Below are 50,306 nucleotides of genomic sequence, written 5' to 3' on the forward strand. Positions count from 1 at the left end.
GGTGAACTGGGCGCGCGCCGTCCATGACACCCGCAATGGCCGCCTGGATGCGCTGATCGGCGCCGGCATCCAGGACGCTCCCGACTTCGTCTTCACTCGCACGCCGCCCGGCGTGTCGCGCATGTGCTTCTACGTTGCCCCTGACAGCCAATGGCGTTACCGCGGATTGGCGTCACTCGCGGAGATTCGCCTGGGCAGCATCAACAGTTACAGCTATGGCCAGGAGCTCGACACCTACCTTCGCATCAAGCGCGACGATCCTGCTCGGGTGCAGGTCGTGTCCGGCGACCAGGCCCTGGCCATGAATGTGGAAAAGATCCTGCTCGGCCGCGTCGACGCCACCATCGAGAACGCCTGGGTGATGGACGCCTGGCTCGCCGGCAGTGGCCAGCAGGGCAAGCTGGTGAAGGCCGGCTGCCGCTCGCCGGACGTGCCCATCTTCCTGGCGTTTTCCCCAGCACTGAAAGGCAGTCCGCGCCATGCGGCGATATTCGACGCCGGGCTCAAGCGTTTGCGTGAGTCCGGACGGATGAACGAGCTCCTGCAGCGCTACGGCCTGCCTCCGCTAGACTGATCAGGCTGTTCCACCGATATCGACTGGCCACTGTACCGCGCGTGAAGCGTCGGTGACTGGCATGCTGGTGCCCCCACATATCAAGGAGCGAGTCATGCAGCTGGATTTCCATCAGGTCGACGCCTTCACCCAACGGCCCTTCGGCGGCAACCCGGCGGTGGTCTATCGCCTCGACGCCTGGCTGGATGATCAGCTCATGCAACGCATCGCCGCCGAGCACAATTTGTCGGAGACCGCCTTCCTGGTGAAGGAAGGCAGTGCCTGGCACATCCGCTGGTTCACACCCAGGGCCGAGGTGCCGCTCTGCGGCCATGCCACTCTGGCCAGCGCCCATGTGCTGTTCGATCTCTATCAGGAACCAGGCGACCGCCTGGAGTTCACCAGCAAATCCGGCGAATTGCGTGTGATACGCGAAGAGGAAGGCCGATTGGCCCTGGACTTCCCTGCGCAGGTGCCGCAAGAGGTGGGCGTCACCCTGGAGCTGGAACATGCCTTGGGCATCGCTCCGGTGGATGCGCTGGGCGCCAATTTCCTGATGGCGGTACTGGAGTCGGAGCATGACGTGCGTGAGTGCACACCGGACTTCAAGGCATTGGCCAAGCTGCCCTGGTCTGGCGTGATCGTCACGGCAGCGGGGATGAAGCACGACTTCGTTTCGCGCTTCTTCGCGCCGGTGATCGGCATCGATGAAGACCCGGTGACTGGCGCCGCGCATTGCGCCCTGATTCCCTACTGGGCCAATCGTCTCAACAAGCGAGTGCTGCGGGCCCAGCAGTGTTCCGCGCGTAGCGGTGAGCTCTGGTGCCGCCTGGATGGCGATCGGGTGAGCATCGCAGGGCATTCGGTGCTGGTGGCCAGCGGTAGGCTGTGGATCTAAGGCGCGAAACGATCGAAAAGCTCTGATGGCTTTCTGTAGGAGCGAGCTTGCTCGCGAAGGGTCGTGCGCGGGCTGTTCGCGAGCAAGCTCGCTCCTTCGGTCAGAGCCTTACTTCAGAGCGCGCCGCTGATGCGGCGCACGCCGGATTCCTGGGGCGTGAAGTGGGCGGCGACAGTGCCCTGGGCGGGGAAGACCACCAGGTGATCGGCCGCGATTCGGATACCCACTTCCTGTCCGGGCTGGTGATCGGCGTGGCTGGGGAAGATCGATTCCAGCTGGCTACCGGTAGAGAGTTGCAGGCGATAGAGCGTGGCGGCGCCGAGGAAGGTCTTGCCGATCACCTTGGCGCGCAACTCGCTGTCCGGCGCGTGGACGATGTCGTCCGGCCGCAGCAGCACGTCCACCGCGGAGCCATGGGGCCAGGTGTAGGCGCGATTGCCACGGATGGTGCCGAGTTCTGTGGTCACGGCATCGGCTGAAATCAGCTGGCCGCGAATGAAGTAGCCCTGACCGACGAAGCTGGCGACGAAGGGCGTCAGGGGTTCGTGGTAGAGGTTGAACGGGGTGTCCCACTGCTCCAGCAGGCCGTCCCTGAACACGCCGACCTGATCGCTGACGGCGAAGGCCTCTTCCTGGTCGTGGGTCACCAGGATCGCACTGGTGCCGCGTGCCTTGAGGATTTCGCGGACTTCCTGGCTGAGGCGTCGACGCAGTTCGCCATCGAGGTTGGAAAAGGGTTCGTCGAGCAGCAGCAGGCGTGGCTCTGGCGCCAGGGCGCGGGCCAGCGAAACGCGTTGTTGCTGGCCGCCGGACAGCTCGTGGGGGTAGCGCTTGGCCAGATGGTTCAGCTTCACCAGTTCCAGCAATTCGTCGACCTTGCGTTCGCTATCGGGCTCCTTGCGGATGCCGAAGGCGACGTTGTCGGCCACCGTCAGGTGAGGGAACAGGGCATAGTCCTGGAACACCATGCCGATTCGCCGCTTCTCCGGCGCCAGGGTGAAGCCGGCGCGGGAGATCACTTCGCCGGCCAGCTGGATTTCGCCTTCCAGCACCGGTTCGAATCCGGCGATGGCGCGAAGCGTCGTCGTCTTTCCGCAGCCGGAAGGACCGAGCAGGCAGCCGATGTCACCGGCGTTGAGATGAAGGTTCAGGCCTCGCACAACCTGCTGTTCGTGATAACCACAGCTGAGGTTGTGGAGGCTGAGGAGCAATTCGCGAGTCATGCGTGATGGGCGTGTTCAACCAGCAGTTCAAGCAGGGCCTTCTGGGCGTGAAGGCGGTTTTCCGCCTGGTCCCAGGCAACTGAACGCGGGTCGTCGAGCAGGTCGACGCTGATCTCTTCGCCGCGGTGGGCCGGCAGGCAGTGCATGAATATCACGTCGTCTGCGGCCAGGTCGAGGAGCGCCTTGTTCACCTGGTAGGGAGAGAACAATGCCAGGCGCTTGGCGGTTTCTTCCTCCTGGCCCATGGAGGTCCAGACGTCGGTGCTGACCAGGTGGGCGCCGGCCACGGCTTCGCGCGGGTCGCGCACGACCTTGACGCGGTCGCCGGCCTGGGCGAGGAACGCCGGATTGGGTTCGTAGCCTTCGGGGCAGGCGATGCGCAGTTGGAAGTCGAACTGGATCGCTGCCTCTATATAGGTGTTGCACATGTTGTTGCCATCGCCGATCCAGGCCACGGTCTTGCCCTGGATGCTGCCGCGATGTTCGAGGAAGGTCTGCATGTCCGCGAGCAACTGGCAGGGGTGCAGGTCATCGGACAGGCCGTTGATCACCGGCACCCGCGAGTGGGCGGCGAACTCAGTCAGCGTGCTGTGGGCGAAGGTCCGGATCATCACGGCATCGAGCATGCGCGACATGACGATGGCGCTATCGCTGATGGGCTCACCACGACCGAGCTGGGTGTCGCGCGGGGACAGGAAGATGGCCTGGCCGCCGAGCTGGATCATGCCGGCTTCGAACGAGAGACGGGTACGGGTCGAGGCCTTCTCGAAGATCATGCCCAGCACACGGCTTTTCAGGGGTTCGTAACGCACGCCTCGGTTGCGCAGATCCTTCAGCTCGGTGCCTCGACGGATCAGGCTGTTCAGCTCCTGGGGAGTGCAGTCCATCAGGGAGAGAAAATGCCTAGCGCTCATGGTTACTACCTTTCTTCTTTTGTCACTGGCCGCATGTCCTGGCCGGGTGTTGCGGGAACAAAGCAGGCGGGACGGGCGGTTGAGGCCGCACGTGGCGACGATTTGGGGGAAGGCGCGATCTTATAAGGAAATGTCGCGGTTTTCCAATATGTCCGGAAACCGCGTCGTTCGTGGCTATGCGCCTGGCGTCCGGGAGTTTTCGGCGCAATCGGGTGGGCCGCTCTAGCGTGCCGTTTGCGTGAGGCCGGACGTTGTACAACGGCGTCGGGATCGGCGGCAAATGTCCATCATTCCAGATTGTTTCGGCACAGACGCTTGTCTAAGGTGAGCGCAGGCACGGGCAGTGAGGAGTGTGCGGATGGCTGGAACCGGTCCGGAGCCCGTTCAGGGCACCCAGGGAACGCGGCGTTCCCTGTGGTTGGCGTATGCGCTGCTGCTGTTGGCGGGGCTGGGGGCCATCCTGATGAACCTGGCCCAGGTACTGGATTCGAAACAGGTCTACCTGCGGGAGGCGGACAAGGCCAATGCCAACCTGGCCTATTCCATTGCCCAGCATGGCCAGGAGTCCATCAAGGAAGCCGACATCATCCTTGGCGGCCTGGTGAACCTGCTGGAGCGGGGAGAAAACAGCCCCGACGCCATCAATCAATTGCTGGTGACCTACAAGCAGCGCGCCTCGCAACTGGCCGGGCTGTTCGTCTATGACGCCGAAGGGCGTTGGCTCTACTACACCAATCCGCCGCCGGCGGGCCACGCGAACAACTCGGATCGGGCCTACTTTCAGCATCATTTCCATTCCGTGAGCCGCGATACCGAAGTGAGCAACCCCATTCGCAGCCGCTCCACCGGCGAGTGGATTCTGCCGGTGTCGCGTCGCTTCAATGACAAGGACGGCCGTTTTGCCGGGGTGGTGCTGGCGACCATCCGCATCGAACACTTCCGCGAGTTCTACAAGCACTTCGACATGGGCGTGCAGGGTTCCCTGCTGATCGCCATGAACGACGGCACCATCATCTACCGGCGGCCGGAAAAGTTCGGCGCTACCGGGGATAGCATGGCTGGCAGCTACATGTTCCAGTCTGACCTCAAGCGTTCGCCGGTTGGGTTGGGGGCGAGTGTTTCCGTGCTCGACGGGGTGGACCGCATCTATGCCTACCGCGCCCTGGACCACTTCCCGCTGGTGGTGGCTGTGTCGATGTCGCGCCAGGAAGTGCTGGCCGAATGGGGACGCAAGACCGCAGTGGTGGCTTGCCTGGTGGCGATGCTGGTGCTGGCGCTGATGCTTGTCGGTGGCGGGCTGGCCACGCGGATGCGCAAGCGCATGGCCGCCGCCCAGAACATCGCGCGGGAAAATCGCGAGCTGTTCCGACTGGCCAATCGAGACAGCCTGACCGGCATCTCCAATCGACGGCAGTTCGACCAGGCCTTGCAGGTCGAGTACCACCGCGCCGCCACGGTCGGCTCGCCGCTTGCCCTGGTGATGATCGACGTCGACTTCTTCAAGGCCTACAACGACCACTACGGTCACCAGGCGGGTGATGTCTGCCTCAAGGCAGTGGGCGACGTACTGCGTCGCTTCAAGGTGCGCGCCGGGGACACCGTGGCCCGTTATGGCGGCGAGGAATTCGCCGTGCTGCTGCCCCATACCGACGTCGCCGGCGCGCGCCTGGTGGCCGAGCGGATACGGCAGGCAGTCTACGAGCAGGGTCTGGTCCACTCCGGCAACCCCTTTGGCGTGGTGACCGTGAGTGTCGGCGCGCACAGCGAGGTGCCGGGGCAGGGCGACAGTCCCGGACAGCTTCTGGAGCAGGCCGATGCCGCGCTCTATCGGGCCAAGAGCGCCGGTCGCAATCGAGTCTGCCTGGCTGAGCCTACGCCCTGAGGCGCGGGGACTTCTTCCTCTGCCACCACTGGACGGGGAACTATCTGAAGGTCGTTTCGGAACGCGTGAACTGATGCCCCGCGAGGCGGATTGATAGGTTTGCGCGTCCCCGGATTCGAGTGATTTCCGGGGACGGTTACCGCATATGGAAATTCAGCGGAGCCGTTCAGACTTTCCAAGATCCATGGAGATCCCAATGAAGAAGTTTCTTGTCCCCACTTTCATGGCTGCCACATTCGCCGCCCTGACCGGCTGCACCAGCTACAACGTCAGCCAACCGACTTCACCGCTTAACGGCAGTGTGAATACCGACCTCAAGGCCGATATCAAAGTGGGCGAGCAAATCACTGGGCAGTCCGAGGTGAACATCCTGTTCAGCTTCCTTCAGTTCGGCGGGGATTCGGAGTTCGCCGATGGTGTGGCGTATGGCGGCGACGGTAGCGGTGGCCTGCCTTTCGGCCCGGACCCCATCTCTTCCGTCAAATCCGCGGCTGCCTACAAGGCCGTCAAGGCGTCGGGCGCAGACCTGATCGTCGCGCCGCGCTACGAGCTGAGCGTGCAGGATTACTTCGTGTTCAAGAAGGTGACTGCCAAGGTGACGGGCAACAAGGGCACCATCCAGTCCATTCGCTGACGGTACAGGTGAATCGGCAGGCATGATGCCTGCCGATTCATGGCGGTGACGCTGCTGGCCTGGCGGCGGTTCTGGTTCCATAGTCTTGTACTTGCGACCTGACCGGTCGTCTCGAACAAGAATGAGGCCAGGCAATGACCAAGACCCTTCATCACCGTGCATGCCATCTCTGTGAGGCCATCTGCGGCCTGACCATCGAGACCGAGGACCAGGCGGATGGCAGCCGGCGCATCCTCTCCATCAAGGGAGATGCCCAGGACAGTTTCAGCCGTGGCCATATCTGCCCCAAGGCCGTGGCCCTGCAGGACATCCAGAACGATCCGGACCGTATTCGCCAACCCATGCGCCGAGCTGGCAACGAATGGCTGCCCATCGAGTGGGATGAAGCCTTCGCGCTGGTGGCCGAGCGCCTGGCAGATATCCAGACGCGCCATGGCAACAATGCGGTGGCCGTTTACCAGGGCAACCCTAGCGTGCACAACTACGGGCTGATGACCCACAGCAACTACTTCCTCGGCCTGCTGCGGACCCGTGGACGCTTCTCGGCGACCTCGGTGGACCAGTTGCCCCATCACCTGATCAGCCAGCAGATGTACGGCCACGGCTTGCTGATCCCGATTCCGGACATCGATCACACGCAATTCATGCTCATCCTCGGCGGCAATCCACTGGCGTCCAACGGCAGCATCATGACCGTGCCGGACGTGGAGAAGCGCCTGAAAGCGCTGCAGGCGCGGGGCGGCAAGCTGGTGGTGGTGGACCCCCGGCGCAGCGAAACCGCGGCCATGGCCGATGAGCATTTGTTCGTGCGTCCGGGGCAGGATGCGGCGCTACTGTTCGGCTTGCTCAACACCCTGTTCGAAGAGGGTCTCGGTCGCGTTACGCACCTTGAGACGGAAGGTCTGGAGCAGGTGCGGGAAGCCATTGCGCGATTCACACCCGAAGCCATGAGCCAGCGCTGCGGCGTTCCGGCGGAGCGCATTCGCAGACTGGCCCGGGATTTTGCTGCCGCTGAAAGCGCCGTCTGCTACGGCCGCATGGGTGTCTCGACCCAGGCATTCGGCAGCCTTTGCCAATGGCTGATCCAGCTCATCAACCTGGTGACCGGCAACCTGGATCGGGTGGGTGGGGTGCTCTGCACCGAGCCAGCGGTGGATCTGGTAGCCGCCACGTCGGGCGGTCATTTCAATCGCTGGCAGAGTCGGGTATCCGGCCTGCCCGAGTATGGCGGCGAGCTACCGGTGGCGGCGCTGGCCGAAGAGATGCTGACAGCTGGGGAGGGGCAAATACGCGCCCTGGTGACAGTGGCCGGCAATCCGGTGTTGTCCACGCCCAATGGACGGCAGTTGGAACAGGCGCTGGATGGTCTGGAGTTCATGCTCAGCATCGACCTCTATATCAACGAAACCACCCGCTACGCCGATCTGATCCTGCCACCCACCGCGCCCCTCGAGCACGAGCACTACGACACCACCTTCAACGTTTTCGCCGTTCGCAACGTCACCCGCTTCAACGAGCCCGTGCTGACCAAGCCTGTCGGTGCGCTGGATGACTGGGAAATCTTCGTCGGCCTGGCCAAGGCGTTTGCCGCGCGCACCGGCGTCGAATTGAAGCCCACCATGGCGCCTCAGCAGATGATTGATCTGGGTCTGCGCGCGGGTGCCTACGGCGACCGTTCGGAACACAAGCTTTCCATTGCGCGCCTACGCGACTTTCCCCACGGCGTCGACCTTGGCCCGCTCAAACCCAACCTGGCCGGCCGGCTGAAGACAGCCAGCCGCAAGGTTGAGGCTGCGCCGTCGATTCTCCTGGCCGATCTTGATCGCTTTGCGGCACAGCCCGTTCCCCGCGAGGGAGAACTCGTGCTCATCGGTCGTCGCCATGTGCGCAGCAACAACTCCTGGATGCACAACTACCACCGCCTGGTGAAAGGCAAGCCGCGTCACCAGTTGCTGATGCACCCGCATGACCTCGAAGCACGCGGTCTGGTCGACGGGCAGCGGGTGAGGGTGCGCTCGAGGGTCGGGATGATCGAGGTGGAGGTAGGCGCCAGCGAGGACATGATGCCGGGCGTAGTCAGCCTTCCCCACGGTTGGGGCCATGCGCGGCCGGGCGTACGCCTGGGAATCGCGAGTGAGCAGCCGGGAGCCAGTGCCAACGACCTGACGGATGAGCGCCAGTTGGATGCCGTTTCCGGCAATGCCGCACTCAATGGAGTTCCTGTGGAAGTGGTGGCCGCCTGAAGACAAGGGAAGTCAGAGCGCGCTGCTCGGCTTTCCGTTACAATGCCGCCATCCTGCCGACTCGCCAGTCGGAAAGTTCAGCCGAGGTGCCCAATGGATATCATCGAAACCATCAAAGAGCAGATCGCCAACAACACTGTCCTGCTGTACATGAAAGGCTCGCCGAACGCTCCGCAGTGCGGCTTCTCGGCCCGCGCCGCGCAAGTCCTGATGGGCTGTGGCGAGAAGTTCGCTTACGTCGACATCCTGCAGAACCCGGAAATCCGCGCCAATCTGCCGAAGTACGCGAACTGGCCGACCTTCCCGCAACTGTGGGTAGGCGGTGAACTGGTTGGTGGTAGCGACATCATGACCGAGATGTTCGAAAAGGGTGAGCTGCAGACCCTGGTCAAAGATGCCGTGAGCAAGGCCAGCGCCTGATCCGCTCCGGTTTCAAAAAAAGCCCCGCTAAATGCGGGGCTTTTTATTGCTGGAAGTTGTTGGTTTATTTCGCCGCGTTATTTGCGGTTTGATAGCGTTCTTCTTTATCCAGCTCTGATTGCAGAAATACCAAATAAAAAAGCCCCGCATTAGCGGGGCTTTTTTTGTGCTGCTGGATTATTCGTCCATCTGCGACTGCAGATAGTTTTCCAGGCCGACTTTGTCGATCAGGCCCAGTTGGGTTTCCAGCCAGTCGATATGTTCTTCCTCGGACTCGAGGATTTCTTCCAGCAGTTCGCGGCTGCCGTAGTCACCCACGCTTTCGCAGTAGGCGATGGCCGTCTTCAGGTCCGGTACGGCTGCCTGCTCCAGCTTGAGGTCGCTGGCCAGCATCTCCTTGGTGTTCTCGCCGATCATCAGCTTGCCAAGGTCTTGCAGGTTGGGAAGGCCTTCGAGGAAGAGGATGCGCTTGATCAGCTTGTCCGCATGCTTCATCTCGTCGATGGACTCGTGGTACTCGTGGTCGCCCAGCTTCTTCAGGCCCCAATCTTCGTACATGCGGGCGTGCAGGAAGTACTGGTTGATCGCAACAAGCTCGTTACCGAGGATCTTGTTGAGATGCTGTATGACTTTCTTGTCGCCTTTCATGTGGAGTCCTGCCGTAGAAGTGTGGATGGTCGATAAATTCTGATCCTCACAACTTAGTGTGTCAAATCTAAGTTGTTGAATTGCAAATAAAATTGAATATTAATAAGAATGTTTAACTTCTACATTTGAACTCTAAATTATTGAAAATCAGGCACAAAAAAACCGGACGCTGAGGTCCGGTTTCCTGTGATTCCGCCGAATGGTCAGGCGATGGCGTATGCCGCAGGGTAGGCGAGGGCCGCCTGGCTGCTCTGCACCTCGGCCAGGGTCTCCTTGACCACCTGTTTGGCCAGGCATGCGCATTTGCCGCATTGGGTACCCACTTCCAGGGTGTTGCGTACTTCGCGATAGCTGCAGCAGCCTTCATAGATGGCTTCGCGAATTTGACCGTCAGTGACACCTAGACAGAGACAGACGTACATAGCACTCAGAACTCAGGGGAGTGGTTGGATGGAGGGGATACTAATAGTAATGAGAATGATTGTCAAAGATTGGCCTGAAACGCCCGGACCAGAGGCGCTCCTGAGGGAATCGGCGGGCGCTGGCTGAGGTTGACCCGTCAGTCGAAAGCGGTGGGCGGGTGTGCACTCCAAGTGTATGATTGCCCGTCCTTTTGGAAGCGGGTGTCATGGCGTCGCCACATTGGTCGGCCAGGCTGTGACCCCGACCCTCTGACTACTCATGACAACTCAGGAGACATGGAATGAGCGTACTCGTAGGCAAGCAGGCTCCGGACTTCACTGTTGCCGCCGTTCTGGGCAATGGCGAAATCGTTGACAGCTTCAACCTGTCCTCGGCCATCAAAGGCAAATACGGTCTGGTGTTCTTCTACCCGCTGGACTTCACCTTCGTTTGCCCGTCCGAGCTGATCGCTCTGGACCACCGCATCCCGGAATTCCAGGCTCGCGGCGTGGAAGTGATCGGCGTGTCCATCGACTCCCACTTCACCCACAACGCCTGGCGTAACACCCCGGTGGACAAAGGCGGCATTGGCCCGGTCAAGTACACCCTGGCTGCTGACATGAAGCACGAAATCGCCAAGGCCTACGACGTCGAGTCCGAAGACGGCGTGGCGTACCGCGGTGCCTTCCTGATCGACAAGAACGGCGTTGTGCGTTCCCAGATCGTCAACGACCTGCCGCTGGGCCGTAACATGGACGAGCTGCTGCGTCTGGTCGACGCCCTGCAATTCACCGAAGAGCACGGCGAAGTTTGCCCGGCCAACTGGAAGAAAGGCGACAAGGGCATGACCGCTTCTCCGGAAGGCGTTGCCCAGTACCTGTCCGAAAACGCCTCTTCTCTGTAAGCGTTTCCAGGTAAAGAAAAAGCCCGGCATCTGCCGGGCTTTTTCATGTCTGGGCGTTTGTAGGAGCCAGCTTGCTGGCGAAGTTTCGCGAGCAGGCTCGCTCCTACAAGGGATGCCGAGATCAATCCTCGTCGTCGATCCAGCCGCCCATTTCCTTCCAGCGGTTGACGATGCCGCAGAACAGCTCGGCGGTCTTCTCGGTGTCGTAGCGCGCCGAGTGTGCCTCGCGGCCGTCGAACTCGATACCAGCGGCCTGGCAGGCCTTGGCCAGCACGGTCTGGCCGTAGGCGAGGCCAGCCAGGGTCGCGGTGTCGAAGCTGGAGAAGGGGTGGAACGGATTGCGCTTGAGGGCCGTCCGGTTCACCGCCGCATTGAGGAAGCCGAGGTCAAAGCTGGAGTTGTGGCCGACCAGAATGGCGCGCTTGCAGCCGTTGGCTTTGATCGACTTGCGCAGGCCACGGAAGATTTCCGTCAGCGCGTGCTCTTCGGTCACCGCCATGCGCAGCGGATGGTCCAGCTTGATCCCGGTGAACTCCAGCGCGGCCTGTTCGATATTGGCGCCTTCGAACGGCTCGACGCGGAAGAAGTGGGTGTGGTCCGGATAGAGGAAGCCCTGCTCATCCATCGCGATGGTGGTCGCGGCGATCTCCAGAAGGGCATCGGTCGCGGCGTTGAAACCGCCGGTTTCCACGTCCACCACTACCGGCAGGTAACCACGGAAACGCGCCGCCATGGGGTGGCGCGGGCCGGATGGCAGGCTGCCATCCAGTTCGTCGTCGTAAAGGTCCTCGCTCACGCTTGTTCCTCCAGCATACGCCAGCGCAGCTTCTCGCCGGCGCGCAGCGGTACCACCACCTGCTCGCCCAGCGGCAGGGTAGCGGGGGCAGTCCATTCTTCACGCACCAGGGTGATGTGGTCGGTGTTGCGCGGCAGACCGTAGAAGTCCGGACCATGGAAGCTGGCGAAGGCTTCCAGTTTGTCCAGCGCATTGCGCTGCTCGAACGCTTCGGCATACAGCTCGATGGCCGCATAGGCGGTGTAGCAACCGGCGCAGCCGCAGGCGGCTTCCTTGGCGTGCTTGGCGTGGGGCGCCGAGTCGGTGCCGAGGAAGAACTTGCTGCTGCCGCTGGTGGCGGCGTCCAGCAGGGCTTCCTGGTGCACGTTGCGCTTGAGGATCGGCAGGCAATAGAAGTGCGGGCGAATGCCGCCAACCAGCATGTGGTTACGGTTGTACAGCAGGTGGTGGGCGGTGATGGTGGCGCCCACGTTGGCCGAAGCCGATTGCACGAACTGCACCGCGTCGCCTGTGGTGATGTGTTCGAACACCACCTTCAGGGTCGGGAAGCGCTCGACCACACGGGTCAGGTGTTCGTCGATGAACACCTTCTCGCGGTCGAACACGTCGATCTCGCCACGGGTCACTTCACCATGGACCAGCAGCAGCATGCCGACTTCGGCCATGGCTTCCAGGGCCGGGAAGATCTTGTCGACGCTGGTGACGCCGGAGTCCGAGTTGGTGGTGGCGCCAGCCGGATAGAGCTTGGCCGCATGCACGAAGCCGGATGCCTTGGCCGCGCGGATGTCCTCCGGGCTGGTGCGGTCGGTGAGGTAGAGCACCATCAGCGGCTCGAAGCGGCTGCCGGCCGGGCGGGCAGAGAGGATGCGCTGACGATAGGCATCGGCTTCCTCGGCATTGCGAACCGGTGGTACCAGGTTGGGCATGATGATGGCGCGGCCGAAGGTACGGGCGGCATCCGCAACGGTGTGGGCCAGGACGGCACCATCGCGCAGATGGATGTGCCAGTCGTCGGGACGCAGGAGGGTCAAACGGTCGGACATGAGGGGCTTCCAGGCGGGCAGAACTGGGCCGACATGCTACCGGAAAAGCCCTGCAGGGGCACGCAGGGCCTGATCCTCGGGCGGCTGCGCCGGTAAATCCGCGCTCAAGTTTTGCCGCGCGATACCGATACCCAGCAGGAACGCCGTAATTCCCCGTGGAGCCTGCCGTGCGCCAGCGCTATCTCGCCATCCTGAGTCTGTTCGCCAGCCTGCCGGCCATGGCCATTACCTTCCAGACGCGCCTGGAGAAGGTGGAGTGGAAAGTCGAGGGCGACAAGTTCGAGTGCCGCCTGTCGCAGGCCATCACCGATTTCGGCGCCGGCGAGTTCGTGCGACGCGCCGGCGAGCAGGCCACTTTCCGCCTGAAGGCACATGAGCGCTGGATGGGCGCGGGCTCGGCGACCTTGCTGGCGGCAGCGGCGCCCTGGCAGCCGGGGAGGGGAGACATCAACCTCGGCATCGTCAGCGTCGGTGGTGGCGAGGTGCCTTTCAATAGCTCCCAGCAACAGGCCGGGCGACTGCTTACCGGCTTGATGGAAGGCCGCAGCCCAGTCATACGTCATCGCACCCTGCAGGGCGGCGATGCCATGGAGGTGCGCCTCTTGCCGGTGAAGTTCAACCAGGCCTATCAGGATTACCTCGCCTGCACCGCCAAGTTGCTGCCGGTGAACTTCGACCAGGTCAGGCATGTGCAGGTCGGCTTTCCGGGCAGCGGCATGGAGCTTGACGAGATGGCGCGGGCGAAGCTGGAAATCATGCTCGACTTCATCAAGGCCGATCCCAGCGTCAATCACATCGAGATCGATGGCCATTCCGACAACAGCGGCAACCGCCTGACCAACCGCGATCTCTCCCGTCGCCGCGCCCTGGCGGTGTACGACTACTTCAAGGCCAACGGCTTCCCCGAGGCGCAGATGGTCATGCGTTTCCATGGCGAGCGCTATCCCCTGGCGCCGAACAACAGCCCGGCCAATCGGGCGAAGAACCGCCGGGCCACAGTACAGTTGTCCCGCGTCGACCTGCCCGTGGAAGCGCCAGCCGCCGCCCCTGCTCCAGAGCCCGCGCCGGCGGAGTCACCCGTTCCGGCCAAGCCTGGTGTTCCCGCCGCTGCGCCGGCCGCCCCAGCTACCGCGCCGGGTGTCCAGGGCGCTGCTCCGGCCCCCAGGGCTCCGACCGGTTCCTGACCCTGCCGCTCGTCGCGCAACTGACAGAATCTGTCGCCTCGTCGTCATAAGCTGTCGCGCCACTGTAATTTGGCCGCCAGGGTCAGTAGAATCACGGGTTTTTCGTACAACCCCCGTGGAGTTGATGGCATGGCGGACGTAAAGAAGGTTGTCCTGGCTTATTCCGGTGGCCTGGACACCTCGGTGATTCTCAAGTGGCTGCAAGATACCTATAACTGCGAAGTGGTGACCTTCACCGCTGACCTCGGCCAGGGCGAGGAGGTCGAACCGGCCCGCGCCAAGGCCCAGGCAATGGGCGTCAAGGAAATCTACATCGATGACCTGCGCGAAGAATTCGTCCGCGACTTCGTGTTCCCGATGTTCCGCGCCAACACCATCTATGAAGGCGAGTACCTGCTGGGCACCTCCATCGCCCGCCCGCTGATCGCCAAGCGCCTGATCGAAATCGCCAACGAGACCGGCGCCGACGCCATCTCCCACGGCGCCACCGGCAAGGGCAACGACCAGGTTCGCTTCGAGCTGGGTGCCTACGCTCTGAAACCGGGCGTGAAAGTGATCGCTCCCTGGCGCGAGTGGGACCTGCTGTCCCGCGAGAAACTGATGGATTATGCCGAGAAGCACGCCATCCCGATCGAGCGTCACGGCAAGAAGAAGTCCCCGTACTCCATGGATGCCAACCTGCTGCACATCTCCTATGAAGGCGGCGTGCTGGAAGACACCTGGACCGAGCACGAAGAAGACATGTGGAAGTGGACCACTTCCCCGGAAAAAGCGCCGGATACCCCGACCTACATCGAGCTGACCTACCGCAATGGTGACATCGTCGCCATCGATGGCAAGGAGCTGACTCCGGCCCAGGTGCTCACCGAGCTGAACCGCGTTGGCGGCATCAACGGCATCGGCCGCCTCGACATCGTCGAGAACCGCTATGTCGGCATGAAGTCCCGCGGCTGCTACGAGACCCCCGGCGGCACCATCATGCTCAGGGCCCACCGTGCCATCGAGTCCATCACCCTGGACCGCGAAGTCGCGCACCTGAAAGACGAGCTGATGCCGAAATACGCCAGCCTGATCTACACCGGTTACTGGTGGAGCCCGGAGCGTCTGATGCTGCAGCAGATGATCGACGCCTCGCAGACCAACGTGAACGGTGTAGTTCGCCTGAAGCTGTACAAGGGCAACGTCATCGTGGTCGGTCGCAAGTCCGACGACTCCCTGTTCGACGCCAACATCGCCACCTTCGAAGACGATGCCGGCGCCTATAACCAGGCCGACGCTGCTGGCTTCATCAAGCTCAATGCGCTGCGCATGCGCATCGCTGCAGGCAAGGGCCGCAAGCTGTTCTGATAAGCTTGTCAGCGTGAGCCTAAGAACCCCGGCCATAAGCCGGGGTTCTTTCATTTTGAAACTAGAAAAACGGGCAACCGATGAGGAAGCAACGATGAGACTGCTGCATACCATGCTGCGCGTCGGCGACCTGGACAAATCCATCGCCTTCTACACCGAAGTGCTGGGCATGACCCTGCTGCGTCGCAAGGACTACCCGGATGGTCAGTTCACCCTCGCGTTCGTCGGCTACGGCGACGAAGCCCACAACAGTGTGATCGAGCTCACCTACAACTGGGGTGTGGACAAGTACGAGCTGGGCAACGCCTATGGCCACATCGCGCTGGAAGTGGATGATGTCTACAAGGCCTGCGAGGACATCCGCGCCCGTGGCGGCAAGATCACCCGCGAGCCGGGACCGATGAAGCACGGCACCAGCATCCTGGCGTTCGTGGAAGATCCGGATGGCTACAAGATCGAATTGCTGTCGCCCTCTCGCAAGGACTGAAGCTCTGTGCTGATATGAATCCGGGGCGTGTTTGCCCCGGACTGGAGGCGTGGGTCTATGGATGGTTCCGCTGTCAGCTACGAACGCAATCTCGAATGCCTGGTACGGGCCATCCAGGAGCTGTCCCTGGCCCGAAATCTCGACCGCATCGCCGAAATCGTGCGCAGCGCCGCGCGGGAACTGGTAGGGGCAGATGGCGCCACCTTTGTCCTGCGTGATGGTGATCGCTGCTTCTACAAGGACGAAGACGCCATCTCGCCACTGTGGAAAGGCCTGCGCTTTCCCATGGAAACCTGCATCAGCGGCTGGGCCATGATCAACCGCGAGCCTGCGGTGATCGAAGACATCTACCAGGACCCGCGCATTCCCCACGATGCCTACCGTCCCACCTTCGTCAAAAGCCTGGTGATGGTGCCCATTCGCAGCATGGCCCCGGTGGGGGCGATCGGCACCTACTGGGCCACTCCGCGCCTCGCCAACATGCGCGAGGTCGGCCTGCTCCAGGCCCTGGCGGATTCCACTTCGGTGGCGATGGAGAACGTCCAGCTCTACGACGAGCTGGAGCAGCGTGTCATCGCCCGTACCCAGGACCTGGTGGCCGCCAATCGGCTGCTCTATGACGAAGCCTGTGAGCGCGAACGCGTCGAGCAGGACATCCAGCGCTTCTCCATGACCGATGAACTCACCGGCCTGCACAACCGCCTCGGCTTCCAGCACCACGCCGCCGGTGAACTGGACGCCGCTCGCCAGCGCGACATGCCCTGCCTGCTGCTCCACCTGCTGGTGGGCAGTAACGACAGCGCGTCGGCCGAAAGCCTGCCGCTGACGGCCGCGCGCATGCTGCGGGCGCAGTTCCGGCGCGATGATCTGCTGGCGCGCCTCGGCGGCGGGGAGTTCCTCGCGCTGACGTCCGGCTACGGCGATCCGAATGCCGTCCTGCAGCGTCTGCGCGCCGGCCTTGGTGCCTTCAACCGCGCCACGGAACAGAGCCTGACCCTGCGCATCGGCCATGCCGAATCCGCCCGTGGGCAAGACCTTGAACAGCTCCTGTTCGAAGCGGACAACGCCCTGCACCGCAGCGGTCCCGGTTGGAGCGGAGTCTGATTCTGGCTGGCCGCGCTGCTTCGCTATATAGTTCGCGACACAGCGAAAACTGATCAATCGGCCAACCCATGAGCTTCCCTCTCGACCGCACCGACCTGGCCGCCATCTGGCTGACCCTCGAACTCGCCACCCTCACCACGTTGCTCCTGCTGGTGGTGGGCACCCCCATCGCCTGGTGGCTGGCGCGCACACGTTCGCGCCTGAAGGGGACCGTGGCGGCGGTGGTCGCCCTGCCACTGGTGCTGCCGCCCACCGTCATCGGTTTCTACCTGCTGGTCAGCATGGGACCCCACGGGTTCATCGGCCAATTCACCCAGAGCCTGGGCCTCGGCACCTTGCCCTTTACCTTTGCCGGCCTCGTGGTGGGGTCGGTGATCTACTCCATGCCCTTCGTCGTGCAGCCCCTGCAGAACGCCTTCACCGCCATCGGCCAGCGTCCGCTGGAAGTCGCTGCCACACTCCGAGCCAGTCCTTGGGACACCTTCTTCTCGGTGGTCCTGCCGCTGGCGAAACCAGGATTCATCACCGCCTCCATCCTCGGCTTCGCGCACACGGTGGGTGAGTTCGGCGTGGTACTGATGATCGGCGGCAACATCCCTGAGAAGACCCGCGTGGTCTCGGTGCAGATCTTCGATCACGTCGAAGCCATGGAATACGCCCAGGCCCACTGGCTGGCCGGCGGCATGCTGCTGTTCTCCTTCCTCATCCTGCTGGCACTGAACTCCAGCCGGCGCCTGAAACCGGGCTGGACCTGACCCATGCAACAGATTCGCGCGCGATTCCGCCTGTGCCATCCGGGCTTTTCCCTGGAGACCGACCTCGAACTGCCCGGTCGCGGTGTCAGTGCCCTGTTCGGGCATTCCGGGTCGGGCAAGACCAGCCTGCTGCGCTGCATCGCCGGCCTGGAACAGGCCGCCGAGGGTTTCCTCGAAATCAACGGTGAGGTCTGGCAGGACAGCGCCCGTGGCCACTTCCTGCCCACCCACAAGCGCCCCCTGGGCTACGTATTCCAGGAGGCGAGCCTGTTCGAGCATCTTTCGGTGCGGCGCAACCTGGAATTCGGACAGCGGCGCATACCGGCGCGGGAGCGTCGTGTCGCGCTGGAGCAGGCGGTGGAACTGCTGGGGATCGCCCATCTTCTGGAACGCATGCCGGACGGTCTGTCCGGCGGCGAGCGGCAACGCGTCGGTATTGCCCGTGCCCTGCTCACCAGCCCGCGCCTGCTGCTGATGGACGAACCCCTCGCCGCGCTGGACCTCAAGCGCAAGGGTGAAATCCTGCCCTACCTGGAGCGCCTGCACGACGAGTTGGATATCCCGGTCCTCTACGTCAGCCATTCGCCGGACGAAGTGGCGCGGCTGGCGGATCACCTGGTGCTGCTGGACAACGGCCAGGTGCTGGCCAGCGGGCCGTTGGACCAGACCCTTGCACGCCTCGACCTCCCCACCGCCCAGGAAGATGAGGCCGGTGTCGTCATCGAGGGACGGGTGCAGGGCTTCGATGCCCAGTATCAGTTGCTGACCCTGGCCTTGCCCGGCAGCTCACTCAGCGTGAGGGTGGCTCATTCGCCGGTTGCCGAAAGCCGTTCCCTGCGCTTCCGGGTGCTGGCGCGCGATGTCAGCCTGAGTCTGGAAAAACAGCGCGACAGCAGCATCCTGAACCTGCTGCCGGCACGGATGGTGGAAGAGTCGCCGGCCGCCAATCCAGCCCACGTGCTGGTGCGCCTCGACGTGGATGGCACACCCATGCTCGCGCGCATTACCCGCTTCTCCCGCGACCAGTTGGGCCTCTACCCGGGCCAGACCCTCTGGGCGCAGATCAAGTCGGTGGCACTGCTGGCCTGAACCTGTCGGTTCGAGTGCCCTTGTAGTTTGTGGCTGAGCTACGCGAAGCCCAACGATGCGGACCTGATACCGCGCCACGTTGGGCTTCGCTGTCATCTGCCCAACCAAGATCACAACGCGTCGTGATTCCCCGAAGGCTCTACGCACACGCAATTGCGCCCGGACTGCTTGGCGCGATACAGGCCCCGGTCGGCGCGACCGATCAGGCTGTCGAGGGCGTCTTCCGGGTGCATCTCGGCCAGACCGATGCTGGTGGTCACGTGAAGGTTCACGCCCTTGAACGGGTAACGCTGCGCGGCCACTTCATTGCGGACCTTCTCTGCCAACTGATGGGCCGTCGCGCTGCTGGTGTCCTTGAGCAGGATGATGAATTCCTCGCCGCCCCAGCGACAGATGATGTCCGCTTGGCGCAGGCCGTCGCGCAGGTTCTGGGCGAAGCCCTGCAGCACCTGGTCGCCGGCCTGGTGGCCGTAGGTATCGTTGAGCATCTTGAAGTGGTCGAGGTCCAACAGCAATGCCGCCAGGGGTTTGCGCTCGCGTCGGGCCTCCTGCAGCGCCTGACCGGCGAGCAGTTCGAAACCGCGTCGGTTGGGCAGGCCGGTCAGGCTGTCGGTCGTGGCCAGGGCGGCGATGCTGTGCTGGTAGCGGCGCATCAGGCGGATCACCAGTATCAGAACGACAGTGGTCACCAGCAGGCAGATCAGCAGGTTGAGGTAGAGGGTGTTGCGCAGGCCGGAGAGCAGTCCACCCTCATGCTTGTCGACGAACAGGTACCAATCCAGTTCGGGGATGTAGCGCACGTTCAGGTAGTGGTCGCGACCGCGCTCCTGGTACTCGAACTTGCCGGTCTGCGGGCGTCCCAGTCTGGCCTGCAGGTCCTCCAGCCCCGGCACCTCTGCCAGTGACTGGCCGACTCGCGCGCCCAGCGGACCACCGTCGGCCCCGGTCAGGACGATGCGTCCGGTGGTATCGACGAAATAGACACTGCGGTCGTAGCGACGCTGGTATTCGTCGATCAGCTTGATCACCGCATCCACCGTCAGGCCGACGCCGGTGGCGCCGAGGAACTTGCCGTCGTAGTCGAACACCTTGTAGTTGATGAAGATGGTCAGCCGGTCCTGGTTGGCCATGTCCACGTCGACGTTGATCTCGTACGGCTCCTTCATGTCGCGCACGCGGAAGTACCAGATGTCGCGCGGCTCCTTGGGGTTCACCTTCTTCAGCACGCCCTTGGTCTGGTAGTAGGTGAGGGTGCGATCGGAAATGAAGAAGGAGGTGAAGGCGCCGTAGTGCTGCTGCACCTCGCGCAGGTAGCGGGTCATGGGCTCGATGTCCTTCTCGCCCTGCATCACCCAGTCACGCACGAAGGTGTCGCGGCTCATCATCGAAGAAATCAGGATGGGCCGGACCAGGTCCTTCTGGATTTCCGAATAGACGTTGTCCGAAGTGAGCGGTAGCTCGGTGTTGATGATGCTGCTGCGAATGGACTTCAGCGATGCCTGGTAGCTGACCAGGGAGGTGGCCAGGAAACCGCAGCCGAGCAGCAGTACCAGGGCGAGGACCAATAAGCGGTGGCTTTGCTTCGTGACTTCGGGAAACGGCATCGGACTACATGACCTCAAAATAGTGGCGCAATGCTAGCGTTCGTCGGCGAAGGCGTCACGGACGGGTACTTGACGCCAGGCTATCGGCGTTTTCAGGCGTTCCTTGACGGCTGCCCGGAAACTCGGGAGCCGAATCGATCCAGGGTTCCAGGCGCTGGCCGATGCTCAGCCACAGTCGGAAGCGCGGCGGCACGGCGCCCTTGCGGTCGCGCGCCAGCTCCTTGTCCAACTGCTCTCGCCAGGCATGGGGCACGTTGATCTCGGCGATGCGCAAGCTGCTGATCTGGCCGGTGAGACGACCTTCGCGCATCCACGCACTCACGGTGCCAGGCACGATGGCGTAGCGGCTGCGATCGGGGTAGCGATCACGCAGCGCCTTGCGATCCAGTCCCGCATCCACCGCGAACAGACGGCTTTCGCGCTTCTCTTCTCCTTCAACATAGTCGCGTGCCGCGCGTTCGGCGTCCGCTCGACGCTTGTCGCTGGGCGCTGCGCGCAACTCGCTCTCGGCAGCCTTCTGCTGCTGCCGGGCGCGTTCCAGTTCGGTCTTGCGTGCAGGGCCATTGAGTTCGAGCACCACCAGCACCTCGCGGTTGCGGTTGTCGAAGCGCATTGCCTCGGGGTCGCCGGCCGTGAAACCCAGTTTCAACAGTGCGGCTTCATCCAGCGGCAGGCGCTCGTAACGGTTGTCCCCGTTCTGGGCGCTGGGGCGCCGCCAGTCCAGGCGCAGTGCCAGGCCACTGTTTTCGCGCTCGGCCCAGTCGTAGGCCCGGTGCAGTTCGCGTTCGGAAAGCAGCAGCCGGCTGTCCGGCTCGCCGTTGCGATTGAGCCACACGCCGCCAAGGGCGATGGCGTTGGTCAGGCCGATCAGTGCCAGGCCACCGAGCAATGCGGTGCGGGTTTTCATGCTCGCTGCCCTCCCTTGTGAGTCCGGCGCAAGCGGCCGAGCACCAGCAGAAGCAGCACGGCGACGAGGCCGACGATGAGGAAGAACAGGTACTTCGGCATGACCTCCCACCACCAGTCGAACAGCTTGATGAAGAGGAAGAGCACGAAGAACAGCACGCCGGTGTGCATCACTTCCGGCCAGTCACGACGATTGCCGAGCCAGATGGCCAGCGTTGCGCCAACGAAACCGACGAGCTGGTACAGGCTTTCCACCGCATCGCGGGACCAGGGCAGGTAGCTGCCATATGCCCAGTTCGCCAGCACGAGCACAGGCACGAACAACCCGAGCAGGCCCATCACCCGGTAGATCGCGGCAAAACCGCTGTAGCGTGCCTGGGAGACGAGTTGCGGCACGAGGAAGATCAGCAAGCCGGCGGGCAGCAGGTGTTCCGGCCGCTCGGTGCAGTCCAGCCAGTAAAGGCCGCTCCAGCTCGTCAGCCGCGTGGCGATCAGCGCCATGATGCAGCCGATGCCAGCGCCGAGCAGTAAGCGCACCTCGCAGGCATAGGCCAGTAGCAGGGCATAGGCGGCCCAAGGCAGCAGGGCCTTGTCGCCGGGCGTGATGTTGAAGATCTGCCCGAGCATGACCACGTTCAACACGAAGCAGGCGAACGCCAGGACCGCCGCCAATTTGGCGAAGTAACCGGTCTGGTCACGCTGGCGCAACAGCAGGGTCAGCAGCAGGCTGCCCAGGGAGAAGCCGACGAGGATGCCGACCTGGACGCTTTCCGGGAACAGGCCCCAGAACTGGTAGAAGAAGAACAGCAGGCTGGCGGCCAGCGCCAGGGCACCCAGCAGGGAAGCGATGCGCATGCCGAGGGACAGACGCCGGGACTGGGCGTCCGGATCGATGTCGAAGGTCTCGCGATAGCTCGCCAGCAACTGGCGATGGTGTTCGCCGAGTTGGTCGAGCTGTTCGGGGGCAAGCCGCAGTGCCTGCTCATCGTGCAGGCGTTCGACTTCCCGGTAGAAGGCCTGGATATCGTCGGCGCGCTGTTGCGCCTGGTCGCGGCTGTGCGGCGGCATTGCGGGTCCTTTTGCGTGCGGTGCCGTTTGAACTCTAGGGCTGCTGGCCGACTTGGGCAATCAGTCGAAGGGTACTGTGGGGGCGAATTCATTCGCTAAGGGCGGCGCAGCCGCCCCTGCAAGGTTTCAGGGCAGACCTGCGGCCTGCATAGCGATTGAAATCGCCCCCACAAAGGGCATGCAATTGCCCTGTGGTTAACAGGCCTCCTCCATCACCACCACCCGCTGCCCGGCGCGTACCGGCGAACCCGGCTGCAGGCGCACTTCCTTCACGACGCCATCTCGGGGAGCGGTGAGGGGGATTTCCATCTTCATGGATTCGAGGATCACCAGGATGTCCCCGGCCTTCACGCTTGCGCCTTCTTCCACCTGCACCTGCCAGAGGTTGCCGGCGATATGGCTTTCCACTGCGTGCTGGCCGACGCCGAGCGGGGCGTCTTCACCCAGGTCGACGGAGACTTCCTCGCTGTCGAAGTGGGCCTGCCCGGAGGCGATCCAGCGTTCCCTTTCCGCATTGAAGGCGGCCTGCTGCTGGCTACGGAAGGCGGCGATGCCCTCGGCCTCGCGGGCGAGGAACGCCTGGTAGTCGGCCAGGCACAACTCGCTCTCTTCGATGCGCAGTGGGTAGCGGCCAAGCGGGAAGTCACGGCGGATGCGCGTGAGTTCTTCGGCACTGACCGGGTAGAAACGGATCTGGTCGAAGAAGCGCAGCAACCAGGGTTTGCCGCCGAAGGCTTCCACCTCGCGGTAGCGATTCCACATCTGCAGGGTGCGGCCGACGAACTGGTAGCCGCCGGGGCCTTCCATGCCATAGACGCACATGTAGGCGCCGCCGATGCCCACCGAGTTCTCGGCGGTCCAGGTGCGTGCCGGGTTGTACTTGGTGGTCACCAGGCGGTGGCGCGGGTCCAGCGGCGTGGCCACCGGCGCGCCGAGGTAGACATCGCCCAACCCCATCACCAGGTAGCTGGCGTCGAACACGGTGCGCTGCACTTCATCCAGGTTCGGCAGGTCGTTGATGCGGCGGATGAACTCCAGGTTGCTCGGGCACCAGGGCGCGTCCTTGCGCACCGTGGTCATGTACTTCTCGATGGCCAGCTGGCAGGCCGGGTCATCCCAGGAGAGCGGCAGATGAACGATGCGCGACGGCACCTTCAGGTCGCCGGCTGCGCAGACGCCATCCCAGAGTCCGGCGACGGTATCCAGCAGCGCCTCCAGCGGCAGGGTTTCCGGCTGGTAGTGGACCTGCAGGGAGCGAATGCCTGGCGTCAGGTCGATCACGCCGTCCAGGGCTTCGGCCTCCAGCGCCTGCATCAGTGCATGGGCGCGGAAGCGCAGTACCAGGTCAAGTTCCGGCGCGCCGATTTCCAGCAGCAGGTGGGTGTCGCCGGAAAGACGGGCCACCAGGCGTTTGTCGGCGTCGCCGAGGTCGAGCACAACGGGTGAACCTGTAGGAGCGAGCTTGCTCGCGAATTCGACGCTGGGATTTTCGCGAGCAAGCTCGCTCCTACACAACAGCGTTCTTGCCAGTTCACGCGCCTCGCCAATGCTCACCGCCACGAACCTCACCTTGTCCCCCGCCTTCAACTGCCCCAGTTGCCAGAGGTCCGCTTCGATGATGGTCACCGGGCAGACGAATCCGCCGAGGCTGGGGCCGTCCGGGCCGAGGATCACCGGCATGTCGCCGGTGAAGTCCACCGCGCCGATGGCATAAGGATTGTCGTGGATGTTGGAAGGATGCAGCCCGGCTTCGCCGCCGCTTTCGCGCACCCATTCCGGCTTCGGTCCGATCAGACGCACGCCGGTCCGGCTGGAGTTGAAGTGCACTTCCCAGTCAGTGGCGAAGAAGGTGTCGATGTAGGTCGGTGTGAAGTATTCCGGCGCGCCGTGGGGGCCGTAGATCACCCGCAGGGTGCGCACGGTCGGCAGGTCGGTGCGCAGGGCGGGCTCCAGCACCTGGCCCGCACTGCGCTCAACGAGCGGGGTGAGGTGCAGGACATCGCCCGCACGCAGGGCGCGGCCACCGTGGCCGCCGAACTGGCCGAGGGTGAAGGTGCTCTTGCTGCCGAGGTAGTCCGGCATTTGCAGGCCGCCACGCACGCAGAGATAGCTGCGCGCACCGGCCCCAGCGATCGTCCCGAGGGCAAGGGTGGCGCCCGCCGGTACGAACAAGGCGGTGTCCATCGGTTGCGGCTGGCCGTCGAGGGTCAGCGGAATCTGCGCGCCGGTGACTGCCACCACGGCGTCGGTGTTGAAGCGCAGGGTCGGGCCGCTCATGGTCATCTCCAGCCCGGCCTCACCTTCGGCATTGCCCAGCAGGCGATTGCCCAGGCGCAGCGCGCGGCTGTCCATAGGGCCGGACGGTGGCACGCCCACCGCCCAGTAGCCGAGTCGGCCGGGGTAATCCTGCACGGTGGTCTGGGTGCCGGCGCCGAGTACTTCGAAGGTGCTCGCGCTATAGGTGAGGCCTTCCAGGCAACGGGTCCAGGGCGAGCCGCTGGCAAACGGTGTGTCAGCAAGGATCTGCCGCAGGTAGCCACGGTTGGACTCCACGCCGTAGAGGGTTGTGTCGGCCAGGGCTCGATCCAGCGTGTTGCTGGCCTGCTCACGGTTCGGCGCCCAGGCGATGATCTTGGCGATCATCGGGTCGAAGTAGGGTGGGATTTCGCAGCCGGCTTCCACCCAGGTGTCGATGCGCAGGTCCCGGCCATTTGCTTCGGGGAAGGCAACAGCGGTGAGCAGGCCGGGGCAGGGCTGGAAGTCGCGGCCCGGGTCTTCGGCATAGATCCGCGCCTGGATCGCATGGCCACTCGGCGTGAGCGTTGCCGCCAGCTCGGCCAGGGGCGGAAGGGTGCCGGCGGCCAGTTCGATCATCCAGCGCACCAGATCCACGCCCCAGACCTGTTCGGTGACACCGTGCTCCACCTGCAGGCGGGTGTTCACTTCGAGGAAGTAGAAGCGCTCCGCTTCGCTGTCATAGACGAATTCCACGGTACCGGCGCTGCGGTAGTTGACCGCCTTGGCGAGCTTGATGGCGGCGGCGCAGAGTTCGTCGGCCATGCCGGCGGGCAAGTTGGGTGCCGGGGTTTCTTCCAGCACCTTCTGGTTACGCCGCTGTACCGAGCAATCGCGCACGCCAAGGGCGATGACTTCGCCTCGGCCGTCGCCGAATACCTGCACCTCCAGGTGGCGTGCCCGCTGGATGTATTTCTCGATGAACACGCCGGAGTCACTGAAGTTGTTCTGCCCCAGGCGCTTCACTGCCTCGAAGGCGTCGCTCAGCTCTGTGGCCGAACGGCACACACGCATGCCGATGCCGCCACCGCCGGCGGTGCTTTTCAGCATCACCGGGTACCCCACCTGTTCGCCGGCAACTAGGGCGGCTTCCAGGTTTTCCAGCAGTTCGGTGCCTTCCAGCATGGGCACGCCATTGGCCTTGGCCAGGGCACGTGCGGTGTGCTTCAGGCCGAACACCCGCAGCTGTTCCGGCGTTGGACCGACGAAGGCGATGCCGGCCGCTTCGCAAGCCTCGGCGAAGGCGGCGTTCTCCGAGAGGAAACCGTAGCCGGGGTGGATGGCCTGGGCACCGCTGTCGCGAGCGGCTGCGAGAATCTTGTCCACCACCAGGTAGGTGCTGGCGGCCGGGCCTTCGCCCAGGCTGATGGCCTGGTCCGCCTGCTGGATGTGCAGGCTGGCGGCGTCGGCTTCGGAATACACCGCCACACCGCGAACGTCGAGCTGGCGCAGGGTACGCAGGATGCGGCAGGCGATGGCGCCGCGGTTGGCGATCAGGAGTTTCTCGAACATTGCAGAACCCTCGAAAGGGATGACGGGCCGTCCCGCCTTATTCGTCTGCACCACGGTCGTCCGTGGCTGGAATTTCGGTGTTGTCCGTAGGTGTTGCATCCGCGCAGCGAGGGGCTGCACTGCCCCGACCGGCTTTGGCACAACAGGAACAGCCAGGCACGCAGCTGCTTCAGTCCCATACCAGTACCTCGGCGGGCGTGGGGTTGTAGGCGTTGCAGGGGTTGTTCAGCTGCGGGCAGTTGGAGATCAGCACGATGATGTCCATGTGCGCTTTGAGCTCGACATACTTGCCGGCGGCGGAGATGCCGTCCTCGAAGGTCAGGCCGCCGTCCGGGGTGACCGGGACGTTCATGAAGAAGTTGATGTTGGCGCTGATGTCGCGCTTGGTCAGGCGGCCGTCGTGCAGGCTGGCGCGCAGGAAGTTGTCACGGCAGCTGTGCATGTAGCGCTTGTCCAGGGCGTAGCGCACGGTGTTGCTTTCCTGGGCGCAGGCGCCGCCGAGGGTGTCGTGGCGGCCGCAGGTGTCAGCGGTGAGGGTGAGCATCGGGTTGCCGAGGTTGGAATAGAGCACGCTGCCGGCGCTGAGGTAGACGCGGTTCTGCCGGCGCAGGGTGCGCTGCACGTCATAGCGTTCACGCGGGTTGTGGGCGCTGTAGAACAGGGTGTCCACCGCCTGGTTGCCTTCCAGGTCCAGCAGGCGCACGGTCTGGCCGGCCTTCACTTCGGTCATGAAGGGCTCGCCAGCGGCGATCACGGCGCGGTACACGGCGGCTTCGGAATGTTTGTCGCTGTGGGTCAGGTTCATGCGGGCGGCCCTCAGATATACAGGCGTTCGGTGTTGTGGAAGCCGCGGCCGTTTTCAGGGCGCGAGGTGCGGCAGAGCAGGGTGATGCCGTCGCTTTGCACCTGCTGCCAGCTGAGCTGCACCGGCTTGGGGGCGTATTCGGGATTGGGGTCCATGGGGTGCTGCAGGGCGGTGAGCACCACCAGAGTGTCCATGGGTGCATAGAGCTCGAGGTAGTCGCCGGCCTTGGAGTTGTCCGGTTGGAAGTGGAAGCAGCCGTCGCTGTCCACGGTGACTTTGCTGAACAGGTTCAGGCACATCAGCAGGTCCTGGAGGTTCAGGTCCCACTTGCCCATTTCCACCAGCAGGTTGTCCACGCCGTTACGGAAGAAGCCGTTGCGCAGTTCCTGGTAGCGTCCGGCGCCGTACTTTTCCTTCACTTCATCCGCGTTGAGCACGCCGCCGAAGCTGTCGTGCCAGCCGCAGGTATCGGCGGTGATGGCGGCCAGCACCCGGCCCATGTCGGAGTAGAGGCAGTGGCCGGCGGTGAGCTTGGCGGTGTGCTGGCACTTCAGGCTGTCGGGCAGGTTCAGGCGCTCGCTCTTCTCCTGTGCGTTGAGCAGCAGCAGGCTGACGTTGGCGCCACCTTCGATATCGGTGATGCGCAGCTGTTGGCCGCGTTTCAGCACGAAGGAGGTGTGGCCGCCGCCGGGGACGGTTTCTTCATAGAGGGTTGGGCTCAGGGCCAGGGATGCGGTCATGGGCAGGCTCCTATTCAGTGGGCGATGGCCGGATGCAGGGCGGCGGTGACTCGCTCCGGCAGGGCCTCGACGGCAGCGCGGGCGGCGCGGCGGTCGCTGTTCAGGGGAATGTCGTAGGTGATGCGCGCGCCGAAGGCGTTGGGCGCGTGCGGGTCCTGGCGCACCTTGTCGAAGACCAGCAGGCGGGTGCCCAGGCTGAAACCTTCGGAGAGGTCGTGGGTGACCATGAACACGGTCAGCCGGGTTTCGTGCCAGAGCCCGAGCAGCAACTCGTGCATGTCCTTGCGGATGCCCGGGTCGAGGGCGCCGAAGGGCTCGTCCAGCAGCAGTACGCGGGGTTTCATGACCAGCGCCTGGGCGATGGCCAGGCGTTGTTGCATGCCGCCGGAAAGCTGGCTGGGGTACTTGTCCTGTGCATGGCCCAGGCCGACCTTGGCGAGGATGGCGGCGGCTTCCTCGCGGGCGGCGCGTTTTGCACTCCCGAACAACCGGCCGAAGAGGGGCGAGCGGGGCAGTTCCAGGCCGAGGGCGACGTTGTCCAGCACGCTCAGGTGCGGGAACACCGAATAGCGCTGGAACACCACGCCACGGCTGGCGTCGGGTTCGGCCGCCAGCGGCTGGCCATCCAGCAGGATGCTGCCGCGGCTGGGCGATTCCTGGCCCAGCAGCATGCGCAGGAAGGTGGATTTGCCGCAGCCAGAAGCGCCGACCAGGGTGCAGAACTCGCCTTCGTTCACCGACAGGTCGAGGTTCTCCAGCACCACCTGGTCGCCATATTCCTGCCAGACGTTGCGGACGCTGATGAAGCTCATGCCTTGGCTCCTTCGTACCAGGGGAAGGCCAGCCGGGTGAGCTGGCGCAGGCCCAGGTCCATCAGCCAGGCGAGCAGGGTGATCCACACCACGTAGGGGAGGATCACATCCATCGCCAGGTAGCGGCGGACCAGGAAGATGCGGTAGCCCAGGCCATCGGTGGAGGCGATGGCTTCGGCGGCGATCAGGAACAGCCAGGCCGAGCCCAGCACCAGGCGCAGGGAGATCAGCAGGCGCGGCATCAGTTGCGGCAGCACCACCCGCAGGATCAGCGTCCAGGTGTTGGCGCCGAGCGTCTGCGCCTTGATCAGCAGTTCACGGGGGATTTCCCGCGCGCGCTGCTCCAGGTCGCGGGCGATGCAGGGGGAGACGCCGATGACGATCAGCATCACCTTGGACAGCTCGCCCAGGCCGAAGACGATGAACAGGATCGGCAGGATCGCCAGCGGCGGGATCATCGACAGCACCGTCAGCAGGGGCGACAAGGGAGCGCCGAACAGCGGCAGGGTGCCGGCGGCGATGCCCAGTGCCAGGCCCAGCAGCGCGGCGATGGACAGGCCCAGTGCCAGGCGTTTCAGGCTGGAGGCGGAGTCCTGCCAGAACAGGTAGTCGCCGCTGCGCTTGTCTTCGGTGAAGGCCAGTCGCTCGACGGCCTCACTCATCTGCGCCGCGCTGGGCAGCAGCTTGTCGTTGGGGTTTTCCGTCAGCCGCGCAGCCGAGCCGGTGAAGTAGGCGAACAGCAGCAGGGCGAAGGGCAGCAGGACCAGGATCAGGCGTCCGGCGCGGTCCGGTTGGCGGTTGATCAGGCGCATGGCAGGTACTCGGTTGCGTGGACGTGCAGGTTGGTCCGAGGTGCGGGGCCCAACATTGTTGTGTTGGGCTTCGCTTCGCTCTGACCAACCTACGGTTCGGGTCAGATCAGAGCTTGCCGTCTGCGGCCATCTGCACGTAGGTGGGGTCGAAGCGCAGTTTCACGTTGCCCTTGTCGCCGGTGACCACGCCCTTGGCGAAGCTCATGCCGACGGCGTTGGCATCCTTGGCACCTTCGCCCAGCAGGCCGTGGTGGAAGCTGAAGCTGGCCACCTTGTCCATGGTGGCCGGCAGCTTCGGGCTGGTGACGAAGGCCAGCGCATCGGCCGGGGTGTGGAACAGGCGGGTGGCGGCCAGCTGCGCCTGATAGCCAGCGAGGTCAGTGCCGGAAGCCTTGGCCATGTGTTCCAGGGCGGCGGCGCTGTCGGCGTTGCCGGCCTGCATCAACGCGACGATCTCGAACCAGGCGCCGGTCAGCGCCTTGCCCAGGGCAGGGTTGTCCTTCAGGGTTTCGGTGTTCACCACCATCATGTCCATGATCTCGCCGGGCACCTTGCTGGAGTCGAACACCAGGCTGGTGGCGGGCTTGGCCTTGATGTCGGCCAGCATCGGGTTCCAGGTGGTCACGGCCTGGACTTCGGCGGTATCGAAGGCGGCGGCGATGTCGGCGTCGGAGGTGTTCACCACCTGCACGTCTTTCTCGGAGAGGTCGGCGCGCTCCAGGGCGCGGGCCAGCAGGTAATGGGAGACGGACAGCTCCACCAGGTTGATCGGCATGTCCTTGAGGTCGGCCAGGGTCTTGCCTTCGCCCTTGACCACCACGCCATCGTTGCCGTTGGAGAAGTCGCCGACGATCAGCGCGGTGCTGTCCACGCCACCGGCGGCGGGGATGGTCAGGGCATCCATGTTGGTCATGGTGCAGCCGTCGAACTGGCCAGCGGTGTACTGGTTGATGGATTCGACGTAGTCGTTGAGCTGGGTGACCTGGATCTCGATGCCGTACTTCTTCGCCCACTTGTCGACGATGCCTTTGGTGGCACCGTACTCCCAGGGCATCCAGCCGGCGTAGATGGTCCAGCAGACGTTGAAGCTGTCTTTCTGTGCGGCGGACGTGTTGAAGCTGAGAGCGGCGGCGAGACCGGCAACGGCGAGGGCGAACAGACGGGACTTGCGCATGGAGGACCTCCAGTTCGGTTTAGGGCGGGCGGAGCTGCGCGGCACTTCCCTATCAAGGGGCGCGTTCTCCCGGGCTTTTGTCCCGCCGTGTAACCTCGCTGGAGGTCGCCAGCTCTCGGACCAGTCATCCGCCTTCGCGGACCGGAACCCTAGCCAGCCATTGCAAATTGTGGTGCCGCGAACCCGGTCATCCGGGTAGCTCCTGCACGCCTTAGCCAAAGCGAAGGGCGTGCCAAGATTGTGCAACGCAGCTGGCGCGGGGCTTTTGGGCGTTGGTCTGTGGTTCGGGGCAAGGTGGGATGCCCGCAGATGGGGCGCGTGGCGTCAACTTGGTGCGTGGCAACAACTGGTAAAGGATTTTTCCGACAGGCAGTGAAGGCTGTTCTGTAGGACCCGTTGTCCAACGCAGTGGGAGCAATCCCAGTCGCCGACATCTGTCTGCGCCGCCCCTCGCGGTCGTAAGGAGGCCGCCCATGTCCTACCGATCATTCTTCCTTGCCGTACTGACCCTGACCCTGGGCGGCTGTGCCGTCTATGACTACGACAACGACTACTACGGTCGCCGCAATTACGGCGACGACGACTACCGTGCGCACCGTTACTACTACGACCCGCCAAGGACGACATACCGGGTGGTCGACCAGCGCTACGACGATCGTTACCACGAGCGCCGCTATTACGACCGTCGCAACTACGACGGCCGCAAGTACGACGGGCGCAAGGACTACTACAAGTCCGACAAGCACCGTTACGACAAGCGCTATTACGACGACCGCAAGTACCGTAACGACCGGCGTTACTACCAACAGCCCCAGGACAACTTCCAGGAGCGTCGACACGACTACACCCCGCGTCTACAGACATGGGGCCGCAACGATCGGCAGCCGGGCTATCGTCCGCCCAGCAATCCGCAAAAACACTATCGGCAGAACAACTACCGCCAGCAGTACCGGGTGCAGCCGGGGTATGAAGCGCGGCCGCACAACAGCAACCGGTACAACAACAACCGCAGCAACTGGTCGATGGAGAACCGGCGCTAGCCGGCAGGAAATCGACTGTCCTCTTCCTGCAACAATTCCCGCATCGCCCGCGCAGCCGGAGACAGGCTGCGCGCGGCATGACTGACCACGCCGTAGGCCGATAGGGTCCTGGTCCTGGCAACCGGCTCCAGCACGGCCAGTCGACCCGCCATCACGTCTTCGGCGACCACATCCCAGGGCGCCATGCTGATCACGTCGCTCTCGGCGACTACCGCTTTCAGCACCACGAAGTTGTCGCACTCGATGCCCAGCGGTTTTTCGTTGCCGGCCAGTTCGCCGATAGATCGCGCCACTTCTACCGGCAGTTGCGTGCCGGCCAAGGCATAGGCGGCCAGGTCGGCCAGTCGAACCTGGTCTTGCGCCAGCAGTGGATGGCCGGGGCGGCAGAACAGGGTGCCGGGATGGCGGCGCAGGGGAATGATGTCCAGCAGGGGATCGCCTTCGAACTCGCGAATGTCAGCGACGAACATCTCGATGGCGTCGTCCAGTAGGTGCTCGCGAAGGCTGTGCCAGTTTTCCAGGCGGAGCCGCACCCGCACACCCGGGTGCTGACTGGCGAAGCGTCCCAGGGCGCGTGGCACCAGGCGGGCGGCGGGGTAGGGGCCCGCGCCCAGGTGCAATTCGCCGCTGTCGAGGTTTTCCAGTTGGGCCACGGCGCTCTGCAAGGCCCGGCTGCCGTCCAGCAGTCTGCGGGCATGTTCCAGCACCAGGCGGCCGTGGGCGGTCAGGCTGATCTGCCTCGGCCCCCGGTCCAACAGGCTGCATCCCAGGTTGGCCTCCAGGGCCTGGATGCTACGACTGAGGGCGGGCTGGCTGAGATTGACCGCCTCTGCCGCTCGGGCGAAGTGGCCGTGTTCGGCAAGGGCAACGAAATGGCGAAGCTGGCGAAGGTCGTTCATGCGCGTTATGCATCAATTGTCGAAGAAGAATGCATTGGAATTATTAGCAGGCCCCTGCCAGCCTGTCTCGGCCTATAACAACAATCCCCGAGCGAACCATGCGCAACTCCATCCGTTTCAGCGGCCTGCTGCTGGCTGCCGCACTGCCCCTGGGCGCCGACGCCGCGCTGCCGGAAGAGTCCATCCAGCCCAGCATCAACGCCGAGCTGGCCGAGCACACCCAGCACTTCAACGAGAAGGTCTACAAGATCGCCGACAACGTGTATTCGGCGGTGGGCTGGAACCTTGCCAACAGTGTGATGATCGAGGCCCCCGAAGGGCTCATCATCGTCGACACCGGCGAGTCGGCCGAGCAGTCGCGCAAGGTGCTCGCGGAGTTCCGCAAGATCAGCGACAAGCCGATCAAGGCCATCGTCTACACCCACTTCCACCCGGACCACATCAACGGTGTGAAGGGCTTCGTCAGCGAAGAGCAGGTGAAGAGCGGCGAAGTGCAGATCTATGCCCAGGAAACCCTGCTGGAGAACGTGGTCACCCAGGGCGCGCTGGTTGGTCCGATCCTCGGCATGCGCTCGGGCTACAGCTTCGGTGCGGCGTTGCCGGACAGCGACAAGAAGGACATGAACGCCGGTCTCGGCCCGTTGGCACACGAGGGCAAGTCCACCTTCATCGCGCCCACCATCACCTTCAAGGACAAGCTCGACACCACCATCGCCGGCCTGCCGGTGCAGTTCCTTCACGTACCCAGCGAAGCGCCGGACGAAATCGTCCTGTTCCTGCCGCAGAACCGCGTGCTGATCAGCGCCGAGGTGACCCAGGGGCCGACCCTGCCGAACATCCATACCCTCCGTGGCACCAAGTTCCGCGATCCGGTGGTGTGGGTGAACAGCCTCGACAAGTTGCGTGCTTATCAGGCCGACTTCATGGTGCCGTTGCACGGCCAGCCGGTGTCCGGCAAGGACAAGGTGGAGGAGGTGCTGCGCATGACCCGCGACGCCATCGCCTATGTCCATGACCAGACCGTGCGCTGGATGAACAAGGGCCTGACCCCCGACGAGCTGGTGGAGAAGGTCAAGCTGCCGTCCTACCTGGCGGGCTACACCCCTTACCTGCGCGAGTACTACGGCACCGTGAAGCACAGCGTGCGGCAGATCTACCAGGGCTACCTCGGCTGGTTCCAGGCCGATCCGGTGGACCTCGACCCGATCCCGCCGGTGGAGAAGTCCAAGCGCCTGGTGGCCCTGATGGGTGGGCGCGACAAGGTCCTGATGGCCGCTGGCGAGGCGTACCTCAAGGGCGACTATCAATGGGCCGCCGAACTGGCGAGCTACGCCATCCGCATCGATCACGACGACCAACTGGCCCGCGAGATCAAGGCGCGCAGCTTCCGTCGCCTGGGTTACGCCAGCATGAACATCAACTGGCGCAACTGGTACCTGATGAGCGCCATGGAGCTGGAAGGCAAGCTGGACGGTAACGCCGCGCTGCAGCTGTCCCAGGGCATGCGTAACGCCTTCCTTTCCGACGACATGCTGAAGAACCTGCCGGCGCGCATCTTCCTGCAGAACTGGGTGACGCGCATCGATCCGGAAAAGAGCGCCGACGTGAACCTGACCCTGGGCTTCGTCTTCCCCGACATCAAGGAGGAGTGGGCTCTGGAAGTACGCCGTGGCGTCGCCGAGTTGCACAAGGGTATTCCCGAGGGCACCACGCTCAAGCTGACCTTCGACAAGACCTACCTCGATACCGTCATCAGTGGCCAGAACAGCCTGCTCAAGGGCGCCATGCTGGGCGACGTGAAGGTCGACGGCAATCTGCTGGACATCAAGACCTTCCTCGGCTGCTTCGACTTCGAGGAGGCGCCCATCGCGCTCACCGTACGTTGAGCGACGGCTCCAACCGAAAGTGCGGAGAGCCGCAAGGCACCAGGCGGGCACACTGCCCGCCTGGTCCGCACACTTCGGAGGCACCATGCACCTGTCATCCTTCCTCAAGGGCGCCCTGGCCATGTTCTGGCTGGTGGCGCTGCTCAATGTCATCTACCCCTTTGGCGAACCCTTGCACCGGCCGCTGCTGCTGGCGGCGGGCCTGGTGCTGCTGGCCCACATCGCCGAGGCGGCACTGTTCAACCGCAAGTTGAAGGCACGTCCCTTCCCCTGGCTGGAGCGGCTGCAGGTGCTGCTGTTCGGCTTCCTGCATCTGCGCGGTCTGCGCTGAGAGCGTCTCCCGTTTCGTAGGTTGTGGCTGAGCTACGCGAAGCCCAACACATCAGGGCGTCGCAGCTGCGTACCTGAGTGCAGCTGGGCGTTCCCCTGTTGGGCCGCGCTGCGCTTGGCCCAACCTACGTGCCAGTGCGCTGCCAGATGGCGGCAGAATGCCATTGTTTTTTTCAGGTCCAGCCCGCACCATTCGCGCCGTGTTTCATGGGGCCCCGATGGCCTCCTGGATGGGATGGTGGATGTTCCGAGGTTGCGTTCAGGCCTGGCGTACGCGCAGGGGATGGCGGATGCCGGCCCTGGTCGCGGCGTTGCTGCCGGCGTTGCTGGCAGGAGCGTTGCAGGCGGACTGGGATTTCACCCTGATCAGCCAGCGTGCTGAATCCCTCTATGGCCTTCTCGGTCCCGGCAAACAACGTATAGACGACTGGCAGGCCATGCTCGGGCGTCTTGCCGGCGTCGACGAGCAGAAGCAACTGGAAGAGGTGAACCGCTTCTTCAACGCGAAGCTGCGCTTTCGCGATGACCGCGAACTCTGGGGCGAAACCGATTACTGGGCGACGCCGGTGCAGGCCCTGCGCATTGGCGCCGGCGACTGCGAAGACTTCGCCATCGCCAAGTACTTCAGCTTGCGTCAACTCGGCGTGCCCAGCGAGAAGCTGCGCATCACCTACGTCAAGGCGCTGCGGCTGAACCAGGCGCACATGGTGCTGACCTATTACGCATCCCCGGATGCCATGCCGCTGGTGCTGGACAACCTGGTGGGGATCATTCGTCCCGCCAGTCAACGCACCGACCTGCTGCCGGTCTACGCCTTCAATGCCGAAGGCCTCTGGCTCGCGGGTAAAGGAAGCGGCAAGCAGGTAGGGGACGCCAAGCGACTGTCGCGCTGGCAGGAATTGCTCAAGAAGATGAAGGCCGAAGGCTTCCCCGTGGAACCGGCCCGATAGGAGTCGAGATGTCTCTGTTCAAACAGTTGTTGATCGCCATCTGCCTGTTCCTAGTGGTCGCCTTCAGCGGCAGCTTCATGGTCGGCCTGGAGAGCTCGCGAGAGCAGTACGTCAACCAGTTGCGCTCCCACGCCCAGGATGCGGCGACTGCCCTCGGTCTGTCGCTGACGCCGCACATCGACGACGCAGCGATGGTCGAGCTGATGGTCAGTTCCATCTTCGACAGTGGTTATTACGAGAGCATTCGAGTGGTCGACCTGGAAAGCGGCAAGGTCCTGGTGGAGCGTACCGGCGTGCCCGATGCGGTCGGCGCCCAGGTGCCGCAATGGTTCGTCGATTTGATCGGCCTGCACTCGGCGGGTGGTGACGCCATCGTCAGCCGTGGCTGGCAGCAGGCCGCGCGGGTGGAGGTGCAGAGCCATCCAGTGTTCGCCCTGTCCCGGCTCTGGCAAAGCGCACTGGGCAGCCTCGGCTGGCTGCTGGTATGCGGCCTGGTCAGTGCGGGACTCGGGGCTTTCCTCCTGCGTCGCCAGCTCAAACCGCTGGACTATATGGTCGAACAGTCCCATGCCATTTCGCGGCGCGAGTTCCTCAGCCTGCCGGAGCTGCCGCGCACCCCTGAGCTGCGGCGTGTGGTCCAGGCGATGAACCAGATGGTGGAGAAGCTCAAGGCCCTATTCCAGGAACAGGCCGACCGCAGCGAGCGTCTGCGCGACGAAGCCTATCGGGACGGTCTCACCGGTCTCGCCAACCGGCGCTACTTCGAGATGCAGTTGCAGGCGCGCCTCAGTGCCGAGGATCACGCCAGTGCGGGTTATCTCTTCCTGTTGCGGGTGCATGACCTGGCGGGGCTGAACCAGCGCCTGGGTGGCCAGCGTACCGACCAGTTGCTGTTGGCGGTGGCCGAGCTGCTGACCCAGGTGGCGGCGGGGCAGGGCGCCGGTCAACTGGTGGCGCGCAGCCGTGGCGGCGATTTCGCCTTGCTACTGCCTGGCCTGGTGGCGGAAGAGGCCGAGCAACTGGCGCAGCGGCTAGATGCCGGGCTAGCCAACCTGGTGACCACGGGCGCGGCCGATGCACTGCCCGTGGCGCATTTGGGGCTGGTGCCGTTCAGTCCGGGTGAAGCCCTGCCTGATCTGCTGCGCCTGGCCGACGAGGCCCTGGCCAAGGCGGAAAGCCAGACCGACCAAACCTGGGCGACGCTGACCCAAGGCGAAGCACCCAGCGTCGGCGATGAACGCCACGCCTGGCATCAATTGCTGGATCGCGCCCTCAGCCAGCGTCAGCTGCAACTCTATTTCCAGCCGGTGGTGGACAGCGGCGACCGCGCGCGAGTGCTGCACTACAAGGTGCTGTCGCGCCTGCGCGACGAGCATGGCGAGAACATCCCGGCCGGGCGGTTCCTGCCCTGGCTGCAGCGTTTCGGCTGGATGGCGCGTCTCGACCTGCTGATGCTGGAACTGGTGCTGCAACAGATGGCCAGCCATGGCGAAACCCTCGCGCTCAACCTCTCCGCCGCCTTGCTGCGGGAGCCTCAGGCCCTGGAGAAGGCGTTCGAACTGATGCGCAAGCATGCCCAGCTGGGGCCGCGTCTGGTGCTGGAGCTGGAAGAGGATCAACTGCCCGAACAAGCCGTACTGGAGCAACTCACCCGTCGTCTGCGCGAACTGGGCTTCAACCTCAGCCTGCAGCACTTCGGTGGCCGCTTCAGCATGATCGGCAACCTGGCTCGCCTGGGCCTGGCCTATCTGAAGGTGGACGGCAGCTACATCCGCGCCATCGATCTGGAAGCCGACAAGCGCCTGTTCATCGAAGCCATGCAGCGCGCCGCGCACAGCATCGACCTGCCATTGATTGCCGAGCGCGTGGAGACCGAAGGGGAACTGGAGGTGCTGCGAGCGATGGGTATTCAGGGCGTGCAGGGCCAGCTGTTTGGTGCGCCGGCGCCCTGGCGTTAGCTTTTCCGTAGGAGCGAGCTTGCTCGCGAAAGGACGAGCTCAGAGCTTCGCGAGCTTGCTCGCTCCTACAAGTGTGGGGCTGCGTGGAGGTCGCGGGATTTCGCTCCCACTACGGAGCGTCTTTTCTGTAGGAGCGAGCTTGCTCGCGAAAGGACGGACGCAAGAGCTTCGCGAGCAAGCTCGCTCCTACGCGGGCGGGGCTGCGCGGAGATTGTGGGAATTCGCTCCCACAAGGGAGCGTGGGCCGGCTCAGATCAACCCCGAGCCAATCTCGTCATCTTCTTCGACGATCAACCGCGAAATGCCGCCAAGGGCTTCGCGTGCCTGGTTCCGGCTGAGCAGCTTGGATTGTGCGGCCGGTGGCAGGTCGGTGATGCGGATCACGCCTTTGGCCATCAACGCGGTAATCAGGTCGTCGAGTACCCGGATCATGTCCAGGTCACTCTGTTTCAGTTGCAGCAGGCTACTTTGCATCGCCAGGTTGGCGTACCAGGCCTGGATCTCCTGGTCGTCGGCCGGCAGGCTGCCGGTCATCTCATCGAATGCAGCCGCTTCGACGCGAACCAGGCTTCCTTCTTCGTCGCGCTGGATGTAGAGCATGGCGAATCTCCCTTCAGGAATGCCGCGAGCATGAGGGCAGACGCCCCCGGCCCGCAACCACCTGAGTGGCTGCGGGCCGGGGGGCATCAGTTCTGGTCGACCTTGATGGTCGGATCAGCACCTGCAATCAGGGAGTTGATGGACTGTCCGCTGAGCTGGGCCGCCGCGCCTTCCAGGGTGATGGACAGGTCGGCATGGCTGGCAGCGGTTCCGCCATCGTTCAGGTGGCCGTCCTTGCTCACCAGCAGGGTGGCGGTGCCGGTGCCGTTGTCGACGATCAGCTTGAGGAAGTTGTCGATGGTGGCACTGGATTCCCCCTGCAGCAGGTCGCTGAGGTTGAGCTTGTCGCCCTCGCTCATCTTGAAGTCCTTCACCACATCCTGATCAGGGCTGCCGACGACGCCCGAGTCACCGGCCTTCCACACGAAGGTGTCGTTGCCGCTGCCACCCCAGAGCAGGTCGCTGCCTTTGCCGCCGGTCAGCGTATCGGTGCCGGTGCCGCCGAACAGGATGTCGTTGCCGTTGCCGCCGATCAGCTGGTCGTTGCCGCCCTGACCATAGAGGATGTCGTTGCCGTCACCGCCCTGGATCAGGTCATTGCCGCCACGGGTGTCGCCATCCACGTTGAAGGTGGAGTGGTTGTTCTTGATGTAGCTGTACAGCTCATCCGAGGTGGCGACGTGGCCGTTCTTCAACTCCAGGAAGCTCTGCAGCGCCTTCATGCCCGAACCTGCCGGCAGATCGGCCGGCTTGGCCGGGTTGCCGTTGACGCCCCAAGGCAGGTAGTCGGTGTTGATGGTGTCGCCGAAGATGATGTCGTCACCCGCACCACCGTTGATGGTGTCGTGGCCCACGGCCACCGGCGTAGTGCTGCTGGAGCCGCCGTTGAGGGCGCTGGTCAGGTCGCTGGCCTGCTGGACGATGTCGACCTGGCCGGTGGGGCCGGTGACGATGATCTGGCTGGTGACGGCGATGTTGTCGATCCGCACGACCGCATCGTTGCTGCCCCAATACCAATGGGTGCTGTTGTCGTTGAGGGCGAATTCGATCTTGTAGGTGCCGTCGTTCAGTACCTTCGATTCGATGGTCGCGCTGGTGCCATCGGTCCTGACTCCGGAATCTTCCACAGTCCAGGTCGTGGTGCCGTTTGGTCCCGATACCTTCTTCCAGAGCGTCCAGGTGAGGGTGTCACCGCTGCTGAACTCGATGCCCCGGTAGCTGAAGCTCAGCTTGCCGGCATTGTTGGCGCTGACGTTGAACTCGGGGCTGGTGGTGCGTATGGCGCCGTCGCCGTATTCGTCGCTGATCTGGAGCTGGTCGCTTTCGCGGCTGACGTCACCGTCGTTGTCGCCGGTAGTGGTCCAGTTGCTGATCTTGTTGTTACCGCCGTTGCTGTCGAAGTTGGCAATGGTCGTGTTCGTGGTACCGAGGTTCAGCGAGCTGTTGCCGGTCACGCTGGTGTTGTCGAAGAACTTCAGATAGTTCTCGTTCACGCCCGGGCCGATACCGATGGCGCGCACGGTGCTGAGGCCGCTCAGGGTACTGAAGGTGGCGATGGATTGAGTAAGTACGTCGTAATCGCTGCTGGCACCACTGTTGGTTGTCGTGGGGTCGCCGTCGGTGAGGAACAGCGTCAGGTTCTGGTAGCCGTTGTTCTGACCATTGAACCAACTGGTGGCATCCTCGAAGGCGTCCTGGTAGTTGGTGCTGCCAGTGGCACTCAGCCCCTCATTCTGGCTGCGGCCGATAGCCGCCAGCAGTTGCTCGATGTTGCCGTTATTGAGGTCGGTGATGCTGATCTTGGTGGTAGCGGAGCCAGCGAAGCCGATCAGCGTGATGTTGATGTCCCCGTCGTGATTCTTCAGCTGGTTCGCGAGGTTCAGCAAAGCGTCCTTGACCAGCTTCATCCGCGAGTTGGCGTAAGTGACACCACTTTGCCCCTGCAGGCTGTAGGCCATGGAGCCTGAGGTGTCCACGATCAGCGCGACGTTGTAGTTGGTCCCCGGTTGGGTAGTCGTCAGGGTGCCGCCGGTATCGCCGAGGATCACGTCGTCGCCAGCGCCACCGATGATGTTGTTGTCGCTGTTCGGGTTGGTCGGGACTTCGACACGGCCGATGTTCAGCGTGAAGTCATGGTTGCCTGAGGTATTGACCCCGCCATTGGCGGTGCCACCGCTGTCCTGTACAGCGAACTGGAATGTAGTCTGGTTGCCGCTTGCGCCCGGCTGGTAGGTCAGCTTGCCCTGGGCGATATCACTGGCGCTCACAGAGGTGTTGGCGCCGATGGCCACGCCGTTGAGCAGCAGGGTTCCGCTGCCCGGCAGTGCCTTGATGATCACGTTCTGCAGGCTGTGGGTCTGCCCGGTTGCGGCATCGATACTGTCGCTGAAGCTGAAGTCCGCCACCTTGAAGGTGTAGGTGTTGCCGGCGTTGACGCTGGCCGTGCCGTTGGCCGAGGTCGGCGCGTCGTTGACCGGATTAACCGTGATGGTGCCCTGGGCCGGTGTTGCGTCCTGCAGGCCGGCGTTATCCACCGAGCTGTACTGGAAGCTGGTGTTGCCGTTCCAGTTGCTGTCGGGGCGGAAGTAGATGGTGGCGCCATTGCTCACAGCAGCGATGACGCTGGCTGCCGTGATGGCGATTGTGCCGGCTGCATCGCTGAAGAAGGTGCCGTGCTGCGGCAGCGAGGTGATCTTGAAGCTGGCGATCGTGCCATCGATATCCGAGCCGCTCAGGCTGATGGCGATCAGGCTGTCTTCATTGCCGGAAGTGCTGGCCACGCTGGTTTCCGGCGCGTCGTTCACCGCGTTGACGGTGATGGTGCCGGTCGCCGGGGTGGCATCCACCAGATTCTGGTTGTCGGTAGCGGTGTACTGGAAGGTGTTGGTGCCGCTCCACTCCGCATTGGGCTTGAAGTAGATGGTTGCGCCGTTGTTGGTCGCAGCGATGACGCTGGCGAGGGTCAGCGGGTTGGTGGCGGCGGCGTCACTGTAGAAGGTGCCATTGGCCGGCAGCGAGGTCAGCTTGAAGCTGGCGACAGTGCCGTCCACGTCCGAGCCGCTGAGGTTCACGGCGATGACCGTGTCTTCGTTGCCCGTTGCGCTGGCGACGATGGTTTCCGGTGCATCGTTCACCGAGTTGACGGTGATGGTGCCGGTCGCCGGAGTGGCATCCGCCAGGCTCTCGTTGTCGGTAGCGGCGTACTGGAAGGTGTAGGTGCCATTCCAGTTTGCATCGGGTTTGAAGTAGATGGTTGCGCCGTTGCCGGTCGCTGCGATGACGCTGGCGAGGGTCAAGGGGTTGGTGGCGGCGGCATCGCTGTAGAAGGTGCCATTGGCCGGTATCGACGTCAGCTTGAAGCTGGCGACAGTGCCGTCGACGTCCGAACCACTGAGGTTGACGGCGATGACGGTGTCTTCATTGCCGGTAGCGCTGGCCGGGTTGGTTTGCGGCGCGTCGTTCACCGGATTGACGGTGATGGTGCCGGTCGCAGGAGTGGCATCCGCCAGGGCGCTATTGTCAGTGGCGCTGTACTGGAAGGTGTTGGTTCCGCTCCAATCCGCGTTGGGCTTGAAGTAGATGGTTGCGCCGTTGCCGGTCGCAGCGATGACGCTGGCGAGGGTCAGCGGGTTGGTGGCGGCGGCGTCACTGTAGAAGGTGCCATTGGCCGGCAGCGAGGTCAGCTTGAAGCTGGCGACAGTACCGTCGACGTCCGAACCGCTGAGGTTCACGGCAATGACCGTGTCTTCATTACCGGTAGCGCTGGTGACGATGGTTTCCGGCGCATCGTTCACCGAGTTGACGGTGATGGTTCCGGTCGCCGGCGTGGCATCCGCCAGGCTCTCGTTGTCGGTAGCGGCGTACTGGAAGGTGTAGGTGCCATTCCAGTTTGCATCGGGTTTGAAGTAGATGATTGCGCCATTACCGGTCGCAGAGATGACGCTGGCGAGGGTCAACGGGTTGGTGGCGGCGGCATCACTGTAGAAGGTGCCATTGGCCGGTATCGACGTCAGCTTGAAGCTGGCGACAGTGCCGTCCACGTCCGAGCCACTGAGGTTGACGGCGATGACCGTGTCTTCATTACCGGTAGCGCTGGTGGCGATGGTTTGCGGCGCGTCGTTCACCGGCGTGACGGTGATGTTCAGCGTGCTGTTGCTGCCGGTGTTGGTGACGTAAGTGACCTGCGGGACGTTGCCGTTCCAGTTGGCGGCCGGAGTGAAGCTGTAGTCACCAGTGCTGCCGAGGGTGAAGGTACCGACGTTGGCGATGGTCGCGGTCTGGCCGGCGTTGAAGTTGCCTGTGATGCCCGCCACGGTGAAGCTGGCGACCGTCAGGGTGTTATCCACATCGCTGTCGTTGTCCAGCACGTTTCCGGTGGCCGGATTGTCTTCGCTGACGGTGTTGGTGTCAGTGATCAGCGCGGACGCATCGTCCACCGGCGTGACGGTGATGTTCAGCGTGCTGTTGCTGCCGGTGTTGGTGACGTAAGTGACCTGCGGGACGTTGCCGTTCCAGTTGGCGGCCGGAGTGAAGGTGTAGTCACCAGTGCTGCCGAGGGTGAAGGTACCCACGTTGGCGATGGTCGCGGTATCGCCGGCGCTGAAGCTGCCAGTGAGGCCGGCCACCGTGAAGCTGGTGACCGTCAGGGTGTTATCCACATCGCTGTCGTTGTCCAGCACGTTGCCGGTGGCCGGATTGTCTTCGGCGACGGTATTGGTATCGGGCGCCAGGACGGACGCGTCGTTCACCGGCGTGACGGTGATGTTCAGCGTGCTGTTGCTGCCGGTATTGGTGGTGTAGGTGACCTGCGGGACGTTGCCGTTCCAGTTGGCGGCCGGAGTGAAGGTGTAATCACCACTGCTGCCAAGGGTGAAGGTGCCCACGTTGGCGATGGTCGCGGTCTGGCCGGCGCTGAAGCTGCCGGTGACGCCCGACACGCTGAAGCTGGCGACGGTGAGGGTGTTATCCACATCACTGTCGTTGTCCAGCACATTGCCGGTGGCCGGATTGTCTTCGGCGACGGTCTTGGTGTCAGCGACCATCACGGACGCATCGTCCACCGGGGCGACATTGCCGAAGCTCAGGACGCCAGTGTCGGTAAGGCTGCCGTCGGTGATGGTATAGGTCGCGCTGGGTACCGGACCGTTGTAGTTCAGTGCCGGGGTGAAGGTGTACGAACCATTGGCATTGATCACCAGCGTGCCGACGTTGGTGATGGTGGCGGTATCGCCGGCCTGGTAGGTGGTGCCATTGACCACGAATTGGGTAACCGTCAGGGCGTCGCCATCGGCATCCGAGTCGTTGGTCAGGACACTGCCATTGACCGGCGTGTCTTCGGTGACCGCAATCGGACCGTCATCCGCCGCGATAGGCGCATCGTTCTCGGGATTGGCGATGGCGAAGCTGAGCACCGCGGTATCGGTGAGGTTGCCATCGAAGAGGGTGTAGGTGGCACTCGGTACCGCCCCGGTGTAGTCCTGGGCCGGGGTGAAGGTGAAGCTGCCGTTGGCGTTGATCACCAGGGAGCCGACACCCGTGATGGTGGCGGTCTCGCCAGCCAGATAGCTGGTGCCACCGAAGCTGAAACCGGTGACGGTCAGGGCATTGCCGTCCGGATCGCTGTCGTTGGTCAGCACACTGCCGCTGACCGGGGTGTCTTCGGTGACGGCAATCGGACCGTCATTGACGGCGATTGGCGCGTCGTTGATCGCATTGACGGTAATGGTGCCGGTGGCCGGGGTTGGATCTTCCAGGCCGTCGTTGTCCACCGAGGCGTACTGGAAGCTGGTGCTGCCGTTCCAGTTGGCATTCGGCACGAAGGTGACCGTTGCACCGTTGGCAGTCGCCGGAACGATTGCGCCAAGGCCCAGGGGGGCACCGTTGAGCAACAGGGTTCCGTCAGTGGGCAGCGTCTTGATGACAAAGTGGCCGACGTTCCCGTCGATATCCGAACCGCTGAGGTTGACCGTGATCGGATTGTCTTCGTTGCCGGTGCCAGTGGTGGCGTTGGTTTCCGGCGCATCGTTCAGCGGGGTAACACTGATGTCGAGCGTGGATTCGCTACCGGTGTTGGTGGTGTAGGTGATCTGCGGTACCGCGCCATTCCAGTTGGCGGCCGGAGTGAAGGTGTAGTCACCGTCCGCAGCGATGGTCAGGGTGCCGACGCCGGCGATCACGGCGCTGGAACCTGCCGTGAAGCTGCCGGGTACGCCGCTGATGCTGAAGCTGGCGACGGTGAGGGTGTTATCCACATCGCTGTCGTTGTCCAGCACGTTGCCGCTAGCTGGGTTGTCCTCGGTGACGGTCTTGGTGTCAGCGATCATCACGGACGCATCGTCCACCGGGGTGACATTGCCGAAGCTCAGCTCAGCGGTATCGGTGAGGTTGCCATCGGAAACGGTGTAGGTCGCGGTCGGCACCGGGCCGTTGTAGTTCGGGGCCGGGGTGAAGGTGAAGCTGCCGTTGGCGTTGATCACCAGGGTGCCGACGCCCGCGAGGGTGGCACTCTGGCCAGCCTGGTAGGTGCTGCCACCTACTTCGAATTGAGTGACGGTCAGGGTGCTGTTGTCGACGTCATTGTCGTTGGTCAGGACATTGCCGGTGGCGGCGGTGTCCTCGGTCACCGGAATCGGGCCGTCATTGCTGGCGACAGGCGCATCGTTCACCGGCGTGACGGTGATATCCAGCGTGGATTCGCTGCCGGTATTGGTGGTGTAGGTGACCTGCGGCACCGTGCCGTTCCAGTTGGCTGCCGGGGTGAAGGTGTAGTCGCCGTCAGCGGCGATGGTCAGGGTGCCGACACCGGCAATGACGGCGCTGGAACCAGCGGTGAAGGTGCCGGTGACGCCACTGATGCTGAAGCTGGCGACGGTGAGGGTGCTATCCACATCACTGTCGTTGTCCAGCACGTTGCCGGTGGCCGGGTTGTCTTCGGCCACGGAGTTGGTGTCAGCGATCAGGACGGACGCGTCATTCACCGGGGTGACGGTGATATCCAGCGTCGAGCTGCTGCCGGTGTTGGTGACGTAAGTGACCTGCGGCACCGCGCCGTTCCAGTTCTGCGCTGGAGTGAAGGTGTAGTTGCCGTCCGCAGCGATGGTCAGGGTGCCCACGCCGGCGATCACGGCGCTGGTGCCAGCAGTGAAGGTGCCGGTGACGCCGGCCACGGTGAAGCTGGCAACGGTGAGGGTGTTATCCACATCATTGTCGTTGTTCAGCACGTTGCCGGTGGCCGGGTTGTCCTCGGCGACGGTCTTGGTGTCAGCGACCATCACGGACGCATCGTTCACCGGGGTGACGTTGCCGAAGCTCAGCTCGGCGGTGTCGGTGAGGTTGCCGTCGGAGACCGTGTAGGTCGCGGTCGGCACCGGGCCGTTGTAGTTCAGCGCCGGGATGAAGGTGAAACTGCCGTTGGCATTGATCACCAGGGTGCCGACGCCGGCGACGGTGCCACTCTGGCCGGCCTGGTAGGTGCTGCCACCGAAGGTGAAGTCGGTGACGGCCAGGGTGTCGTGTTCGACGTCATTGTCGTTGGTCAGGACATTGCCGATGGCGGCGGTGTCCTCGGTGACCGGAATCGGGCCATCGTTGGAGGCTACAGGCGCATCGTTCACCGGCGTGACGGTGATATCCAGCGTGGATTCGCTGCCGGTGTTGGTGATGTAGGCGACCTGCGGCACCGCACCATTCCAGTTGGCTTCCGGAGTGAAGGTGTAGTTGCCGTTCGCCGCGATGGTCAGGATGCCGACCCCAGTGATCACTGCATTGGAGCCAGCGGTGAAGGTGCCCGGCACGCCACTGATGCTGAACGTCGTAACAGTCAGGAGGTTATCCACATCGCTGTCGTTGCCCAGCACATTGCCGGTGGCCGGATTGTCTTCGGCCACGGATTTTGTATCGGGTGCAACGACAGTTGGGTCGTTCACCGCGTGGACGGTGATGTTGCCGTTAACCGGAGTGGGATCTGCCAGGCCGCTGTTGTCGGTGGCGACGTACTTGAAGTCGGTGGTGCCGCTCCAATTGGCATCGGGTTTGAAGTAGATGGTCGCGCCGTTGCTGGTCGCAGTGATGACACTGCTGAGCGTCAGCGGATTGGTGGCAGCGGCGTCACTGTAGAAGGTTCCGTTCGCGGGCAGCGATGTGAGCTTGAAGCTGGCGACAGTGCCATCCACATCCGTGCCATGCAGGTCGACCTGGATGACGGTGTCTTCATTGCCAATGGCATGCTCCGGGCTGGTCCGCGGGGCATCGTTGCTGCCATTGATGGTGACGGTGACGCTGGTCTTGGTGCCGTCGGCGCTGACCACTTCGAAGGTGTCAGTGCGGGAATCACCGACATTCAGCTCGTTGAAGGCGGAGTTGGCGGTGTAAGTCCAGGTGCCGTTGGCTGCGATGCTGAAGCTGCCATAGTCGCCAACGGTGCCGTTCTGGGCAACGAAGGTCTCCGGGCTGTCGACGTCGCTGATGGTCAGGGTGCCGCCGGTGGTCAGCGGGACGTTGGTTTCGGTCAGTTGGACGTTGGCATTGCCGAGGACAGCGGCTTCATTGGTGCCGATCACGGTGACGCTGATGACGTGGGTGGTGCCATCCGCGGCGCTGACGGTGAAGGTCTCGGTCTTGCTCTCGCCTTCGGTGAGCGCCTGGACTTGGGCCGCGCCGTTGTCGAGGGTGTAGGTCCAGGCGCCGTTGCTGCCCAGGCTCAGGGAGCCGTAGCTGCCGGTCTGGGTGCTGGCGGTGAAGAGGTTGTCCGTGCCATCGACGTCGGTGGCGGTCAGGGTACCCCCGGTGGTGAGCGTGGTGTCCTCTTTCACGCTGCCGCTGTCTACGCCGCCGATGATGGCGCCGTCGTTGGTCCCTGTGAGGGTAATCACCAGGTTGGCGGTATGGGTACCGCCGTTACCGTCAGAGATGGTGTAGCTGAAGGTCTCCGTGACCTTTTCGCCCTGGGCCAGGCTGCTGGCGTTGTTGGCTACATAGTTGTACGAGCCGTCGGCATTGAGGGTCAGTTGGCCAAAGAGGCCGTTGACGGTGTGGCCGACATTGCCGCTCTGGTTGTTGACCGCCACGACAGTCAGGTTATCGCCGTCCGCGTCGGTGTCGTTGCCGAGCACACCTCGGCCGGTGCTGGTCAGGGTGGCGTCTTCCTGCACATTGTCGCTGTCGGCGTTCGCGACCGGCGCGTCGTTGACTGGGGTGACGCCAATGCCGACCGCGCCGTTCACGGTGGTGGTGCCGTCATAGACGCTGTAAGTGAACGAACCCACAGCATTGCCGCTGGTGTAGTCGGCCGGTGCGTTGTACTTCAGGCCTTCCAGTTGGGCGCTGGTCAGAACCTGGCCATTGCTGACCGGGGAGCCATCGGCCAGGGTGACGTTGCCCAGGGTGGGCAGGCCGGTGATGGTGATGGTCAGGCTGTCGCCATCGATGTCGGTCGGCGCTTGCAGGCCCAGGTCGGTGCCGACGCTCTCTTCATTGACGTTGATGGTGTTGCTGTCGACGACCGGGGCGTCGTTCACCGCGGCCACGGTGATGGTATCGGTGGCCGGGGTGGTATCTTCCAACCCCTGGTTATCCACCGCGGCGTAGTCGAAGGTCGCGGTGCCGTTCCAGTTGGCGTTCGGCACGAAGGTGACACTGGCGCCATTGCCGGTGGCCGGGACGCTGTCGCCGATGTTGAGTGCCACACCGTTCAGCAGCAGGGTGCCATTGGCCGGCAGCGACTTGATCACGAAGCTGGCGACGCTGCCGTCGAAGTCCGAACCGCTGAGGCTGACCGGAATGCCGGCCGCGTCTTCGTTACCGGAAGCGGATGTTGCATTGGTTTCAGGGGCGTCGTTGATCGCGGCGACGGTGATGGTACCGGTGGCCGGGGTGGCATCTTCCAGGCCCTGGTTATCCACCGCGGCGTAGTCGAAGGTGGTGGTGCCGTTCCAGTTGGCGTTCGGCACGAAGGTGACACTGGCGCCATTGCCGGTCGCCGGGACGCTGTCGCCGATAGCCAGGGCGACACCGTTCAGCAGCAGGGTGCCGTTGGCCGGCAGCGACTTGATCACAAAGCTGGCGACGCTGCCGTCGAGGTCCGAACCGCTGAGGCTGACCGGAATGCCGGCCGCGTCTTCATTACTCGAACCACTGGCCGCATTCGTTTCCGGCGCATCGTTGACCGAGGCGACGGTGATGGTGCCGGTGGCCGGAGTGCTGTCTTCCAGGCCTTGGTTGTCCACCGCGGCGTAGTCGAAGGTCGCGGTGCCGTTCCAGTTGGCGTTCGGCACGAAGGTGAGGCTGGCGCCATTGCCGGTGGCCGGGACGCTGTCGCCGATAGCCAGGGCGACACCGTTCAGCAGCAGGGTGCCGTTGGCCGGCAGCGACTTGATCACAAAGCTGGCGACGCTGCCGTCGAAGTCCGAGCCGCTGAGGCTGACCGGAATACCGGCCGCGTCTTCGTCGCCGGTGGCGCTGGCTGCGTGGGTGTCCGGCGCGTCATTGACCGAGGCCACGGTGATGGTGCCAGTGGCCGGAGTGGCGTCTTCCAGCCCCTGGTTGTCCACTGCGGCGTAGTCGAAGGTCGCGGTGCCGTTCCAGTTGGCGTTCGGCACGAAGGTGAGGCTGGCGCCATTGCCGGTGGCCGGGACGCTGTCGCCGATAGCCAGGGCGACACCGTTCAGCAGCAGGGTGCCATTGGCCGGCAGCGACTTGATCACGAAGCTGGCGACGCTGCCGTCGAAGTCCGAGCCACTGAGGCTGACCGGGATACCGGCGGAGTCTTCGTTGCCGGAAGCGGACGTCACATTGGTTTCAGGGGCGTCGTTGACCGAGGCCACGGTGATGGTGCCAGTGGCCGGAGTGGCGTCTTCCAGCCCCTGGTTATCCACTGCGGCGTAGTCGAAGGTCGCGGTGCCGTTCCAGTTGGCGTTCGGCACGAAGGTGACATTGGCGCCATTGCCGGTGGCCGGGACGCTGTCGCCGATAGCCAGGGCCACACCGTTCAGCAGCAGGCTGCCATTGGCTGGCAGGGATTTGATGATGAACTGAGCAACCGTGCCGTCTAAGTCCGAGCCGCTAAGGCTGACCGGAATGCCGGCCGCGTCTTCATTACCGGAAGCGGACGTCGCATTGGTTTCCGGCGCGTCGTTGATCGCGGCGACGGTGATGGTACCGGTGGCCGGGGTGGCATCTTCCAGCCCCTGGTTATCCACCGCGGCGTAATCGAAGGTGGTGCTGCCGTTCCAGTTGGCGTTGGGCACGAAGGTGACATTGGCGCCGTTGCCGGTGGCCGGGACAACCGAACCGATGGTCAGGGCCACGCCGTTGAGCAGCAGGGTGCCGTCGGCCGGCAGCGACTTGATCACGAAGCTGGCGACGGTGCCGTCGAGGTCCGAACCGCTGAGGCTGACCGGAATGCCGGCCGCGTCTTCGTTACCGGAAGCGGATGTTGCATTGGTTTCAGGGGCGTCGTTGACCGAGGCCACGGTGATGGTGCCGGTGGCCGGAGTGGCGTCCTCCAGGCCCTGGTTGTCCACCGCGGCGTAGTCGAAGCTGGTGGTGCCGTTCCAGTTGGCATTCGGCACGAAGGAGAGGCTGGCGCCATTGCCGGTGGCCGGGACGCTGTCGCCGATGTTGAGTGCCACACCGTTCAGCAGCAGGGTGCCGTTGGCCGGCAGGGACTTGATCACGAAGCTGGCGACGCTGCCGTCGAAGTCCGAGCCGCTGAGGCTGACCGGAATACCGGCCGCGTCTTCGTCGCCGGTGGCGCTGGTGATGTGGGTGTCCGGCGCGTCGTTCACTGCCGTGACGGTGATGTCCAGCGTCGAGCTGCTGCCTGTGTTGGTGGTGTAGGTGACCTGGGGTACCGCTCCGTTCCAGTTGGCATCCGGGGTAAAGGTGTAGTTGCCGTTGGCGGCGATGGTCAGGGTGCCCACGCCGGCAATCACGGCGTTGGAGCCAGCGGTGAAGGTGCCAGGTACGCCATTGATGCTGAAGCTGGCGACGGTGAGGGTGTTATCCACATCGCTGTCGTTGTCCAGCACGTTGCCGATAGCCGGATTGTCTTCGGCCACGGAGTTGCTGTCAGCGATCAGAGCGGACGCATCGTCCTCCGGGGTGACGATGATATCCAGTGTGGAATCGCTGCCGGTATTGGTGACGTAAGTGACCTGCGGGACCGTGCCATTCCAATTGGCGGCCGGGGTGAAGGTGTAATCACCATTGCTGCCGAGGGTGAAGGTGCCGACGTTGGCGATGGTGGCGGTATCGCCGGCGTTGAAGCTGCCTGTAACACCGGTCACGGTGAAGCTGGCGACGGTGAGGGTGTTATCCACATCGCTGTCGTTGTCCAGCACGTTGCCGATAGCCGGATTGTCTTCGGCCACGGAGTTGCTGTCAGCGATCAG

The 50,306-nt window shown here is 63.7% G+C and carries 36 protein-coding genes and 1 riboswitch (1 of these 37 only partly in view); of the genes, 18 read left to right on the plus strand and 18 right to left on the minus strand.

All coding sequences use genetic code 11. From position 1 onward, the window contains the following. Together DM872_RS27085 and DM872_RS27090 are read left to right on the plus strand one after the other, a co-directional pair. Positions 1-574, plus strand: the 3' portion of a protein-coding gene (locus DM872_RS27085) for a substrate-binding periplasmic protein (RefSeq protein ID WP_179062294.1). 218 nt of this gene lie to the left of the window's left edge; 574 of the gene's 792 nt are visible here — the last part of the coding sequence; its start codon lies off the left edge, out of view; its stop codon occupies positions 572-574. Positions 575-668: 94 nt separating this feature from the next. Further along, on the plus strand, positions 669-1,451 hold the full coding sequence (locus DM872_RS27090; RefSeq protein ID WP_179062295.1) for a PhzF family phenazine biosynthesis protein: 783 nt from the start codon (positions 669-671) through the stop codon (positions 1,449-1,451). Positions 1,452-1,564: 113 nt separating this feature from the next. Here DM872_RS27090 and DM872_RS27095 read toward each other — a convergent pair whose 3' ends face one another. Together DM872_RS27095 and argF are read right to left on the minus strand one after the other, a co-directional pair. Next, positions 1,565-2,674, minus strand: coding sequence for an ABC transporter ATP-binding protein (locus DM872_RS27095; RefSeq protein WP_179062296.1), 1,110 nt, complete (start codon positions 2,672-2,674; stop codon positions 1,565-1,567). Then, positions 2,671-3,588 (minus strand): ornithine carbamoyltransferase, encoded by a 918-nt coding sequence (gene argF / locus DM872_RS27100; protein ID WP_179062297.1) that lies wholly within the window; start codon positions 3,586-3,588, stop codon positions 2,671-2,673. Before argF ends, DM872_RS27095 begins: the two co-directional genes overlap by 4 nt. 358 nt (positions 3,589-3,946) lie before the next feature. Between argF and DM872_RS27105 the strand changes: the two genes are divergently transcribed. From DM872_RS27105 to grxD, 4 genes are all read left to right on the plus strand, one after another. Then, complete coding sequence (locus DM872_RS27105) at positions 3,947-5,470, plus strand: sensor domain-containing diguanylate cyclase (RefSeq protein WP_179062298.1); 1,524 nt, start codon at positions 3,947-3,949, stop codon at positions 5,468-5,470. A gap of 196 nt (positions 5,471-5,666) precedes the next feature. Continuing rightward, on the plus strand, positions 5,667-6,104 hold the full coding sequence (locus DM872_RS27110; protein ID WP_179062299.1) for a hypothetical protein: 438 nt from the start codon (positions 5,667-5,669) through the stop codon (positions 6,102-6,104). 134 nt (positions 6,105-6,238) lie between these two features. Further along, positions 6,239-8,347: a molybdopterin oxidoreductase family protein gene (locus DM872_RS27115; protein ID WP_179062300.1), complete on the plus strand. Its 2,109-nt coding sequence runs from the start codon at positions 6,239-6,241 to the stop codon at positions 8,345-8,347. A 93-nt stretch (positions 8,348-8,440) separates the two neighbouring features. Continuing rightward, on the plus strand, positions 8,441-8,767 hold the full coding sequence (gene grxD / locus DM872_RS27120) for a Grx4 family monothiol glutaredoxin (protein ID WP_077523837.1): 327 nt from the start codon (positions 8,441-8,443) through the stop codon (positions 8,765-8,767). A 177-nt stretch (positions 8,768-8,944) separates the two neighbouring features. Here grxD and bfr read toward each other — a convergent pair whose 3' ends face one another. Together bfr and DM872_RS27130 are read right to left on the minus strand one after the other, a co-directional pair. After that, a complete protein-coding gene (gene bfr, locus DM872_RS27125) occupies positions 8,945-9,415 on the minus strand; it encodes a bacterioferritin (protein WP_179062301.1) in 471 nt (156 codons plus the stop codon). A gap of 203 nt (positions 9,416-9,618) precedes the next feature. Next, the gene (locus DM872_RS27130; RefSeq protein WP_069085145.1) at positions 9,619-9,837 is read right to left on the minus strand and encodes a bacterioferritin-associated ferredoxin; all 219 of its coding nucleotides are present in this window, start codon (positions 9,835-9,837) and stop codon (positions 9,619-9,621) included. A 281-nt stretch (positions 9,838-10,118) separates the two neighbouring features. Between DM872_RS27130 and DM872_RS27135 the strand changes: the two genes are divergently transcribed. Next, positions 10,119-10,721 (plus strand): peroxiredoxin, encoded by a 603-nt coding sequence (locus tag DM872_RS27135; protein ID WP_179062302.1) that lies wholly within the window; start codon positions 10,119-10,121, stop codon positions 10,719-10,721. A gap of 121 nt (positions 10,722-10,842) precedes the next feature. Here DM872_RS27135 and rnt read toward each other — a convergent pair whose 3' ends face one another. Further along, positions 10,843-11,517 (minus strand): ribonuclease T, encoded by a 675-nt coding sequence (gene rnt, locus DM872_RS27140; protein ID WP_179062303.1) that lies wholly within the window; start codon positions 11,515-11,517, stop codon positions 10,843-10,845. Next, complete coding sequence (gene pyrC / locus DM872_RS27145) at positions 11,514-12,560, minus strand: dihydroorotase (RefSeq protein WP_179062304.1); 1,047 nt, start codon at positions 12,558-12,560, stop codon at positions 11,514-11,516. The genes rnt and pyrC overlap by 4 nt, the downstream gene beginning before the upstream one ends. Positions 12,561-12,727: 167 nt before the next feature. On the opposite strand from pyrC, the gene DM872_RS27150 reads away from it, so the two are divergent. The 6 genes from DM872_RS27150 to modC all read left to right on the plus strand — a co-directional run bounded on the left by DM872_RS27150 (position 12,728) and on the right by modC (position 18,526). Beyond that, positions 12,728-13,744, plus strand: coding sequence for a flagellar protein MotY (locus tag DM872_RS27150; RefSeq protein WP_179062305.1), 1,017 nt, complete (start codon positions 12,728-12,730; stop codon positions 13,742-13,744). Between the two features lie 129 nt (positions 13,745-13,873). Continuing rightward, complete coding sequence (locus DM872_RS27155) at positions 13,874-15,091, plus strand: argininosuccinate synthase (protein ID WP_120652547.1); 1,218 nt, start codon at positions 13,874-13,876, stop codon at positions 15,089-15,091. Positions 15,092-15,185: 94 nt separating this feature from the next. Then, a complete protein-coding gene (gene gloA / locus DM872_RS27160; protein WP_077523832.1) occupies positions 15,186-15,578 on the plus strand; it encodes a lactoylglutathione lyase in 393 nt (130 codons plus the stop codon). A 57-nt stretch (positions 15,579-15,635) separates the two neighbouring features. Continuing rightward, entirely contained in the window at positions 15,636-16,682 is a 1,047-nt protein-coding gene (locus tag DM872_RS27165; protein WP_179062306.1) for a GGDEF domain-containing protein, read from the plus strand. 68 nt (positions 16,683-16,750) lie between these two features. Beyond that, entirely contained in the window at positions 16,751-17,437 is a 687-nt protein-coding gene (gene modB / locus DM872_RS27170) for a molybdate ABC transporter permease subunit (RefSeq protein ID WP_179062307.1), read from the plus strand. A 3-nt stretch (positions 17,438-17,440) separates the two neighbouring features. Beyond that, positions 17,441-18,526, plus strand: coding sequence for a molybdenum ABC transporter ATP-binding protein (gene modC / locus DM872_RS27175; protein WP_179062308.1), 1,086 nt, complete (start codon positions 17,441-17,443; stop codon positions 18,524-18,526). 110 nt (positions 18,527-18,636) lie between these two features. Here the strand turns inward: modC and DM872_RS27180 are convergent, their stop codons facing one another. The 9 genes from DM872_RS27180 to DM872_RS27220 form a co-directional block, all read right to left on the minus strand. Beyond that, positions 18,637-20,130: a sensor domain-containing diguanylate cyclase gene (locus tag DM872_RS27180; RefSeq protein ID WP_179062309.1), complete on the minus strand. Its 1,494-nt coding sequence runs from the start codon at positions 20,128-20,130 to the stop codon at positions 18,637-18,639. Positions 20,131-20,185: 55 nt separating this feature from the next. After that, positions 20,186-21,037, minus strand: coding sequence for a DUF4824 family protein (locus DM872_RS27185; protein WP_179062310.1), 852 nt, complete (start codon positions 21,035-21,037; stop codon positions 20,186-20,188). Continuing rightward, positions 21,034-22,104, minus strand: coding sequence for a DUF2157 domain-containing protein (locus DM872_RS27190; protein WP_179062311.1), 1,071 nt, complete (start codon positions 22,102-22,104; stop codon positions 21,034-21,036). The genes DM872_RS27185 and DM872_RS27190 overlap by 4 nt, the downstream gene beginning before the upstream one ends. Positions 22,105-22,299: 195 nt before the next feature. Further along, complete coding sequence (gene uca / locus DM872_RS27195; RefSeq protein ID WP_179062312.1) at positions 22,300-25,911, minus strand: urea carboxylase; 3,612 nt, start codon at positions 25,909-25,911, stop codon at positions 22,300-22,302. 169 nt (positions 25,912-26,080) lie between these two features. Beyond that, positions 26,081-26,716 (minus strand): urea amidolyase associated protein UAAP2, encoded by a 636-nt coding sequence (locus DM872_RS27200; RefSeq protein ID WP_179062313.1) that lies wholly within the window; start codon positions 26,714-26,716, stop codon positions 26,081-26,083. A gap of 11 nt (positions 26,717-26,727) precedes the next feature. After that, a complete protein-coding gene (locus tag DM872_RS27205) occupies positions 26,728-27,456 on the minus strand; it encodes an urea amidolyase associated protein UAAP1 (protein WP_179062314.1) in 729 nt (242 codons plus the stop codon). Positions 27,457-27,470: 14 nt separating this feature from the next. Next, positions 27,471-28,268 (minus strand): ABC transporter ATP-binding protein, encoded by a 798-nt coding sequence (locus DM872_RS27210; protein ID WP_179062315.1) that lies wholly within the window; start codon positions 28,266-28,268, stop codon positions 27,471-27,473. Further along, positions 28,265-29,080 carry an ABC transporter permease gene (locus tag DM872_RS27215; RefSeq protein ID WP_179062316.1) on the minus strand — a complete coding sequence of 272 codons (816 nt, stop codon included), beginning with the start codon at positions 29,078-29,080 and terminating at the stop codon, positions 28,265-28,267. The genes DM872_RS27210 and DM872_RS27215 overlap by 4 nt, the downstream gene beginning before the upstream one ends. Before the next feature lie 106 nt (positions 29,081-29,186). Beyond that, positions 29,187-30,254, minus strand: coding sequence for a putative urea ABC transporter substrate-binding protein (locus DM872_RS27220; RefSeq protein ID WP_179062317.1), 1,068 nt, complete (start codon positions 30,252-30,254; stop codon positions 29,187-29,189). 64 nt (positions 30,255-30,318) lie between these two features. Next, positions 30,319-30,418, minus strand: a riboswitch (guanidine-I (ykkC/yxkD leader). Between the two features lie 309 nt (positions 30,419-30,727). On the opposite strand from DM872_RS27220, the gene DM872_RS27225 reads away from it, so the two are divergent. Further along, positions 30,728-31,294, plus strand: a complete 567-nt coding sequence (locus DM872_RS27225; RefSeq protein ID WP_179062318.1) for a hypothetical protein — start codon at positions 30,728-30,730, stop codon at positions 31,292-31,294. Here the strand turns inward: DM872_RS27225 and DM872_RS27230 are convergent. Further along, positions 31,291-32,193: a LysR family transcriptional regulator gene (locus DM872_RS27230; RefSeq protein ID WP_179062319.1), complete on the minus strand. Its 903-nt coding sequence runs from the start codon at positions 32,191-32,193 to the stop codon at positions 31,291-31,293. The genes DM872_RS27225 and DM872_RS27230 overlap by 4 nt on opposite strands. 98 nt (positions 32,194-32,291) lie before the next feature. Between DM872_RS27230 and DM872_RS27235 the strand changes: the two genes are divergently transcribed. From DM872_RS27235 to lapD, 4 genes are all read left to right on the plus strand, one after another. After that, positions 32,292-34,079, plus strand: coding sequence for an alkyl/aryl-sulfatase (locus tag DM872_RS27235; RefSeq protein WP_179062320.1), 1,788 nt, complete (start codon positions 32,292-32,294; stop codon positions 34,077-34,079). Between the two features lie 85 nt (positions 34,080-34,164). Continuing rightward, positions 34,165-34,410, plus strand: coding sequence for a DUF1145 domain-containing protein (locus DM872_RS27240; RefSeq protein WP_179062321.1), 246 nt, complete (start codon positions 34,165-34,167; stop codon positions 34,408-34,410). A 289-nt stretch (positions 34,411-34,699) separates the two neighbouring features. Further along, positions 34,700-35,359, plus strand: coding sequence for a cysteine protease LapG (gene lapG, locus DM872_RS27245; RefSeq protein ID WP_306296701.1), 660 nt, complete (start codon positions 34,700-34,702; stop codon positions 35,357-35,359). Positions 35,360-35,367: 8 nt separating this feature from the next. Next, the gene (gene lapD / locus DM872_RS27250; RefSeq protein WP_179062323.1) at positions 35,368-37,317 is read left to right on the plus strand and encodes a cyclic di-GMP receptor LapD; all 1,950 of its coding nucleotides are present in this window, start codon (positions 35,368-35,370) and stop codon (positions 37,315-37,317) included. Between the two features lie 249 nt (positions 37,318-37,566). On the opposite strand, the gene DM872_RS27255 is transcribed toward lapD, so the two are convergent. Both DM872_RS27255 and DM872_RS27260 read right to left on the minus strand, forming a co-directional pair. Further along, entirely contained in the window at positions 37,567-37,917 is a 351-nt protein-coding gene (locus DM872_RS27255) for a tryptophan synthase subunit beta (protein WP_077523810.1), read from the minus strand. 86 nt (positions 37,918-38,003) lie between these two features. Further along, entirely contained in the window at positions 38,004-50,306 is a 12,303-nt protein-coding gene (locus DM872_RS27260) for a tandem-95 repeat protein (RefSeq protein ID WP_256873491.1), read from the minus strand.

It is taken from the genome of Pseudomonas taiwanensis (assembly GCF_013393345.1).
Lineage (GTDB): Bacteria > Pseudomonadota > Gammaproteobacteria > Pseudomonadales > Pseudomonadaceae > Metapseudomonas > Metapseudomonas resinovorans_C.

Excerpts from the sequence above, each read along its gene's own strand:
- gloA (WP_077523832.1), top strand. The coding sequence starts at position 15,186 with ATGAGACTGCTGCATACCATGCTGCGCGTCGGCGACCTGGACAAATCC.
- DM872_RS27225 (WP_179062318.1), top strand. The coding sequence starts at position 30,728 with ATGTCCTACCGATCATTCTTCCTTGCCGTACTGACCCTGACCCTGGGC.
- DM872_RS27095 (WP_179062296.1), bottom strand. The coding sequence starts at position 2,674 with ATGACTCGCGAATTGCTCCTCAGCCTCCACAACCTCAGCTGTGGTTAT.
- DM872_RS27220 (WP_179062317.1), bottom strand. The coding sequence starts at position 30,254 with ATGCGCAAGTCCCGTCTGTTCGCCCTCGCCGTTGCCGGTCTCGCCGCC.
- DM872_RS27090 (WP_179062295.1), top strand. The coding sequence starts at position 669 with ATGCAGCTGGATTTCCATCAGGTCGACGCCTTCACCCAACGGCCCTTC.
- DM872_RS27155 (WP_120652547.1), top strand. The coding sequence starts at position 13,874 with ATGGCGGACGTAAAGAAGGTTGTCCTGGCTTATTCCGGTGGCCTGGAC.
- lapG (WP_306296701.1), top strand. The coding sequence starts at position 34,700 with ATGCCGGCCCTGGTCGCGGCGTTGCTGCCGGCGTTGCTGGCAGGAGCG.
- DM872_RS27180 (WP_179062309.1), bottom strand. The coding sequence starts at position 20,130 with ATGCCGTTTCCCGAAGTCACGAAGCAAAGCCACCGCTTATTGGTCCTC.
- DM872_RS27190 (WP_179062311.1), bottom strand. The coding sequence starts at position 22,104 with ATGCCGCCGCACAGCCGCGACCAGGCGCAACAGCGCGCCGACGATATC.
- DM872_RS27115 (WP_179062300.1), top strand. The coding sequence starts at position 6,239 with ATGACCAAGACCCTTCATCACCGTGCATGCCATCTCTGTGAGGCCATC.
- DM872_RS27205 (WP_179062314.1), bottom strand. The coding sequence starts at position 27,456 with ATGACCGCATCCCTGGCCCTGAGCCCAACCCTCTATGAAGAAACCGTC.
- argF (WP_179062297.1), bottom strand. The coding sequence starts at position 3,588 with ATGAGCGCTAGGCATTTTCTCTCCCTGATGGACTGCACTCCCCAGGAG.
- DM872_RS27255 (WP_077523810.1), bottom strand. The coding sequence starts at position 37,917 with ATGCTCTACATCCAGCGCGACGAAGAAGGAAGCCTGGTTCGCGTCGAA.
- DM872_RS27215 (WP_179062316.1), bottom strand. The coding sequence starts at position 29,080 with ATGCGCCTGATCAACCGCCAACCGGACCGCGCCGGACGCCTGATCCTG.
- DM872_RS27240 (WP_179062321.1), top strand. The coding sequence starts at position 34,165 with ATGCACCTGTCATCCTTCCTCAAGGGCGCCCTGGCCATGTTCTGGCTG.
- DM872_RS27105 (WP_179062298.1), top strand. The coding sequence starts at position 3,947 with ATGGCTGGAACCGGTCCGGAGCCCGTTCAGGGCACCCAGGGAACGCGG.
- DM872_RS27185 (WP_179062310.1), bottom strand. The coding sequence starts at position 21,037 with ATGAAAACCCGCACCGCATTGCTCGGTGGCCTGGCACTGATCGGCCTG.
- DM872_RS27210 (WP_179062315.1), bottom strand. The coding sequence starts at position 28,268 with ATGAGCTTCATCAGCGTCCGCAACGTCTGGCAGGAATATGGCGACCAG.
- grxD (WP_077523837.1), top strand. The coding sequence starts at position 8,441 with ATGGATATCATCGAAACCATCAAAGAGCAGATCGCCAACAACACTGTC.
- modB (WP_179062307.1), top strand. The coding sequence starts at position 16,751 with ATGAGCTTCCCTCTCGACCGCACCGACCTGGCCGCCATCTGGCTGACC.
- DM872_RS27165 (WP_179062306.1), top strand. The coding sequence starts at position 15,636 with ATGGATGGTTCCGCTGTCAGCTACGAACGCAATCTCGAATGCCTGGTA.
- modC (WP_179062308.1), top strand. The coding sequence starts at position 17,441 with ATGCAACAGATTCGCGCGCGATTCCGCCTGTGCCATCCGGGCTTTTCC.
- DM872_RS27200 (WP_179062313.1), bottom strand. The coding sequence starts at position 26,716 with ATGAACCTGACCCACAGCGACAAACATTCCGAAGCCGCCGTGTACCGC.
- uca (WP_179062312.1), bottom strand. The coding sequence starts at position 25,911 with ATGTTCGAGAAACTCCTGATCGCCAACCGCGGCGCCATCGCCTGCCGC.
- bfr (WP_179062301.1), bottom strand. The coding sequence starts at position 9,415 with ATGAAAGGCGACAAGAAAGTCATACAGCATCTCAACAAGATCCTCGGT.
- DM872_RS27230 (WP_179062319.1), bottom strand. The coding sequence starts at position 32,193 with ATGAACGACCTTCGCCAGCTTCGCCATTTCGTTGCCCTTGCCGAACAC.
- pyrC (WP_179062304.1), bottom strand. The coding sequence starts at position 12,560 with ATGTCCGACCGTTTGACCCTCCTGCGTCCCGACGACTGGCACATCCAT.
- DM872_RS27235 (WP_179062320.1), top strand. The coding sequence starts at position 32,292 with ATGCGCAACTCCATCCGTTTCAGCGGCCTGCTGCTGGCTGCCGCACTG.
- DM872_RS27135 (WP_179062302.1), top strand. The coding sequence starts at position 10,119 with ATGAGCGTACTCGTAGGCAAGCAGGCTCCGGACTTCACTGTTGCCGCC.
- DM872_RS27130 (WP_069085145.1), bottom strand. The coding sequence starts at position 9,837 with ATGTACGTCTGTCTCTGTCTAGGTGTCACTGACGGTCAAATTCGCGAA.
- lapD (WP_179062323.1), top strand. The coding sequence starts at position 35,368 with ATGTCTCTGTTCAAACAGTTGTTGATCGCCATCTGCCTGTTCCTAGTG.
- DM872_RS27110 (WP_179062299.1), top strand. The coding sequence starts at position 5,667 with ATGAAGAAGTTTCTTGTCCCCACTTTCATGGCTGCCACATTCGCCGCC.